This is a genomic window from Lutibacter flavus (assembly GCF_900188355.1).
GTDB classification, from domain to species: Bacteria; Bacteroidota; Bacteroidia; order Flavobacteriales; family Flavobacteriaceae; genus Lutibacter; species Lutibacter flavus.
The window spans coordinates 419754-477424 of the sequence record NZ_FZNX01000001.1; the positions used below are offsets into that span (position 1 = coordinate 419754).

41 protein-coding genes, 1 tRNA gene and 1 pseudogene (1 of these 43 only partly in view) are annotated in these 57671 nt (G+C 29.9%); 31 read left to right on the plus strand and 12 right to left on the minus strand.

Annotation, left to right across the window (positions count from 1 at the left end; translation table 11 throughout):
• Together CHB63_RS01875 and CHB63_RS01880 are read left to right on the plus strand one after the other, a co-directional pair.
• On the plus strand, positions 1-393 hold a 393-nt coding region (locus tag CHB63_RS01875), incomplete at its 5' end, for a thrombospondin type 3 repeat-containing protein (RefSeq protein WP_176420214.1).
• 241 nt (positions 394-634) lie between these two features.
• Positions 635-1756 (plus strand): hypothetical protein, encoded by a 1122-nt coding sequence (locus CHB63_RS01880; RefSeq protein WP_089376735.1) that lies wholly within the window; start codon positions 635-637, stop codon positions 1754-1756.
• Positions 1757-1857: 101 nt separating this feature from the next.
• On the opposite strand, the gene CHB63_RS01885 is transcribed toward CHB63_RS01880, so the two are convergent.
• The 3 genes from CHB63_RS01885 to CHB63_RS01895 all read right to left on the minus strand — a co-directional run bounded on the left by CHB63_RS01885 (position 1858) and on the right by CHB63_RS01895 (position 12385).
• Entirely contained in the window at positions 1858-8682 is a 6825-nt protein-coding gene (locus CHB63_RS01885; protein WP_089376736.1) for a thrombospondin type 3 repeat-containing protein, read from the minus strand.
• Between the two features lie 561 nt (positions 8683-9243).
• On the minus strand, positions 9244-11649 hold the full coding sequence (locus CHB63_RS01890) for a polysaccharide lyase 6 family protein (protein ID WP_089377550.1): 2406 nt from the start codon (positions 11647-11649) through the stop codon (positions 9244-9246).
• 16 nt (positions 11650-11665) lie between these two features.
• Positions 11666-12385, minus strand: a complete 720-nt coding sequence (locus CHB63_RS01895) for a ribonuclease activity regulator RraA (RefSeq protein ID WP_089376737.1) — start codon at positions 12383-12385, stop codon at positions 11666-11668.
• 95 nt (positions 12386-12480) lie between these two features.
• Between CHB63_RS01895 and CHB63_RS01900 the strand changes: the two genes are divergently transcribed.
• The 15 genes from CHB63_RS01900 (at position 12481) to CHB63_RS01970 (ending at position 36539) form a co-directional block, all read left to right on the plus strand.
• Positions 12481-14805: a chondroitinase-B domain-containing protein gene (locus CHB63_RS01900; protein WP_089376738.1), complete on the plus strand. Its 2325-nt coding sequence runs from the start codon at positions 12481-12483 to the stop codon at positions 14803-14805.
• Positions 14806-14859: 54 nt separating this feature from the next.
• Positions 14860-17124, plus strand: coding sequence for a heparinase II/III family protein (locus tag CHB63_RS01905; protein ID WP_089376739.1), 2265 nt, complete (start codon positions 14860-14862; stop codon positions 17122-17124).
• A gap of 54 nt (positions 17125-17178) precedes the next feature.
• Positions 17179-19074, plus strand: a complete 1896-nt coding sequence (gene gndA / locus CHB63_RS01910; RefSeq protein ID WP_245856734.1) for an NADP-dependent phosphogluconate dehydrogenase — start codon at positions 17179-17181, stop codon at positions 19072-19074.
• 37 nt (positions 19075-19111) lie between these two features.
• Positions 19112-20386 carry an Nramp family divalent metal transporter gene (locus CHB63_RS01915; protein ID WP_089376740.1) on the plus strand — a complete coding sequence of 425 codons (1275 nt, stop codon included), beginning with the start codon at positions 19112-19114 and terminating at the stop codon, positions 20384-20386.
• 130 nt (positions 20387-20516) lie between these two features.
• Positions 20517-22856: a chondroitinase-B domain-containing protein gene (locus CHB63_RS01920; protein WP_089376741.1), complete on the plus strand. Its 2340-nt coding sequence runs from the start codon at positions 20517-20519 to the stop codon at positions 22854-22856.
• Positions 22857-22861: 5 nt separating this feature from the next.
• Positions 22862-25132, plus strand: coding sequence for an alginate lyase family protein (locus CHB63_RS01925; protein ID WP_089376742.1), 2271 nt, complete (start codon positions 22862-22864; stop codon positions 25130-25132).
• Between the two features lie 13 nt (positions 25133-25145).
• Positions 25146-25523, plus strand: coding sequence for a cupin domain-containing protein (locus tag CHB63_RS01930; RefSeq protein ID WP_089377552.1), 378 nt, complete (start codon positions 25146-25148; stop codon positions 25521-25523).
• Positions 25524-26061: 538 nt separating this feature from the next.
• A complete protein-coding gene (locus CHB63_RS01935) occupies positions 26062-29166 on the plus strand; it encodes a SusC/RagA family TonB-linked outer membrane protein (protein ID WP_089376743.1) in 3105 nt (1034 codons plus the stop codon).
• A 32-nt stretch (positions 29167-29198) separates the two neighbouring features.
• Positions 29199-30623 (plus strand): RagB/SusD family nutrient uptake outer membrane protein, encoded by a 1425-nt coding sequence (locus CHB63_RS01940; RefSeq protein WP_089377553.1) that lies wholly within the window; start codon positions 29199-29201, stop codon positions 30621-30623.
• Between the two features lie 33 nt (positions 30624-30656).
• Positions 30657-31607: a PKD domain-containing protein gene (locus CHB63_RS01945; RefSeq protein WP_089376744.1), complete on the plus strand. Its 951-nt coding sequence runs from the start codon at positions 30657-30659 to the stop codon at positions 31605-31607.
• A gap of 8 nt (positions 31608-31615) precedes the next feature.
• On the plus strand, positions 31616-32518 hold the full coding sequence (locus tag CHB63_RS01950; RefSeq protein WP_176420215.1) for a polysaccharide lyase family 7 protein: 903 nt from the start codon (positions 31616-31618) through the stop codon (positions 32516-32518).
• A 184-nt stretch (positions 32519-32702) separates the two neighbouring features.
• Positions 32703-33407, plus strand: a complete 705-nt coding sequence (locus CHB63_RS01955; protein ID WP_089376745.1) for a FadR/GntR family transcriptional regulator — start codon at positions 32703-32705, stop codon at positions 33405-33407.
• Positions 33408-33621: 214 nt separating this feature from the next.
• Entirely contained in the window at positions 33622-34908 is a 1287-nt protein-coding gene (locus tag CHB63_RS01960) for an MFS transporter (protein WP_089376746.1), read from the plus strand.
• A 39-nt stretch (positions 34909-34947) separates the two neighbouring features.
• The gene (locus tag CHB63_RS01965) at positions 34948-35712 is read left to right on the plus strand and encodes an SDR family NAD(P)-dependent oxidoreductase (RefSeq protein WP_089376747.1); all 765 of its coding nucleotides are present in this window, start codon (positions 34948-34950) and stop codon (positions 35710-35712) included.
• A 71-nt stretch (positions 35713-35783) separates the two neighbouring features.
• The gene (locus CHB63_RS01970; protein WP_089376748.1) at positions 35784-36539 is read left to right on the plus strand and encodes an SDR family NAD(P)-dependent oxidoreductase; all 756 of its coding nucleotides are present in this window, start codon (positions 35784-35786) and stop codon (positions 36537-36539) included.
• 80 nt (positions 36540-36619) lie between these two features.
• Here the strand turns inward: CHB63_RS01970 and CHB63_RS01975 are convergent, their stop codons facing one another.
• On the minus strand, positions 36620-37645 hold the full coding sequence (locus CHB63_RS01975) for a LacI family DNA-binding transcriptional regulator (protein ID WP_089376749.1): 1026 nt from the start codon (positions 37643-37645) through the stop codon (positions 36620-36622).
• 203 nt (positions 37646-37848) lie between these two features.
• Between CHB63_RS01975 and CHB63_RS01980 the strand changes: the two genes are divergently transcribed.
• The 6 genes and pseudogenes from CHB63_RS01980 to CHB63_RS17290 all read left to right on the plus strand — a co-directional run.
• On the plus strand, positions 37849-38895 hold the full coding sequence (locus tag CHB63_RS01980) for a sugar kinase (RefSeq protein WP_089376750.1): 1047 nt from the start codon (positions 37849-37851) through the stop codon (positions 38893-38895).
• A gap of 82 nt (positions 38896-38977) precedes the next feature.
• Positions 38978-40195, plus strand: a complete 1218-nt coding sequence (locus tag CHB63_RS01985; RefSeq protein WP_089376751.1) for a 6-phosphofructokinase — start codon at positions 38978-38980, stop codon at positions 40193-40195.
• A 151-nt stretch (positions 40196-40346) separates the two neighbouring features.
• Complete coding sequence (locus CHB63_RS01990) at positions 40347-41015, plus strand: bifunctional 4-hydroxy-2-oxoglutarate aldolase/2-dehydro-3-deoxy-phosphogluconate aldolase (protein WP_089376752.1); 669 nt, start codon at positions 40347-40349, stop codon at positions 41013-41015.
• 503 nt (positions 41016-41518) lie between these two features.
• Positions 41519-41824: a hypothetical protein gene (locus tag CHB63_RS01995; RefSeq protein WP_089376753.1), complete on the plus strand. Its 306-nt coding sequence runs from the start codon at positions 41519-41521 to the stop codon at positions 41822-41824.
• Positions 41825-42144: 320 nt separating this feature from the next.
• Entirely contained in the window at positions 42145-42717 is a 573-nt protein-coding gene (locus tag CHB63_RS02000) for a hypothetical protein (RefSeq protein WP_089376754.1), read from the plus strand.
• Between the two features lie 88 nt (positions 42718-42805).
• Positions 42806-42904 (plus strand): annotated as a pseudogene (locus tag CHB63_RS17290) (type I restriction-modification system subunit M N-terminal domain-containing protein); the annotation flags it as partial.
• A gap of 164 nt (positions 42905-43068) precedes the next feature.
• Here the strand turns inward: CHB63_RS17290 and CHB63_RS02010 are convergent.
• Complete coding sequence (locus tag CHB63_RS02010; protein ID WP_089376755.1) at positions 43069-44166, minus strand: alkene reductase; 1098 nt, start codon at positions 44164-44166, stop codon at positions 43069-43071.
• Positions 44167-44611: 445 nt separating this feature from the next.
• Between CHB63_RS02010 and CHB63_RS02015 the strand changes: the two genes are divergently transcribed.
• Entirely contained in the window at positions 44612-45946 is a 1335-nt protein-coding gene (locus CHB63_RS02015) for a polysaccharide deacetylase family protein (protein WP_089376756.1), read from the plus strand.
• Positions 45947-46045: 99 nt separating this feature from the next.
• On the opposite strand, the gene CHB63_RS02020 is transcribed toward CHB63_RS02015, so the two are convergent.
• Positions 46046-46119: transfer RNA gene (locus tag CHB63_RS02020), tRNA-Met, on the minus strand.
• Positions 46120-46248: 129 nt separating this feature from the next.
• On the opposite strand from CHB63_RS02020, the gene CHB63_RS02025 reads away from it, so the two are divergent.
• Positions 46249-46632 carry an START-like domain-containing protein gene (locus CHB63_RS02025; RefSeq protein WP_089376757.1) on the plus strand — a complete coding sequence of 128 codons (384 nt, stop codon included), beginning with the start codon at positions 46249-46251 and terminating at the stop codon, positions 46630-46632.
• An 82-nt stretch (positions 46633-46714) separates the two neighbouring features.
• On the plus strand, positions 46715-47533 hold the full coding sequence (locus tag CHB63_RS02030) for an aminotransferase class IV (protein ID WP_089376758.1): 819 nt from the start codon (positions 46715-46717) through the stop codon (positions 47531-47533).
• Here CHB63_RS02030 and CHB63_RS02035 read toward each other — a convergent pair.
• The 5 genes from CHB63_RS02035 to CHB63_RS02055 all read right to left on the minus strand — a co-directional run bounded on the left by CHB63_RS02035 (position 47525) and on the right by CHB63_RS02055 (position 52015).
• Positions 47525-48082 carry a YqgE/AlgH family protein gene (locus CHB63_RS02035; protein ID WP_089376759.1) on the minus strand — a complete coding sequence of 186 codons (558 nt, stop codon included), beginning with the start codon at positions 48080-48082 and terminating at the stop codon, positions 47525-47527. The two genes, CHB63_RS02030 and CHB63_RS02035, sit on opposite strands and share 9 nt — an antisense overlap.
• Positions 48083-48179: 97 nt before the next feature.
• On the minus strand, positions 48180-48452 hold the full coding sequence (locus tag CHB63_RS02040) for an HU family DNA-binding protein (protein ID WP_089376760.1): 273 nt from the start codon (positions 48450-48452) through the stop codon (positions 48180-48182).
• Between the two features lie 190 nt (positions 48453-48642).
• Complete coding sequence (fmt, locus tag CHB63_RS02045; RefSeq protein WP_176420217.1) at positions 48643-49587, minus strand: methionyl-tRNA formyltransferase; 945 nt, start codon at positions 49585-49587, stop codon at positions 48643-48645.
• Positions 49587-51482, minus strand: coding sequence for a RecQ family ATP-dependent DNA helicase (locus CHB63_RS02050; protein WP_089376761.1), 1896 nt, complete (start codon positions 51480-51482; stop codon positions 49587-49589). Before CHB63_RS02050 ends, fmt begins: the two co-directional genes overlap by 1 nt.
• Positions 51482-52015, minus strand: a complete 534-nt coding sequence (locus CHB63_RS02055; protein WP_089376762.1) for an AAA family ATPase — start codon at positions 52013-52015, stop codon at positions 51482-51484. Before CHB63_RS02055 ends, CHB63_RS02050 begins: the two co-directional genes overlap by 1 nt.
• Positions 52016-52132: 117 nt before the next feature.
• On the opposite strand from CHB63_RS02055, the gene CHB63_RS02060 reads away from it, so the two are divergent.
• From CHB63_RS02060 to CHB63_RS02080, 5 genes are all read left to right on the plus strand, one after another.
• Positions 52133-52414, plus strand: a complete 282-nt coding sequence (locus CHB63_RS02060) for a DUF493 family protein (RefSeq protein ID WP_089377556.1) — start codon at positions 52133-52135, stop codon at positions 52412-52414.
• A 104-nt stretch (positions 52415-52518) separates the two neighbouring features.
• Entirely contained in the window at positions 52519-54117 is a 1599-nt protein-coding gene (locus CHB63_RS02065) for a peptidylprolyl isomerase (protein WP_089376763.1), read from the plus strand.
• Positions 54118-54130: 13 nt separating this feature from the next.
• Positions 54131-54979 (plus strand): peptidyl-prolyl cis-trans isomerase, encoded by an 849-nt coding sequence (locus tag CHB63_RS02070; RefSeq protein WP_141107243.1) that lies wholly within the window; start codon positions 54131-54133, stop codon positions 54977-54979.
• A 1-nt stretch (position 54980) separates the two neighbouring features.
• Positions 54981-56369, plus strand: a complete 1389-nt coding sequence (locus tag CHB63_RS02075; RefSeq protein ID WP_089377557.1) for a peptidylprolyl isomerase — start codon at positions 54981-54983, stop codon at positions 56367-56369.
• A 4-nt stretch (positions 56370-56373) separates the two neighbouring features.
• Entirely contained in the window at positions 56374-57327 is a 954-nt protein-coding gene (locus tag CHB63_RS02080) for an AAA family ATPase (protein ID WP_089376765.1), read from the plus strand.
• Here CHB63_RS02080 and rsmD read toward each other — a convergent pair whose 3' ends face one another.
• On the minus strand, positions 57328-57671 hold the 3' portion of the coding sequence (gene rsmD / locus CHB63_RS02085; protein WP_089376766.1) for a 16S rRNA (guanine(966)-N(2))-methyltransferase RsmD. 211 nt of this gene lie beyond the right edge of the window; the window shows 344 of its 555 coding nt (coding positions 212-555); the start codon falls outside the window, past its right edge; its stop codon occupies positions 57328-57330. It lies immediately after the preceding gene.

The following is a 57671-nucleotide window of genomic DNA, read 5'->3' on the forward strand; positions in this document are numbered from 1 at the left end:
ACACCAAATGCAGACCAGGCAAATTATGATGGTGATGATGAAGGTGATGCTTGTGATGATGATGATGATAACGATGGCGTAAGAGATTCTAGAGACAATTATCCATACTCAAACACTAGAGAATATTTTAATTTTGGAGATTGTGATTTAGATATTGAAAATCAATTTTCTAGAAACGGTTCAACTATGGTGGATCAAATTAATAGTTTAATAGAAGAAATTAACGAGCAATATGATGGAGAAAACTGGGATGAACTACATAGTGATTTTATGAGAGAATTAGCGAAGCTAACTTATATGTGGAGAAAAGACAGGCTAATTACAAGAAGTGAAAGATCTGCTATTTCAAGTTGTGGAAGAAATTCTGAGATTCCTTATTTAGATATTAATTAATTTATTTTTAACAACAAATACTAAAAAGGCCTCTTAATTATAAGAGGCTTTTTATTTTATCAACTTTTTACTAAAAAACGATAACTAAAAAAGTTACAATTTATATAGTACGTACACCTACGTATTTTATACGTGGTAGCACGTATATCATTCTTATTTTTTTATTGTTATATTCACACATTGCAATTTAGCTACATACAGCTAAAACATTTTTATTAACTAACTATTAAAATCATAAACTATGAAGCAATTAACAAAAATCGCTTATCTACTATTAATAACAGTTTTTATTACAAGCTGTGAAAAACAAACAGATGACTTGCCAGAAAATTCTGAAATGTTTAAAGAGGAAACTAAAGTGCCCGATTTAAATGAATTGAATTCTGTTGGTGACGCAATAATAGCTGGCGTTGATATTCAAACATATTTTAATTCATTACCTAAAAGAGAAATTTTATCAAATAGACCATCCTTTTCGCAAATACCTATATATTCAGGACTTAATTTCTTTTTTGATTCTGAAGATTTTCATTGTAATGATTTGCCCACTGAAAGTTTTGATCAAACAATAAATAATACTTACCCTTTTGACGGATATGGAAATAACATTCTTGACGAGAATACTGATACTTATTTCATTTCACCAGGGTATATTTTACCAGGCATCTCATTTGAATCAGGTTACGATGAATATTGGGGGCTTTATATTTGGACAGATTCTTATTATAACCAAGATAAAGCGTTATTTGAAAATGGTTATGAAGACTTAATTATCAAATTTACAAACAATAACGTTACAAGTGTTAGCATGGATATTTCAAGTTGGAACTGGTACACTTATGTATCTATGGATGTATATGGGGATTCTGGATATCTTGGAACTTCAACAATAAACATTCCGAGTACTTATGATGGACAATTTTGGGGAGTTACCTCAGCAGAATCTATTACTAAGATTGTACTTTATGATTCATATTATGGAGGAGGTTTTGTTGGTATTGACAATATTTCTTTTGGAAATTGTGAAGATATAGATGGTGATGGCTGTTTAAACGAAGATGATGCGCACCCAAATTCTAACATAAGTGAATTTTTAAGTATTGGAGAATACAGTACCGATATTGAAAATAATTTAGTTGATTGTGGAACTACTATGGCAGACCAAATTGATGATTTATTAGAAGAAATAAATGAAGCATACAATGGTGACAATTGGGAAGAACTACATAGAAAGTTTACAAGAGAATTAAGTAAAATAACCTATGGTTGGAGAAAAGACAGGCTAATTACCAGAAGTGAAAGATCTCAGATTTCTAGCTGGGCTTATGGATCTGATATACCAAGTTACTACGATATAGATTAATTTTTAGAACAAAACAACAAAAAAAACCCAAGTAATTTACTTGGGTTTTTTTGTTGTTAAAATTGGTGGTGATGAATTAAATTTAGTTAAATTTCAACTATTTATTCCTTAATAATTTTAATATTTACGGGATCATTTAAAATCACTTTTATTAAATATACTCCAACAGGTATATTTGAAAGATCTAGTTGAGCTTTTCCATTTATAACAGTATAGGTTTTTTTAGAAATTAATGTAGAATTTATGTTATACAACTCTATACCTATATTATTAAGAGTTATTGGTAATGCTATTTCTAATGCTCCTTTTGTTGGGTTTGGATACATTTTAACGGTATCAAATAAATCAACAGTTTTTGAAAAGACACCTTCACAATCAACAGCCGTTTTTACTTCAACATAATCACCATGTTTTACATTAATATTTAATAGAGATGAAATAGTTTCTAAAACTTTGTTACCATTAATATAAACACTATAAGGAGAAGTACCTTTATTAATTTCAATTGAAGTATTTTTGGAATTTACCACCGTTTTTCCAGATATGGTTACTCCTTCATTTATTTCTATAATATAGCATTGTTTAGAAGTAACATCAGGAACTTCAATACAAACTTCATAAGTTCCTGGTGTTATGTTTTCAATTGTTAAATCTGAAGAAAAATCATACTTAGTATTGTTAAATGTCAATTGATAATAGTAAGAATTATTTGCTGAAATTATTAATTGCCCATTATCACTATCCGAACAAGTTTCACCAATAGCTTCAATGGTAAAATTATTTGAAGGCAATACAATACAGCCATTAAAATTAACAGATTCACCTTCAGGCGTATTTGGGCAGGAATCGACATTATTCATAATACCGTCATTATCATAATCCAATTGACTTTCTGAACAACCATTTTCATTTACCATTTCACCTTCAGGTGTATTTGGGCAAGAATCGGCATTATTCATAATACCATCATTGTCATCATCCAACTGGCTTTCAGCACAGCCATTTTCATCAACTGTTTCACCAGATGGAGTTTCAGGGCAAGAATCGGCACTATTTATAACACCATCATTATCATTATCCTCATCACAAACATCACCAATACCATCGTTATCAATATCTGATTGATCTTCATTAGCAATAGTAGGGCAGTTGTCACTTTCATTTTCTATACCGTCATTATCATCATCGGCCAAACTTTTACAGCTTAATGAATAGACAGTACTTTCTTCTTTTTTCCAACTTGTAGGAATATTGCTTAACTGAGTTTGTGTAACTTTAATACAACCAATAAAATTACCCAATGTGTTCAATTCAATTAGGTTTGGATTGTACGTTACATCTAAACTTGCTAATTGATTTCCTGTACTATCATTGTTTTCAGTTAAAAAATGATTTGATTTATTAGAATCTGTATCATTATGAAGATATAAGGTTTCTAAATTTGGATTATTTGAAAGATCTAATTCAGAAAGATTATTTGAACTAACATTTAAAACTTTTAAATAAAAATTATTTGATACGTCTAAACTTGTTAATTCATTATCACTCACATTTAAAACAATTAAATTTATAAATGCTTCAATTCCAGTTAAATCCTTAATATTTTTAGAAGAAAGATCTAACTCGGTAATTGAATTTAGGTCACTTGTAATTATGTAATTGTTTTCTATAATATATCCTAATTCAATTAAGGCATTTTGGAAATTACTGTCTGGAATGTAAGTTTTATTTATATCATTAGAAGAGCAGCCATTTTCGTCTACTGCCAAACCTGTTGGAGTATCGGGGCAACTATCTATATCGTTCATAACGCCATCTTTATCATCATCTAACTGATTTCTGACACATCCATATTCGTCGACAATTTCACCAATTGGGGTGTTTGGACACAAATCATCGTTATTATTTACACCATCTTCATCTTCATCTATTTGATTTTGCGAACAGCCATTTTCATCTACTATTTCTCCGATAAGAGTATTAGGGCAAATATCATTAAAAACTATAACACCATCTTTATCACTATCCAATTGGTCATTTGTACACCCATTTTCATCTACTGTTTCTCCGGAAGGGGAGTTAGGGCATAAATCTTTATCATTCATAATATCATCTTCATCATCATCTAATTGGCTTTCGGCACAGCCATTCTCATTTACAGTTTTTCCAGTTAGTGTATTTGGACATAAATCGATACCATTTCTAATACCATCATTATCATCATCTAATTGGCTTTCTGCACAACCATTTTCATTTACAGTTTCTCTAGTTGGCGTATTAGGACATTCATCTTTGTCATTCATTACTCCATCTTCATCATCATCTAATTGGCTTTCTGCACAACCATCACTATTTACAGTTTCTCCAATTGGAGTTTCAGGACATAAATCGATACCATTTCTAATACCATCTTCATCGTAATCTAATTGACTTTCAGCACAACCATTGCTATTAATAAATTCACCAATAGGTGTATTTGGGCATAAATCTGTATCATTCATAATACCATCTTCATCATCATCTAACTGGCTTTCGGCACAACCATCACTATCTATAGGTTCTCCAGCAGGAGTATTTGGGCATAGATCTTTATCATTCATAATACCATCCTCATCATCATCTATCTGACTTAAAGAGCAACCATTGCTATTAACAAATTCACCATTAGGAGTATTTGGGCATAGATCTTTATCATTCATAAAACCATCCTCGTCATCATCTAACTGGCTTTCGGCACAACCAGTTTCATTAACTGTTTCTTCAGTAGGAGTATTAGGACATAAGTCCATACCATTTGAAATACCATCTTCGTCATCATCTAATTGGCTTTCAGCGCATCCATTTTCATCAACAGTTTCTCCCGATTGAGTATCAGGACATAAATCCTTATCATTCATAATACCATCATCATCATTATCTAACTGACTTTCACCACATCCATTTTCATCAACAGATTCTCCAGTGGGCGTATTGGGACAAGTATCTTTATCATTCATAATTCCGTCATCGTCATCATCTAATTGACTTATGGAACAACCATTTGCATCAACAGTCTCATCCTCAGGAGTATCAGGGCAAAGATCTTTATCATTATCTATCCCATCGTTATCAAAATCGTTGTCAACGGAGCAAGATAAAGAGTATTCAGAGCTTTCATCTTTTTGCCAGTTTATAGGTATGTTGTTTAACTGGTTTTCATTAACTTGAATACAGGTTAAAAAAGGGTTACTTGTTGTGTAAAGTTGGGTTAAAACAGTATTGTTAGAAACATTAAGTGACGAAATTATTGTATTTGAGATGCCTAAATATTGTAATACTCCGTTTTTTGAGACATCTAAGGAATTAAGTTGATTTTTATATAAATAAGCAACTTTTAATTTTGTGTTTTTAGTAAGGTTAATAGATGGAATAAAATTTTCTGAAATAGCAATCCATTCCAAATTTAGATTATAGGTTAAATTTAATTCAGTTAAATTATTATAAGGAACGGACAATTTAACTAAGTTTATATTTTTGGTAACATTTAATGAAGTTAAACCAGTATCAGCTATTACTACCTCTGTTAAATTAAAATTTTTAGTGATATCAACTGATGTTAGCGGATTGTAATTTAGGTTAAGATATTCTAAATTTACATTTTTAGAAATATCTATTGAAGTTAGTTTTGCGTATTCACAATTTAAATTTGTTAAACTTATAAAATCCTCAATACCTTCTAAATTAGTAATATCTTTATTAGAAAGATCTAATTGTGCAACATTATTAATATTTTCTGTTAATACGTAATCATCTAAAATAGCATCAAAACCAAGATCAATTAATGTTTGTTCAAAAATATCATCTGGAATAAAAGTTTTTGGAGCAAGAGAGCAGCCAACTTCATCTATAGGTTCACCTGAAGGAGTTTCAGGACATTCATCTTTATCATTCATTACTCCATCTTTGTCATCGTCTAACTGGCTTTCAGCACATCCACCTTCATTTACAGTTGCTTCAGTTGGCGTTTCAGGACATAAATCTACATCATTCATTACTCCATCTTCATCATCGTCTAATTGGCTTTCAGCACATCCATCCGCATTTACAGTTTCTCCAGTTGGAGTATCAGGGCATAAATCGTTAGAATTAATTATTCCGTCTTCATCATCGTCTGACATATCTGAGCAATCTTCACTAAATGAAGTTTGAGAATCTATAGATATCCAATTTGAAGTTGAATAGGCTTCATCATCAACTAGAACACAGGTTAGATTTTGATTGTTTGTAGTATTAAAATAATTTATGTTGGAATTATTTCCATTTTTTACATTTAAACTTGTTAAGTTATTTAGTCCACAATACAAATTTTGTAGATTTATATTAGCGGATAGATTTAAACTGGATAAGCTGTTTTCCGGGCAATATAATCCAGTTAATTCAGTATTGATTTCTAAATTTAAATTTGTCAAATTATTTTTTCTGCAATCTAAACGTTGTAGTTTTAAATTGTTTTCTAAATTTAAATTTGATAAATTATTTGAACCACAATACAAGGCGTTCAAATTAATATTGTTAGATATATTTATGTTTGAAAGATTAGCTCCAATAAAATTTAAGTGCTGTAATTTTAGATTTTTTGAAACATCAATGGTAGTTATTGGGTTTTCGCCAAATTGTAAACTTTCTAGGTTAATATTGGCTGATACATTAAGGATTGAAAGGTTATTTCTATCGCAATATAAATTTGTTAAAGCAATATTATTTGATATATCTAAGATAGATAAATTATTTAGGGGACAATTTAATTCTTCTAATTTAATATTTTTTGAAACATCTAAACCAGATAATGGATTATCAGCTGAAATTAATTCGGTTAAATCTATATTATTGGAAAGATCTACATTAGTTAAGTTATTTGAATCATAATGTAAATTGGTTAAATTAATATTTTTTGATACATCTAAACTTGTTAAGCTGTTAACACTTAAATCTAAATATTTTAAGTTAACATTTTTTGAAACATCAATACTTGCTAAATTATTATGGCTAAGGTATAATTCAGTTAAATTTATATTTGATGAGACATTTAAACTGGTTAATGAATTATTACTACAAGCTAATTTTTTTAAATTAATATTACTGGAAACATCAAGACTTGTTAAATTGTTTTCATAACAATATAAAGTTTGTAATTCTGTAAATTCCTCAATACCAGTTAGGTTTGAAATGTTTTTGGTGGTTATATTTAAATATGTAATTGAATTTATTTTGGTAGTTGTTACGTAATCATCTAAAGCTCCTGAATCATAACCTAAATCTATTAGAGCTTGTTCAAAGTTGTCATCTGGCACATAAGTATTTTTCTGTAAAAAAGAGCACCCGTCGCTATTTATAGTTTCTCCAGCAGGCGTATTAGGGCATAGATCTAAATCATTCATAATACTATCTTCATCATCATCTAACTGGCTTTCAGCACAACCATCACTATTCACAGCTTCTCCGGTTGGAGTTTCTGGACATAGATCATCATCATTGCTTACAGCATCATTATCATCATCTGCAATACTTGAGCAATCTTCGCTAAATGAAGTGTGAGAATCTTTACTAGTCCAATTTGTTTCACTCCAATTAGCATCATCTACCTCTATACAGTTCAAGAATGGGTTATCTGTTGTAGAAAAATTTAATAAATCTATATTATTACCACTTTTTAAATTTAATTCTTCTAATAGATTTGAAGAACAAGATAAAAAATGCAATGAGTTATTTTTACTAAGATCTAAACTTGTTAATTGATTCCAATCAATACCAAAATTTGCTAATGCCGTATTTGCACTAAGGTCTATAGTTGTTAATTGGTTTGAACGACAATAAAAATTCCATAAATTTGTATTTGCACTAACATTTAAGTTTGTTAATTGATTTGATGAGCACAATAATGTTCTCAATGTTATATTTTTACTTACATCTAAATTATTTAATAGATTATATGCACAATCCAATTCTTCTAAAGCAATATTTGCACTTATATTGATGTTTGTTAATTGATTTGACGAACAATTTAAATCTTTTAATGACGTAAAATTTTCAATACCTGTTAAATTAGAAATGTCTTTAGAAGAAACATCTAAAATTGTAATACTATTAATATTATCTGTTAATACATAATCATCTAAACCACCTGAGTCATATCCTAAATCTATTAAAGCTTGCTCAAAATTGTCACCTGGAACGTAAGTTTTTTGTGATAAACTACAACCAATAACATCAGTTGTTTCTCCAGTAGGGGTATTTGAACAAATATCTAAATTATTCATAATACCATCTTCGTCATCATCTAACTGACTTTCAGAACATCCATCACCGTTTACAGATTCACCGGTAGGGGTATTTGAACATAGGTCTAAATTATTCATAATTCCATCTTCGTCATCATCACTAATAATTTCATTACCGCAAATTTCGAGCGTCCAATTTATTATATTACCAACATCTTCTGGACCAGAATCAACTACTTTTAAAACCCATTGGCCATAAGACTCTTCATTATTTAAGATCGTTAAATTTTCCTGAGGGCTAAAAGTTCCTGTAAACGGAGCGGTTCCATCATTTATAGATGTTGAAGCACTATCATCAAAATTTGTATTAGAGTAGCCTTGTCCTTCAGCACCATTATTTTTTGATAATAGTACTGATGTTCCATTTGGACTAATTAAAGTTAATGTTAAATCTCCCACCCATTGATGAGAAATATTTAAGTTTATTATAACACTGGTTATTGTTACATTTTCTGGAACATCAATAGTTGATCTAGCTCCTTCTGATGTATTATTGGGTATATTTATAGGAGTGTCATTTGAATTATAAGATTTACAAATTTCATTTAAAGTTGTAAAACTCAATAAAAATAAGGCAATAATAAATAGGTGGGGTATTTGTTTATTCATAGCATTTTATTAAATAACTACCAAATATAGTTATTGGTCTTTAATAGTAACATGATAATTATCATTACTTTCAAAGATGAGGTTTATTAGTTTTTGAAAACTAAGATCTTAAATAGCTTACTTCAATATGGGTTTTTTATAGAATAATATTTATTGAATTACAGATTGTTTCAACTTAATAAATGGCATTATTTTTTTTAACTTGATTATCAGTTGGTACTTTAAAGTTGTAACGCTATTATTTAAACGGACTATTACCCATAAAATTTATGTGATTTAACCAGATGACATTGTTAATTATTTTATTTGAATTTTAGAAACAATCTGGAAAATTTGGAGACGAGTTCAATAATAAAACATACTATAGGTGATTTTGTAGTTCTAATTCATGAGTTTGCTTCACTTTAGCCTGTCTTGAGCGACAGTCGAAAGGTTCGAAATGACTAATCCACACGTCATTACGAGGCACGAAAACAACCGAGTAATCTGTTACTTTGTATTTCTAAATCAAGAGATTACTTCATTATCATTCGCAATGACCATTTTTTAGCAAATACTTTTTTACTTTTCTAAAAGACCAATTCTTCCAATACCATTGTTTTTCTTTAACAAAGGTGATTTTTCACGTGGAATCAATAATTTTGAGTCTTCCCATTTCGGACTCTTATATTTAATATTTTGAGAAGTGGTTTGCCCAGATGTTTTGATAACTCCACATGCATAAACCAAACAATTACTAATTAAATGGTTTGTTCCATTTAGGTTAATTGGAGTTTTAACGTCGTAACTATTTTCAAAAACCGAATTTTTAATTGTTACGTAATTAATATCTTTAGTTTTAATTAAATAACCTTTTTCTGTATTGTAAATTTTACTAAACACGCATTGATCAACAAGTATTTGCCCCCCTTTATTAATTGGATTCACACCATTACTAGCGTAATTAATTGCAAATTCTTCTATATTTTTAAATAATGTGTTGTACAGAATAATAACTTCAGCATTGTATTTTCCAAATAAAACTTTTTCATAAGAAAGATTTAACCCGCGATAATTATCAATTATTTTAGAATTTTTTATACTTATGGTATCAGCTAAAGTTCCAACATAGGCTTTAAACACAGCACCTCCGTTAGAATTTGTAAAGTTTTTTAGGGTACAATTATCAACAAAGAGACTGTATTTTTCATTCAAATTTTCATCTGGTGAAACCATTGCATATTTTACGGCTGTTTTTCCTTCACCATTCAGAGTTAAATTTTCAAGTTGTAAACGAGCACCTTCATTGGCTCTAAAAAAATACGTAAGAGGTTTTTCAATAGTTGAAGACATTTTTAAAATTACTTCACCATTTCCCTGATTCCCTTTTATAATAATATCTCCATTTATTTTCATTGTTTTTTCAACAATATATTCCCCAGCGTTTAATACTAAAGTTCCTTTTTTACCTACCTTTTTTATGCCTTTATTTATGGTTCCAATACCAGGTTCAATAGTTACTGTAGTTTCAGTTATTGGTGTTACTTTCTGCTCAATAATAGGGTTCCAATAAGGTCCTGATTTTGCATTAATTACTTTTGGTAAAATAGTATTGTCTAAATTAAATGCTCCTGCAACGTAATTAACTCTTTTAGTTTCTGTGATATCAAATTCAGGGCTTTTATCAGTTTTATTAACTGTTTTTAAAATTTCATTTGCCGATGTTGGCATTGGTAAGCCTTTTAAAATAGCCCAATCAATTGTTGCTTTTGTAAATTGTGCAGGGTTTACGGTTGCTTCTGAATCTACAATATTACCATTAAAAGTAATTCCTGTAACAACATCTTGTTCGTTTGAAATTTTCCCTCCATTAGTGTTTGAAATTAAATTATTGGCAAAAACAACATTTGTTGGTGCCAATGTTTTTTCACTATCTTTTCCAGCACCAAATTGAATTGGACTGCAATTAATTAATGTGTTGTTTTGTATATCAACATTTTTAACCTGATTGTATCGATTTAACGGTGAATTTGGAACTCCATTCATAACCACTATTGGTCCTCTATAATCATCACCTAGAATACCTACTAATAAATTATTACGAACAATATGACCTTCATTTATAATTCTAATACCGCCAACTTTTGATTTATTATTTCCAATAAAAACATTGTTTTCAACTAAGGCATTATTTCCGTGGCGAAGCGTTAAAGTTCCTTCACTTTCCATAAAAAGGTTGTTTCTAAAAATATTATCGCCAGACTTGTTTGAAATAATTTCAATTTCGCCATTACAGTGTTTAAAAGTATTAAACTCAACTATTGTTTTAGATGATTTCATTGAGTTTGTGCTGGTTCCAATTCTAATGGTTTCACCACCATTTTCACCTAAATCAGGTCTGTTTCCAAAGAAATTATGATCAATTAAATGATTATTTTCAATGTGTGCGTCACCTTTTAACCATACAACTAACGTAGTACCGCCATTTGTTTTTCCTGTAAAATTATTGTGATCTACACGGTTGTTTCTTCCCCATATATCAACCCAATGGTTTTCTATGCTGTTATCTGAAGGATTGTAATTTGAAATAGTACAATTTGTTAAACGACAGTTGTAAGCAAAATCTTTAGAATCTTTTCTAAATTCAATTAAATATTTTGAAGTTGGTGTGCCATCTTTAAACCAAAGTCCGGAAACGATTATATTTTTACCTGCAATATTTAATCTGGAATCTCCTGTAATAATAACTTCGCCGTTGGTCTCGGCGGAAATTATAATTGGAGCCTCTTTAGTTCCAATTCCAAAAGCTTTAAAATGAACATCTTTCCATTCGCCGTTTTTAAGTATGATTTTTGTACCCGGAGTCGCTTTTTTAATGGCTTCATTAAATTCTGTAATGTTAGCCACTTTTATTTCTAAACTGTTTTGTGAAATAGCTATATGTTGAAATAAAAATAAGAAAAGTAAAGAGGAGATTATTTTGTGCATTTTAATAAGATTTAAATTATAAATTTTTGAATTTTCGCCATTCAGCAAAATCGATCAAATTTTGTTCATTTGTTGGTGGATACAAGCCGATTATGGTTTTTCCATTGTTTACTTGTTCTAAAACAAAATCTTCAAAAATGGTCATATCAACGCATTCATCAGCAACTTCATCAGCAATTTCCTTTGGAATAACCATAACTCCGTCATCGTCTCCCACAATTATATCACCAGGAAAAACAGCAACATCACCACAGCCAATAGGTACATTAATATCTAAAGCCTGATGTAAAGTTAAGTTTGTTGGAGCAGAAGGTCGACTGTGAAATGAAGGAATAGCTAATTTTGCAATATTGGCAGAATCTCTAAAACCACCATCGGTTACAATACCTGCACCACCTCTTTTCATTAATCGTGTCACTAAAATATCACCACCTGAAGCAGCTCGGGCATTTTTTCTACTATCAATTACTAAAACAGCACCTTTAGGGCAAGTTTCAATTGCTACTCGTTGTGGATGTTTAGGATCTCTAAAAATACTCATTGGATTTAAATCTTCTCGAGCAGGAATATATCGTAACGTAAATGCTTCCCCAACCATTGTTGGTTTTCCTAATTTTAAAGGTTTAACATCTTGAATAAATTGATTTTTTAACCCTTTTTTATACAAACAAGAAGCAATAGTTGGTGTGCTTACGTTTTTCAACTTATTTATGGTTGATAAAGTTAATGCGCTCATTTATTGTTAAATTTAGGAAATTATACTTGTTTAATACACAAATATACATATATTTGGTAAACCAAACTGGTAAACCAATTTAAAAATTTGTTAAAATGAATTCAATAAAATTTTTTAGGCTTGTTTTAATACTATGTTTAGTAGTGTTAGTTTCGTGTGATAAGAGTACAAATAAGGAAGTGTTAGTGTCAACTAAAGAAACCTTATTTTTAGCAATTTCTGAGGCAACGCCTGGAACAGAAATTATACTTGCTAATGGCAGTTATAAAGATGTTACTATAGAGTTTAAAGGAGAGGGGACTAAAGATGCTCCTATAGTTTTAAGGGCAGAAACTCCAGGGAAGGTATTTATTGAAGGTGTTTCAAATTTAATGTTGGGTGGTAGTTATTTAGTAGTTGATGGCTTGTATTTTAGAAATGGGTACACGCCTACAAAAAACGTAATTGCTTTTAGAATCAGCCCGGAAGAGGTGGCCACTAATTGCCAAGTAACCAATTGCGTGATCGTAGATTTTAATCAGCTATCACGAGATAAAGACGATCTATGGGTTCAGTTTTATGGCAAACACAACAGCTTAGATCATTGTTATATTGCAGGGAAAACAAATAGAGGACCTACAGTTAGAGTAGATTTAAAAGGAAACCAAAGTATAAGAAATTTTCATAAAATAGAATACAATCATTTTGGGCCTAGACCTCGAAAAGGAGGGGCAAGTGGAGAAACTATTCAGTTAGGTAGCAGTTTTACTTCTATGTCGCCAAGTAATACTTTGATAGCTAACAATTTGTTTGAGGAGTGTAATGGTGAAGTTGAAGTTATTTCAAGTAAAACAAATTTTAATATAATTAGAAATAATGTATTTTATAAAAGTGAAGGTTCCGTAGTAACACGTCACGGAAATTACTGTACAATTGATGGGAATTATTTTATTGGTGATGGTGTAAATAAAAATGTTGGAGGAATTAGAATTGTAAATACTGGACATTGGATTGTAAATAACTATTTCTACAATTTAATTGGTGAGAACTTTAGAAGTCCGTTGGCAGTTATGAATGGAATTCCAAAATCTCCTTTAAACAGATACAACCAAGTAACCGATGTTGTAGTTGCTTATAATACCTATGTAAATTGTAAGTCGCCTTGGCAATTTGGAGTAGGCACAAATATTGCTCAAAAAGATGTTTTGCCGTTGTCTGAAATTCGTTCAGCTATAGCCTTAAGAACGGAAGTTGCAAACAATGTTATTTATAATACTGCAGGTGATACACATTTAATAATTGAGCATGATAAAGCAGATGGAGTAAAATTTAAAAGTAACGTAATCAACAACCAAGGCATCGATTTTAAAGATAAGAATCGTTTTATTACAAGTGATTTTGAGTTGACAAAAATTTCGGAGAATATATTCATGCCAACGGGAATTTCAACAGAAATTGAACCTTATCACGGGTTTGGTTTTGAGGATATTAAAACAGATCTTTTTGGAGCTTCAAGAGAAAATTCAGTTAGCTTAGGAGCTATGATTGCAGGACAAGGGAAAGACCCAAAAATTCTAGATAAGAAAAAATATGGTGCAAGTTGGTATGATTCTGAAAAACCGGATTATGAAGCTAACATAATTGAAGTAACTACTTTAGAAGGAGATTTGGCAGCTAAAATTGCAGCAGCCAATGCAGGAGATATTTTAGAATTGAATGCAGGAACCTACACTATTTCAACTTCATTAAAGATAGATAAACCTTTGACAATACAATCTAAAGGGACTGAAAAAGCTCAAATTGTTTTTGATGGAAAAGAAGATTTGCCAGTATTTGAATTGAATCCATATGGTATTTTAACTTTAAAAAATATTCAGCTTTCCGGAAATGGAAAACAGTATGCTTTTGCAAGTTTAAAAGAAAACATGTCTAATCATTTTGGATTGTCAGTTAGGGACTGTGAAATCAGTAATTTTAAATATGTATTAAAGGCGTATAAGCAAACCTTTGCTGAAGAAATTACTTTTGCAAATAGTCAAATTTCAAACTGTGAAAACGGGATTGAACTTTCAGAAGAAATCAATGACAAAGGCGATTACAGCGTAGAATATTTAACTGTTGATAATTGTAAATTTAAGGAGGTTAAAAGTAATGTGATAGATTATTACAGAGGTGGTTATGATGAATCTACAATTGGAGGTAATTTAAAGGTTAGCAATAGTACATTTGAAAAATGTGGAGGAAAAGAAGAGAATGGTATTTTATTGAATACAAGGGGTATTGTAAATGTAGCTATTGAAAATAACACTTTTAAAAATAATAAGGTAAAATTAGTGGCGCTTTTATGGGGTGCTAAAAATAATACACATTCTAATAATAAGCTTCAAAACTCTGGAGAAATAAGAGTAGAGGAAAATTTAAAAATGAAATTGATGTATTAGTTTATAAAGTATTTTACTTTTTAAAGATTCATATAATCAAATAATATTTAAATAATGAAATTCAAGTTTTTAATTTTTTGCAGTTATTTCTTTTTATGTCAATTTGTAATTTCGCAGGAAATACCATCTAGAAAGGTACTAAATACTTCTCAAATTTCTAAATATTTAAAAGAAGATGTTGAAAAGGACTTAAGCGAAAACGGCAAGATTTCAAAAGAGAAATTGGCAAAATATTTTCGCGAAAAATTTTCTGAACGCTATTTTTATAATTGGAAAACCTTTAATACTAGATTTGAGGATTATAAGAAACTTTATAAAGAAAAGGAAGGTTCTCATACTGAAAGAGCATTAGATCATCTTTCAAAATTTTCAGATAGTACTCAATGGATTTTACCCTTTAATTATTTAAATGGAGAACCCGTAAATGCATATGCATTAAGGCACCTTGCACGTCAACACAAAATGGTAGATATTTCTTTTTACTATAATTATCAAAATAAAGATTCAAAATTTTTAAATTATTTTACAGATCAGTTAAAATCTTTAAATGCTGCTTTAAGTGTTGATGAATTTGAGAAAATTGAAGATGGAAATGGTGTTTATGAAGCGTTTCGTTCTGGTTATCGTGTATTAAATTGGCTTCAAATTCATAATATGTTTTTAGGAGAAGAAACGTATTCCGATGAAGATCAATTAACAACTATAGCTACATTATTGCAACATGCTGCATATTTGTATGAACGTAACCCTGAGTTTCATGCAGGAAATCACCAAACAAGAGGTTTGTCTGCTTTAGCAATGATTTCCATAGTATTACGTGATTTTAAAGGAACTGATGTTTGGTATACCCATTCAATGAAATTATTAGAAGAACATTTATCAAAAGAAATTAACGATGATGGTTTTCAATTTGAACGTTCTGTTCACTATCATATAAGTGATATTGAAAATTATTATTTTGTTTATCAATTAGCAAAAACTAGTGGAATAGCAGTAAATACTTTTTGGGAAGAAAAACTTAAATCACTTTTTACAACACTTACCAAAATTTCATTTCCAGATAAATCTGCACCTGTTTTACAAGACGATACTGATAATCCCTGGGCCGAGAAGAATGACATTTCTGGTGCTTTAACATTAGGATATTTGTTGTTTGAGGACCCAGAAATGGGATATTTTGCGAATAACAAAGTACAAGCGAAAATGTATTGGTATTTGAATGAAAATCAATTACAATTATTAAATTCAATCAATAAAGAAAAGCCAAGTTTTAAATCTGTTTCTTTTCCAACTACTGGTTATTATATTTCGAGAAATGACGCTCCTGATGCAGAAAATATGATGATTATTTCTGCTGGATTGGATGCTGATAAACCAGATCACCAACATGGAGATATGTTAGGTATACAAGCAATGGCAAATGGAAAAGTAGTTTTACCCAATTACCAAGTTAGATATTCCTTATCAGATTTAGAATTGTTTAAAAACTCTATGGTAAAAAATGTTGCGTTGGTGGATAATGAGTTGCAGGGAAAACGATACACTTCTAATCAAGGAGGAAGTGGTTTTGGAAAGTTTCAAACTTTGCCAAATCCTAAAGTAATAACTTGGAATACAGATAAAAACTTAGATTTATTTGTGGGTTCGCATGATGGTTTTGAAAATGTTGGAGTAGCATATTCGCGTCAGGTTATTAATATTAAAAATGACTTTTGGATTGTAAAGGATAACTTTTCTTCTGAAAAAGAGCATAATTACAAGCAAGTTTGGCAAGGACATTATACACTTGAAAATCAACCAAATTTATTACGAGCAACTTTTGATGATGCAACGGGATTTGATATTTTTCAATTGAATAAAATTGATGAGGTAACTAATTCTGGAACTCGTGGAAAACATTGGTCGGTGGTGTCTAAAAATAAGGTGAATGAGTTTAGTTTTATAACAGTGCTATACCCTTATTCAGGTTACGACAATAGAATTAATGAATTAGAAGAAGTTCCAGATTTAAAAGGATGGAAATTAAATGATTCTAATTGGAATCTTGAAGGTGAAAATGTGGTTTCACTTTCAAAAGAAAATCAATTGTTAGTATATTCAATAAACAAACTAAATATAGGAGGTTTTAGTATTGAAACTTTTAATATAGCTGATTTATATATTTCAATTATTGAAAATAAAATAACCATTCAAAATATTGGAGATAAGGAAACTAACTTGAAAATTAACGGAGTAATTGAGGTTATTATGGATGGTGAAAATACAACCAGTAATATAAAATTAACTCCTGGGAAAATTTTGGAGTGTGTTTTAGAATAACAAAATTTAAATAGCTTTTCCTTAAAAGGAAGGGTTCTGATAATAAAATATTATATGATTTTAAGTGAAAACAACGTGTTTTTTGTGATGGGAGTTTCAGGAGTTGGTAAAAGTACTATTGGTAATTTATTATCAAAAGAACTTGGTATTCCTTTTTTTGATGGAGATGATTTTCATCCAAAAGAAAATATCCTGAAAATGTCTAAAGGAGAACCATTAAACGATGAGGATCGATTTGGATGGTTGGCAACTTTAAATAAATTGGCTAAAGATCAATTAAAAGAAAATAGTTGTGTAATAGTATGTTCTGCTCTAAAAAATAAATACAGAGAAATTTTAAGTAATGGTGTTGAAAATAACACTAAATGGATTCATCTTGTGGGTTCTTATGAATTGATTTCTGAGAGAATGAAACAGCGATCAAATCATTTTATGCCAACAGGTTTGCTGAAGTCTCAGAAGGATATTCTTGAAAATCCAGTAAATGCAATTAACGTAAATATTAGTTTAACACCTTTAGAAATAGTGGAAGTAATTAAAAAAGAATTAAACCCTAAATCGGAATTTGGTTTATTTGGTTTGGGTGTAATGGGTAAAAGTTTAAGCCGAAATTTAGCAAGTAAAAACATAAAACTATCAATTTTTAATAGACATGTGGATGGGATTGAAGAAGATGTAGCTATTAACTTTAAAAATGAATTTGAAGAATTAGCAACTACAAAGGCATTTGATAATGTGGAGCAATTTGTAAACTCTTTGCAACAACCACGTAAAATAATGTTAATGGTGAATGCTGGTAAAACTACAGATATTGTTATTGAAAGCTTAATTCCCTATTTATCAGATGGAGATATTTTAATTGATGGAGGAAATTCAAATTACAATGAAACAAAAATACGCCTTGATTATTTACTTTCAAAAAATATCCATTTAATAGGAACAGGAGTTTCAGGCGGTGAGGAAGGAGCATTGAAAGGACCAAGTATTATGCCAAGTGGGGATAAAGAAGTTTATAAAACAGTTGCACCGTTTTTAAATGCTATTGCGGCTAAAGATGCTAATAATTTACCTTGCTGTACTTATGTTGGTAAAGAAGGAAGTGGTCATTTTGTAAAAATGGTTCATAATGGTATTGAATATGTTGAAATGCAATTACTGGCTGAAGTTGTAAATATTTTAAAATTATCAGGAAATAATTATGATGAAATTGCCGATATTTTAGAATCTTGGAAAAGTGCTGCTGATAGTTATTTACTCGAAATTACAGTTAAAATTTTAAGAAAAAAAGAAGGCTCTGATTGGTTGGTTGAAAAAATAATGGATAAGGCAGGTAATAAAGGTACAGGAAATTGGACCACCATTGCAACGGCAGAATTAGGTATTCCTAGCACCCTAATTCCAGCTGCTTTATTTGCGCGTTATTCTTCATTTTATAAAGAAGATAGAGTTAAATTGAATAGAATATATGATGATGGAAATACTTCATCACTAAATTTAACAACAGAGGATATTTTAAAGGCTTATCAATTTGCCCGAATTATAAATCATTTTCAAGGAATAAACTTAATTTCTGAAGCATCAATAAAATATGAATGGGAATTAAATTTAAGTGAAATCGCCAGAATTTGGACAAACGGTTGCATTATTAAATCTAATTTAATGGTTGAATTGGTTGCGGTTTTAAAAGAGACAAGTAATCTTCTGGGATATGAAAAATTTGTTCAAAAAATAAAAAAATTGAAACCTTCAACAAATAAGGTAGTTTCTCAATGTGTATTAAATGAGATGGCAATTCCGTGTTTAAGCGAATCTGTAAACTTTTTTAATGGGCATACAATAGCAAATTCCCCAGCAAATATAATTCAGGCACAACGGGATTATTTTGGAGCACATACTTACCAGAGAATTGACGATCCTTCAGGTGAATTTTATCACACCAACTGGAAATAAGTTAATTAAAGTCAAAATATAATAACAACCAAATAACATGCATGAAGCAGCAAGTAGAAATTCTTTATTTAAAAAAATAATAGCAATAGTTTTAAGTTTTGGACCGGGTATTTTTGCAATTGGTTATACCATTGGAACAGGTAGTGTAACTTCAATGATAGTTGCAGGAAGTACATTTGGAATGGAATTATTATGGGTATTATTATTAAGTTGTATTTTTTCTGGTATTTTAATGTTTGCCTATGGAAACTATGCTTTAATTTCTGGTGAAACTGCTTTGTATGGTTTTAAAAAGCATATTAAAGGAGGTAAATATTTGGCTATTTTAATTATAATAGGTATCACATTTGGTCAATGGAATTCATTAATGGGAATACTTGGGATTTCAGCAAATATGCTTTTTGAAATCTTTGCTATGAATTTTGAAGGACTAAGACCTTATAAATATGAAACTGTTTTATCAATTGCAGTTGTAGTTATTGCTATATTTTATTCGTTAATGTTAGTTGGAAAATATACTTTTTTTGAGAAAATCTTAGTAATATTCGTAACCTTTATGGGATTGTCTTTTATAATTTCATTATTTTTTGTGAGTCCGCTTCCTATTGAAGTTGTAAAAGGTTTAATTCCTTCCATTCCAGATGTTAAAGGAGGTAAAATGATGGTTGCTGCATTTGTTGGTACCACCATGGCAGCAGCAACTTTTTTGTCCAGACCACTGTTTGTAAAAGGAAAAGGGTGGACTATGAAAAATTTAGGTGAGCAAAAAAAAGATTCAATAATAGCTGCTATTTTAGTATTTATAATTAGTGCTTCGGTGATGGCAGTTGCAAGTGGAGCTTTATATCACCAAGGAAAACCTGTTACGCAAGTGTTGGATATGGCAAATACGCTAGAGCCTGTTGCTGGAAGTTTTGCAGTTGCAATTTTCTTTTTCGGAACATTGAGCGCGGGATTGTCTTCAATTTTTCCTTGTTTATTAATTGCTCCATTGTTGATTGCAGATTACCAATCAGGAGAATTGGACACTACTTCCAGGCAATTTAAAATTGTAACTTTTATTGCTTGTTTAGTAGCTTTAATTGTTCCAATTTTTGGTTCAAACCCAATTGAAATGCAAATTTTATCTCAAGTGTTTAATGTTTTTGTACTTCCTTTAGTAATTTTCGGAATTATATTAATTGTTAATAATAAAAAAGTGATGAAAGGGTATAAGACGAGTATTTGGGTACATATTGGTTTATTTACAGCACTTTTTTTCTCTCTTGTCATTTCTTATAATGGTCTTTTAGCAATTTCAGAATATGTTTAATTTTTTTATCGCTTTGAAATAAGATAAATTTACATAGCTAGATGTTAAAATTGATGTAAAATTTTTTTAGCTTATTTATTAATTATATATTTGGTAAACCAAAGTGGTAAACCAGTTTAAATAATAGAAAATGAGCTTTATAAAATCAAAATTCACCTTTTTTGCATTTTTATTTTTAATACTAATTTCTTGCAATTCTAATAAGGAAACAGGAGTTTTGGTAAAAACTATAGATGAATTTAACAATGCTGTTAAAAGTGCGGTGCCAGGTACCGTAATTAAACTTTCTAACGGCGTTTGGAAAGATACCGAATTGGTTTTTGAAGGAAAAGGAACAGAAGAAGAACCTATTAAGCTTACGGTTGAAGAAAAAGGTGAAGTAACCCTAGAGGGTGCATCTAATCTTCAAATTGCAGGTGAACATTTAATTGTTGAAGGGCTAGTTTTTAAAAACGGATATACACCAACAAATGCAGTTATTTCTTTTAGAAAAAACAGGGAGGAAATGGCAAATAATTCCCGATTAACAGAGTGTGTTATTGACAATTTTAATAATCCTGAACGTCAAGTTCAAGATTATTGGATTACTATTTACGGAAAGAATAATCGAATAGACCATAATCATATTTCTGGAAAAAAGAATTTAGGTGTTACTATGATTGTTGGTTTAGATACTGAAGAGAGTAGAGAGAACAATCATAAAATAGATCATAACTATTTTGGACCACGTCCAACCTTTGGAAATAATGGAGGTGAAACTTTAAGAATCGGAACGAGCCATCATGCATTGGAAAATTCTAATACCTTGGTGGAATCTAATTATTTTGATAGATGTAATGGAGAGCACGAAATTATTTCAAATAAAGCGTGCCAAAACACATTTAAGTATAATACATTTTTTGAATGCACAGGAACTTTAACTATGCGTCATGGAAATGAAACATTAGTTGATGGAAATGTATTTATAGGAAATAACAAACCAAGTACAGGTGGTGTTCGTGTAATTAACGAAACACAAACTGTTATTAATAACTACCATGTTGGTTTAACGGGTTATCGTTTTAGAGGAGCATTTGTTATGATGAATGGTGTGCCAAATTCACCACCAAATCGATACGTACCTGTTATAAATTCTAAGGTAAATAATAATACGTTTGTTAATTGCGACCATATTCAGTTATGTGCAGGAAGTGATTCAGAAAGAAGTCAGGCACCAAGAACTTCTGAAATTTCAGGAAACATTTTTTATAATGAAAACAAGAAAGATATCTTTACTGTTTATGATGATATTAGTGGAGTTACATTTAAAGATAACATTTTAGGTAAAAACTCAGAAACTAGTATTAAAGAAGGTTTTGAAAATGTAGATATTAAATTAGTGAAAAACGAACAAGGTTTCTTAATACCTACTTCAAATCAAATAAAAACTAAGGTTACAATTAGTCCAAATGTTGCAACTAAAGAAAATACTGGAATAGATTGGTATTCAAAAACGGATAAAAGCGTAGCGTTAAATTCTGGTCAAACAATTAAAGTAAAAGTAGGCATTAACACCTTATTTGAAATCGTAAAAAAATCTGAAGCTGGAGATATTATAGAGTTGGAAGAAGGCGGAACATATTTGTTAACCAAAGCGGTTCAAATTAATCATCCACTTACATTTAAAACTTCAGGAAAAGAAAAAGCAACAATTTTGTTTGAAAGAATGATGGCTTTCGAAATTCAAAATGGCGGAAGCTTATCTTTAGAGAATATTTCATTTGATGGTGCAAAATCTCCTGATTATGCAGGTAATTCAGTGATTAGTACAAGTAAAAATTCAATGACTGAAAATTATAAATTGTTTATTGAAAATTGTGAGTTTAAAGATATGGTAATAAATCATTCTTTTGATGTGCTACGAGTTTCTAAAGGAACATTTGCTGATACCATAAGCATTCAAAATTCAACATTTAAAAATATTACAGGTCATATTGCGGCATTAGATACAGAAACAGATGATATTGGAGCTTATAATGTAGAATACTTCTTGTTGAAAAACAATACAATTTCTGATTTGCAAGGTGCAGCTTTGAGATTATATAGAGGAGGAAAAGATGAAAGTACCTTCGGACCATTTCTAGAAGTAGATCATAACGTTTTTGATAATGTTGGTCATGGTAAAAAGAATAAATATAACGCAGCAACGTCTTTATATGGAGTGCAGGTAAATGATATAACAAATAACATATTTACTAACTGTAAACCAATGGAAATGCATTTAGTTGTTGGTGATCCAATAGTAAATATTTTTAATAATAACATCTATAAATCAGATGCAATTAAAATCTCTGGAGATGAAAAGTATACGATTAAAAATCTTTGGAATTTTAATCCTGAATTTGAGAAAGAAAATTATAAGTTGAAAAAACAATCTAAACTGGCAGGTAAAGGAACTGATGAATTAGATTTAGGTGTGATTTATAAATAAAAACAATGATAAATTCAATAAAATTAATAGTACTATTTGTTGCGATAACTTTTGTTTCATGTAAACAAGATATTGCTAATGATTCTAAAAAAATAGCTTCAGAAGAAAGTAACCATCCAAGTTTAATTTTAACTGCTCAAGGTGTAAAAGATATTAGAGTACAATTGGGTGATATTCCAATTTTCGATAAAACTTTAGAAAAGGTAAAGGCAGAAATAGACGCTGAAATTTCATTAGGGATTGAAACGCCAATACCATTAGATTATTCTGGTGGATTCACACATGTACGCCATAAACGTAACATGGTAGTACTGCAAAAAGCAGGTGTTTTATATCAGATTTTGGATGATAAAAAATATGCAAAGTATGTAAAAGAAATGCTAATGCAATATGAGGAAATGTACAAAACATTACCATTGCACCCAAAAACAAGATCTTATGCTAGAGGTAAGTTGTTTTGGCAATGTCTAAATGATTCTAATTGGTTAGTTTATGTAAGTCAGGCTTATGATTGTGTTTATAATTATTTATCTGAAGAAGAACGAAATAAGCTAGAAACAAATTTATTTAGACCATTTGCAGATCATATTTCAATAGACAGTCCACAATTTTATCAAAGAGTCCACAATCATAGTACTTGGGGAAATGCAGCTGTAGGTATGATTGGTTTGGTAATGAATGACCAAGAATTAATTGATCGTGCTTTGTATGGTATTAAAGGTGTGGATTTAGATAAAAAGGCTAAAGATGATGATGGAGGGTTTTTAAATAAAGATGGGAAAGCTGGTTTTTTAGCAAATATAGAAGAACCTTTTTCACCAGATGGTTATTATAATGAAGGACCATATTATCAGCGTTATGCTATGTATCCTTTTTTAATTTTTGCAGAAGGACTACATAACGTAAAACCAGAATTGAAAATATTTGAATACAAAGAAGGTGTATTGTTAAAATCTATTAATGCCTTGTTAAATTTATCTGATGCAGATGGCGAATTTTTTCCGTTGAATGATGGTCAAAAAGGAATGTCTTACTACACAAGTGCTTTAGTTACTGCGGTAGATATTTCGTATCATTTTGGTACGCAAGATCCAGGTTTGTTATCAATAGCATCACTTCAAGATCGCGTTTTATTAGACGATTCTGGTCTTGCAGTAGCACTTGGTATAAAAAATGGTAAAGCAGCACCTTTCAATAAAAAATCTATTAACCTTTCTGATGGACCAAATGGCAAACAAGGAGGTGTTGCCATATTAAGAAATGAAGATATTGAATTAGTTTTTAAATATGCTGCACAAGGTTCTAGTCATGGTCATTACGATAAATTGTCTTATTCTTTATATGAAAAAGGCGAAGAAATTCTTCAAGATTATGGTTTAGCACGATTTGTAAATATAGAGCAAAAAGGTGGTGGAAATTACCTAAAAGAAAACAAGACTTGGGCAAAACAGACCATCGCACATAACACATTAACACAAAATGAAACCTCACATTTTAATGGGAAGTATGAAATAGGAAGTCAGCATCATTCGGTACTAAACTATTTTTCTTCTGAAAATGAAAACGTACAAGTTGTAAGTGCAAAAGAAAGTAATGCATATCCTGGAACAGAAATGCTTCGTACCATGGCAATTATAAAAGACGAAGATTTTGAAAAACCATATATGTTAGATCTTATGAAAGTGACTTCTAATAAAGCAAATAAATATGATTTTCCTTATTACTTCTTAGGGCAAGTATTACAAACAAACTTTGAATATAAAACACCTAAAACATTAAATACTTTAGGAAGTAAAAATGGGTATCAACATTTATATGTAGAAGCAACAGCAAAAGCTTTCAATGAAAACAGTAAGCTATCATGGTTAAATGAAGGTAAATTTTACACTTTAACATCTTTAACTAATAGTAATGATGAGTTATTATTTACCAGAATTGGGGCAAACGATCCAGAATTCAATTTAAGACGTGAAGCAGCTTTCATGTTAAGACGAAAAAATACTAAAAACACACTTTTTATTTCTATAATTGAAGCGCATGGAGGTTACAGTCCAGTTACAGAATCTGCTGTAAACTCAAACAGTAGTATAAAAGAATTAAAAGTCGTTCTGGATTCTGATGCATATACAGCAATAGAAATTACGAATATAAATGGTACTATGAAGCTGTTTATAACAGTAAATACAAATGCTTCAAAACAGCAATCACACAAATTAAATATAAACAAAAAGGCTTACCAATGGGTTGGACCTTATTATTACACAAACATTAATTAAATATATACAAATTATGAAACGATTTAGTGAAAAGTACATAATCACAAAAGAAATGGAATGGGAAGCACTTGGTGGCGGAGTATCAAGAAAGTTTTTAGGTTACGATAACCAAATCATGATGGTAAAAGTGAAATTTGAAAATGGAGCATTAGGTGCCCCACATCAACATTTTCACACGCAAGCTACTTATTGTGTTTCCGGTAAATTTGAATTTGAAATTGATGGAGTTAAAAAAATTGTAGAAGCAGGAGATGGAGTTTATATTGAGCCTAATTTATGGCATAGTGCAATTTGTTTGGAAGAAGGGATTCTAATTGACACATTTAGTCCTGTAAGAGAGGATTTCTTAAGTGGTGAGGGGCCATCTTATTTTGGAGATAAACAGTCATAAAAAAAATATTTTAGTCCAATAAGAGAAGACTTTATAGAACCTAAAAAATAGTATTAGTTTAGAGTAATTAGTTCTTAAAATAATATTTTTTGTTCACATTATCAATAAATTAGAGTTGTTTTGTTCTTTTTCGCTAATTGTTTAAAAAAACTTTATTTTAATTTTTTTTTAACAAATTTTTAATATATATTTGGTTTTCCAAACTGGTTAACCACTTTGGAAAACCAAATTAAATATAGTATTAATAATTAAAACTCAATTAAAAAATGAAACGTGAAGATCTCTAAATGGAAAAAAGGACAGGTGCACGCCTATCCTTTCTAGTAAAAAATTACTTCTTTTAGGAGGGAAGTAAAATTAAAATTACATGTTATTACTTTTATAAAAACACGATCTAACAAAAATACAAAAAACAATTCAAAATATAGAATTGACTGGTTTTTATAAAATGGACGATTAAAAGATTTATAATCTATTCGTAAAAAATTAATATTTAATCGTATTAATCAAAATTAAACTTAAACATAAAAATTTAATTATGAATTTAAAAATCAAGCTAATGCTAATGCTAATGTTGACAGTCAACATTACTTTAATGGCTCAGGATAGCTTTTCAATTACAGGTACAGTAGTATCTGCGACTGATAATTCGCCAATACCAGGTGTAAGTATTATTATTAAAGGTACTACAAAAGGTGCCTCAACAGATTTTGATGGTAATTTTGCTTTAGAAGTTACACAAGGAGATATTTTAACAGTATCTTTTTTAGGGTTTAAAACAAAATCTGTCCCAATTATTAACAATCAAGCATTAACTATTGCATTAGTTGAAGACACGAGTGCACTTGATGAAGTTGTTGTAATTGGTTATGGTACATCAAAAAAATCACATTTAACAGGGTCAATTTCAAAAGTTGTAAACGATGATTTGGATCAGGTTGCTGTATCTAGGGTAGATGATGCCTTAGTTGGGCAAGTTTCCGGGGTTAATATTCAGGCAACTGACGGAGAAGCAGGTGCAGCACCTACTATTAGTATCAGGGGTGTAGGTTCTATGGCAGGTGACTCAACACCTTTAATTGTTGTTGATGGAGTTATTGTAGATTCAGATTTTTTAGGGTCTTTAAACATGAATGATGTGCAATCTTTTGAAATATTAAAAGATGCTGCTTCATCGTCTATATACGGTTCTAAAGGTGCCAATGGTATTATAATGATATCTATGAAGCCTGGTCTTGATGGTAAAACAAGAATAAATTACAGTACCTATGTAGGTTTTAAAGAAGCTAGACATAGTGATGCTTATACTTTTTCAATTGCTGAAACTGCAGCAGCGGAATTAGCAGCAAATGGAGTGCTTTCAGATAGAACTAAATACAAACAATTAATAGGTATTGATCGTTCTTGGCAAGATGTAATTTTTGATGGAGGTATGATTACAAGTCATTCTTTATCTTTAAGAGGTGGAAACGATAAAACTAAGTTTGCAACAAGTGTAAACTTTTCAGATGATGAAGGTGTTTTATTAACTGATAATTTTACGAAGTATGGAATGAGACTTAAAATAGATTCTAAATTAAATGATAAGTTTTCTATTGGTGCTAGTTTTAGTCCTTCATATACGGAAAGAAGACGTTTTGATGGGTCTACCCATGATATAAATAGACAAACAAATTGGTTGCCTGTATATCATGATGAAAATACTATTCAATATGTAGATAGAAATATTTATCCAGATGTTCAAGTTGGAGATTATGCTACGCAACGTCATTTTGATAATTATGATTTATATGGTGATGGAAGCACTTTAGTTGACATTAGTAATACATCAAACACCAATCCGGCGGCTAAAGTATTAGAACGTGAACGTTATGATAAGAAATTTAAATTATTCAGTAGTTTTTATGGTCAATATAAAATTACAGATGATTTAACTTTTAAAAGTATGGTTTCTGGATCTTATCAAGATACTAAAAGATCAAGATGGCAAGGTGTTTTATCAAACAGAAATGGAGCGTCTGCTGCATCGATGAATGAAATTACGCAAAGAAGTATTTATTTAATTTCAGATAACTTCTTAATGTATAATAAAAGTTTTGATAAACACGATATTAGTGCAACCTTAGGTATGGTTTTTGAATCTACAGATGAGTTCTTTTCATCTATTTCAGGTACTGGGTATACAAATGATGGTGTTAAGCAAATTACAAATGCAGCTACAATTTCTGGTGCAGATGCTTTTGAATGGGAAAAGAATGGTATATCATATGTGTCTAGATTTAATTATGCATTCGATAATAAATACTTAGCATCTATAAGTTTAAGACGTGATGGAAGTTCAATTTTCGGATCTGAATATAAATATGGTAATTTCCCAGCAGCATCAATAGGTTGGAATATGTCAAACGAAAGCTTTTTAGAAGATAGCGACGTTGTTAATAATTTAAAGGTTAGAATTAGTTACGGTGTTACAGGTAATGACCGTTTAAATACAGGTAGTGTAAATCCGGATTCAAGCAGTAGTACAAGTAGTTTAAGTACTGGTGATAAATTAGTGGATTTCTACCCTTCATTGGCTTTATTGTCGGCTACTACTGCAAGTGTAAGTGGAGCTCTTCAATCTGGTTTTTCTCCTCTAAATATTGCGAATCCAGAATTAAAATGGGAGCGTTTAGTTGAAATTAACCCTGGTATAGATTTTGGTTTTTACAATAACGTAATTTCAGGTTCTATAGATTGGTACCAAAGAACAAGTGATCAATTATTATTAAATAACCCAGTATCTTATACAACTGGTTTTTCTAATGCTTTGGTTAACTTGGGTGAAGTTAAAAACGAAGGTTTTGAGTTTGAATTAAGAACAAGAAACATTTCATCTGAAGAATTTAGTTGGAAATCTTCTGTAATAGCAACTACAAACAAAAATACATTGGTAGATTTCGCAGATTCTAACGGACAAATTCAAAATATTGATGCTAAAAGAGCAGCAGAATGGATTAATTTAGAAGGTATGCCAATTTCAACTTATTATGGTTGGGTTGTAGATAGAGATATTCCATTAGAATATTTAAATAATGCATATCATCCAATAGGAGGTGAAGCACAAGATGTGTATGTTAAAGATTTAAATGGAGATGGATTAATTGATGATGAGGATAAAGCGGCCTTAGGAGATCCATATCCAGATTTAGTATGGAGTTTTACAAATGAATTTAATGTTGGAGATGTAGATTTTAGTTTTATGTTTCAAGGAAGTCATGGTGCTGAAATTAGAAATATGGGAGATCAGTATATCTTTAACCAATTTAATAGTGGTCAGGATTTTAATCCAGCAACAACTCCAGATCAAGATTTTATTAAACAAAAAATCTTTACAGATGATATTATTCAAGATGCTTCCTACATTGCATTGCGTAACATTAACATTGGTTATAATTTCTCTGAAGATGTATTGTCTAAATTGAACATTTCTAAGTTAAGAGTTTATGCAGCAGGGCAAAACTTAATGTACAAGACGGCTGATGATTATACTGGTTTTAATCCTGAATCTGTAGATAGAACTGGTCCTACAACGTATGGGTATCAAAGAGCAGGATCCCCTATATATAGTACTATATCTATTGGGTTAAATCTTGATTTTTAAGATAAAGTTTAATGAAAAATTATAAAGATATTATGAAACATATAAAATATATAGCTTTACTTATAATAGTAAGCGTAATCACTTCTTGTAGCAGTGATTTCTTAGAGCCAACTCCAGATTCTGGTATAACTGCCGACTCGTATTTTAATAATGCGGATGAAGTAGAAACTGGTATTATTGCAATTTATGATGCTTGGCAAGGTGTAAACAGTACTAGTTTAAGTGATAATCACAGTATTCAGTATGAATTTTACCTTACAGAAATGCGTAGTGATAATACAAGAACTAAATCTCAGGAAGGTGAAGCAGCACAATTTGAGTTCTATAATGTAGAAGCCACTAATGGTATTGTTGGTAACTATTATGCGAGTATGTACAATACAATTTTTAGAGCAAATATAGTTTTAGATAACTTGGGTGTTGTAAGTAATGCTGACAAAGCTGTAGCTTTTGAAGCAGAAGCTAAATTTAACAGAGCATTGGCTTATTTTAATTTAGTTAGATTGTATGGAGACGTGCCTTTAATTGATAAAGTAATTTCACCTTTAGATACAGAAGTTCAATATACAAGAGTTGCTACATCTTCTGTTTATGATTTAATAGTAAGTGATTTAACTACTGCAATAGGCGGTTTAGATAACACTTATAAAACAAGAGCATCAAAAGCTGCTGCGCAAGCATTATTAGCTAAGGTGCATTTAACCTTAGGAAACTATTCAGAAGCTCAATCACTTTGCGAAGCTGTTATAGGTAGCGGGTTTGGATTAATGGATAACTTTAATGACGTATTCTATCAAGAAAGAAATAAAGAAATTATTTTTGCTATCGGTTATGAGTCTGCATTATCTTCAGATAGTCAAAACTTTTCAGCTGAGTGGATGAACGGTGTAGGTAGAACTAGCGGGGTTAATTATGTAACAAATGATGTAATAGCTGCTTTAGATGAGTTTGGAGGAGATAGAACACAATATTCATATAGAAACGATGCAAGTCAAACAACACAAAATCAGGTAACAAAATATTTACCTAATGGTGAAAGTGGAGGTGATGATGGTAAAACATTTATTAATGATGCTACATTAGCAGGTAATGATTGGATTGTATTACGTTATGCTGATGTTTTATTAATGCATGTTGAAGCTATATTAGCAGGAGGAAATGAAACTGTAGATGCGCAAGCGCTTTCTTCATTCCAAAAAGTAAGAGATAGAGCTGGTTTAACATCAACGGTTACAATTGTTACTAAAGATGCATTGTTATTAGAAAGACGTGTAGAATTAGCTTTCGAAAATCACAGATTATTTGATTTAGTTAGATTTGGAAGAGCAGAGTCTGTACTTTCAGCATTTTCTGCTGTAAATGGTTTAGGATATTCATCTTCTGATTTATTATTACCTATCCCTCAAAGAGAAATTAACCTAAGTAATGGTCAAATGAGCCAGAATTCTGGTTATTAATTAAAGTATCATTTTTAATTTTAAAAAGTAAACATGAAAAAAATAATAAAATTTAAAAACCGTGTATCGTCTTCGATTTTAGGTGTTATAGCATTAACAGCTGTATTATCTTTATCGTCTTGTGATCCTTCTTTAGATTCTTTATCATATGATTTGCCCGAAGCAAATTCTAAAGAAGATTTAACGCCACCAGCTGCTAGTTTTTCAGCAGCAGAAACAGATGATTTTTTAACTTGGACGTTTGGTAATACATCTTCAAGTGCTACAGATTATGCTTGGGATTATGGAGATGGAAATTCTTCTACTGGTGTAGATGGAGTAAATACGTTTCCGGGTGAAGGAACTTTTACAGTAACGTTAACTGCTACTGATAAACTTGGGGTAACTAGTACATTCTCAAAGGAAGTTGTAGTAGAGGAACCACCAATACCAGCAGCTATATCTCCTACTATTTTAAATGGTGATTTTAGCAGCGGACAGGATGATTGGAAATTTTCTACTTTCACTGGAGGAACAACAAGTCCTTTTAATTCTAGTAGCGATGGGTCTAACATAAATTATGATGGTTCAGACAATGGTGGAAAAACACCAGGGGCTAAATGGACTAATGGCACGTCTTCTGGAATTTATAGAAGTTCTAGCACTAGGATTGCATACCAAGCTTTAACTGTCTCTCCTGGTAGAGAATATGTTTTAGAATATGAATATGCTATTAAAAATGATAATGATACAAATGGTGGAGCTAAAATAGTTGGTGAAATATTAAATGGTCATTTTAGTGATGGTGCAGATGCTTTAGTTAGTTCTGATGCTGGTGAATATATAGTAAGAAATGAAGGAACTAATCTTTTAGGAAAAGGAAATTTTACATTAGTGAGACAGCAGTTTACTGCAAGTGATTCTGGTTTAGTTTCAATATTTATTTGGGGAGAGACTACTCAAGATGCATATGTTGATAATGTTAAAGTTTATCCAGTAGATTAAGTTAGAAAATGGTAAAAGAAAAAGTTTGTTATAAGTTTTTATTGGTGATTACATTAATGCTCAGTGTGAGCATTAATGTAAGTTGCCAAGAGGATTCTGTAACAAATAAAGTTGTAGAATTACCTGAAAATGGTGATAATATAGAAGAATCAACTATTTTACCTAACATTGATTTAAATAACTGGAAAGTAACTTTGCCCATTGGCAAACCAACGGAAGTTGCACCTCCTGAAATATTGGATTATGCAACAAATGAAACGTTAAAACCATTTTTTTATAATGATTCTATAAAAGGAGCCTTAGTTTTTTACACCTATCCAAATGCTTCAACAGCCAATTCGGCTTATTCAAGAACAGAATTGAGAGAGCAATTGGTTCCGGGAAGTAACAAAACAAATTGGAGTTTTTCGCAAGGTGGAAAAATGAAAGGCACTCTTGAAATAGCTGAAATGTCCAAGGATGTAAATGGAGATTATTATAGAGCTATTATCATGCAAATACATGGTATTTTAACAGATACTCAAAAAACATTAATTGGTGCTGACGATAATAATGCACCTCCAATGTTAAAAATTTATTGGGTAAATGGTAAGGTTAGGGTAAAAACAAAAGAGTTGAAAGATTTGAATGCAACTGATACAGAGATGTTGCATGAAGAAGCTTGGGGAGATGATGATGGGTATACTTTTCCAGAGTATGTAGGTTTTGAGAAATTTACATTAGAAGTAAAAGTATCAAATGGAAGAATGGAAGTGATATTAAATGAAGAAGATTCAGTAGTTTATGAAAATATTCATATGCAAAAATGGGAAATATTTCAAAACTATTTTAAAGCGGGAAATTATTTTGTGTCTAAAGATAAAGAATCATTTTCAAAAGTAAAATATTATGAGTTAGAGGTAACTCATTAATTAGGTAATTGATAAGTTTGAATTAGTTACTATTTTTTGGTTAGAAGAGCTGGTCTTTTTTAAAAAAGACCAGTTATTCAAAAATTAAAAAAGAGAGCCTTTTAGTTTAAATTGTAATTATGGGTTTTATTGTGAAGTTTTTTTTAAATTTATAAAATAAATCTGGTTAACCAAATAAGAGTGTATGAAGTTAGAGGTCATTTCAAAAAGCGATAATAGAGAAGTTCAAAATTCAATAATTTCTCAAATTAGAGATTTAATTAATTATAAGAATTTAGAACCTGGAGATAAGCTACCTTCAGAAAGATCATTATCTGAAAAATTTTCAGTTAGTAGAAGTAGTGTTCGAGATGCAATTCAAAAATTGGAGTTTTATGGGTTATTAAAATCAATTCCTCAAAGCGGAACATTTGTTGCAAATATTGGTGTTATAGCAATGAATGGGATGATTGATGATATTTTAAGATTAGAAGATCCTGATTTTAAATCGTTAGTTGAAACAAGAATTTTATTGGAATTAAAAATTGCAAGGTTAGCAGCTTTAAGAAGAACAGATGAAGATTTGAGGCAAATGAGTGAGGCTCTAGAAGCATATAGTGAAAAGGTTTTGAAAGGTGAAGATGCTGTTCAAGAAGATTTATTGTTTCATTTGGCAATAGCTAAAGCAAGTGGAAATAGTAGTTTAAATACATTAATGTTAATGATTACGCCTGAGATAATTACAAACTTTGAGAAACACCATGTTTGTGATAAAGGAATGGCACGATCAGGAATTAAAGAGCATCAAGATATTTTTAACGCTATTAAAGATCAAAATCCATTAGAAGCTAAAGAAAAAGTAAAAGTACATTTTAAAACGTTGTATCAATATTGTTACAATATTGAATAATTAACTGAAGACAAAAAAATGCACGTTTTTGTCTTTATGAAAAAAAATAGGAGGGTATCGTTTAACTACAATTAAAATTTCAATTTGATTTTAATCAAATAAAGTTCAATATAGTTTTCGATTAATAAATATTAAAAATTTGATTTACTAATTGTAAATAAATTTTTTAATAGTAAAATATTAATGCATAATAATACGTAAAATTTCAAAATTTATGAAAGTTAAAGGATTAAGGTGGTTTATTATTGGGCTTATTTTTATAGCAACGGTAATAAATTATATAGACAGAAGTGCACTTGCTATTATGTGGGGTAATGAAAATGTTGAGGGTTCAATTTCTCAATCATTAGGCCTCACAAAAAATGATTATAGCTTAATTTTAAATATTTTCATGGTTGCCTATGCACTTGGTCAATTATTTTCAGGAAAATTATTTGATAAGGTTGGTACAAGAATAGGGTACGTAATTAGTATTGGTGTTTGGGGGATTTCATCTTTTATGCACTCTACAGTTCGTGGGTTGTTCTCAATTGCTTTTTTTAGAAGTACATTAGGATTATCCGAAGCAGGTAACTGGCCTGGCGGTGTTAAAAGCAATGCGGAATGGTTTCCTATTAAAGAACGCGCTATTGCACAAGGTTTGTTTAATGCTGGAGCTTCCATAGGTTCAGTAATTGCACCTCCATTTATTGCTATGCTTTTTGTAGCCTATGGATGGAGAATTACATTTATGGTTATTGGTTCTTTTGGTATTTTGTGGATAATTCCTTGGTTATTAATAAATAAAGCAGGGCCAAAAAAACACCCTTGGATAACTAAAGAAGAACAAAAATATATTGTTGAGGGACAAAGTATTGCTGATCAAAATGCTACAGAAGATACTAAAGGGTTGAGTTTAAGAGAAATTTTATCTCATAAAGAATCTTGGGCAATTGTAGTTGGACGTTTCTTTTTAGAGCCTATTTGGTGGTTATTTGTTGGATGGATGCCAATTTATTTGTTTGATGTGTATGGATTTAATGTAAAAGAAGTTGGGATGTTTGCTTGGGTGCCTTATGTAGGTGCTGCCATTGGTAGTATCGCTGGAGGATATGTTTCAGGACAAATAATTGCAAAAACAAATTCAATTGATAAAGGTAGAAAAACTACTATTTTAATTGGTGGTGTAATCATGTTTTTAGGTTTGGTTGCTACCGTATTATTTGGTGATACTCCAGAACGTTTTGTTGGAATTGTATTTTTTGTATTGTTTGGATTTCAGTTCGCAATAAGTAATGTACAAACGTTGCCAAGTGATTTTTTCAGTGGTAAATCTGTAGGTTCCTTAGCAGGTCTTGGGGGAATGATAGGAGTTTTCTCTGTTATAGTTATGAACTTTTTAATTCCAATAGTTGCAGAAGTTTCATACACTCCAGTATTTATTGCAATAGCAATATTTGTTCCTCTTGGAGTTGGAGCAATTTATTTCTTTGCAAGAAATATCCAATCAGTAGAGAAATAATAATAATATAATAAGAATATAAAATAAAAAATAAAAAAGATGAGTAATATAAAAGGAAAAGTAGCTGTAATTACAGGTGCTACTGGTGGAATTGGTTTCGAAGTAGCAAAAAGATTGGGTAAAGACGGATACATTGTAGTTTTAAATGGTATTGAAGATGAAGCAGGAGCTAAAAGAGTAGAAGAGCTTACTGCAGAAGGAATTACGGCAGAATATTATGGGTTTGACGTTACTAAAGACGAAGAGGTAACAGAAAACATTACTAAAATTGGAGAAAAGTATGGGAGAATTGATGTTCTTGTAAATAATGCAGGTGGATTAGGCGGTAGATCTAGATTTGAAGAAATGACAACTGAATTTTATAGATTTGTAATGGCTTTAAATCTTGATTCAGTATTTTTTGCTTCGAGAGCTGCAATCCCTTACCTTAAAAAAGGAGAAAATGCTTCAATAATTAATTATACATCTAATGCTGGATGGAATGCTGGAGGACCAGGTGCTGGAATATATGGAACATCTAAAGCTGGAGTTCATGCGATTACAAGAGCATTAGCAAAAGATTTAGCTGAATATGGAATTAGAGTAAATGCAGTATCTCCTGGTACAATTGATACTCCTTTCCACGCTCAAATTAAATCAACGAAGCCAGAAGTTTTTGCAACATGGAAAAATAGTATTTTGTTAGGAAGATTAGGTCAACCGGAAGAAGTAGCTTCTGTTGTATCTTTCTTAGCAAGTGATGATGCATCTTTCATAACAGCTGAAACTATCCAAATTGGAGGAGGACAAGCTTTAGGGATATAAATATATTTTATTTAAAGAGAGTTTTTAAATAGACAATTCTTCTTTTTTTTAAATTATTAAAAAATAATAAAATGAGTAAATTAAAAGGTAAAGTAGCTGTTGTAACAGGTGGTGGACGTGATATTGGCCGTGCGGTTTGTGTTAAAATGGCTAAAGAAGGAGCAAAAGTTGTGGTAAACTATTTTGATAGTGATGCAGACAATGACGCTACAATGAATGCGATTAAGGCTGTTGGTGGTGAAGCAATTGCAGTATATGCAGATGTTACAAAACAAGAAGATATAAATAGTATGGTTGCTAAAACTAAAGCAACTTTTGGAGAAAAAGTGGATATTTTAGTAAACGTTGCTGGTGGTTTATTCGCTAGAAAAACTATTGAGGAAATGGATGAAAAATTCTATGACTTAGTAATGAACGTTAACTTTAAATCAACTGTCTTTGTAACTCAAGCTTTCAAACCATTAATGGGTAAAGGAGGTTCAATTGTGAACTTTGCTTCTCAAGCAGCTCGCGATGGAGGTGGTGGTGGATCAGCTCTTTATGCTGCATCTAAAGGCGCAGTTATGACATTAACTAGAAATTGGGCTAAAGAATTTGGACCACAAGGAATTAGAATTAATGCTGTTTGTCCAGGTATGATTGCAACTAAATTTCATGATGATTTTACTAAAGATCAAGTAAGAGTTAATGTTGCAAATGCTACACCATTAAGACGAGAAGGTACTGCTGAAGAAGTTGCAGATTTAGTTGCTTATTTAGCAGGTGATGAATCTACTTTCTTAACAGGAAATAATGTGGATATTAATGGAGGATTGGCGTTTAGCTAATATTAATTAATAATATTGAATAATTAATACCTTTTAGTTCTGATAAATTCATTGCTAAAAGGTATTTTTTTATAGGAACATTATACCTTTTTTGATGATTCTCTAATAATTAATTCAGAATTTAAAATATTTTTGGTTAGAGTAGGTTTCCAATTTTCTTGATTAATTCTTTTTATTAATGTTTCAGCTGCAATTCTCCCTATTTCTCCGGCATTTTGATTTACGGTTGTTATCGAAGGTTTCACAAAAGATGTGAATGGTTCATTACTAAATCCAACTAAGGCAATGTCATTGGGAACATTTATGTTGTGTTCTTGCATCACCTGTAAAGCACCTAAAGCAGCATAATCACTAGCAGCATAAACTGCATCTGGTGGATTAGATAAACTTAAAAGTTTCTTCATTTTTTTTCTCCCATCTTTTAAAGTTAAGTCCCCTTCTAAAATTAGTTCTTTATCTAAAGATAGGTTGTGTTTTGCTAAAGCATCGTTAAAACCAAGAATACGATTTTTAAATATTCGTGTGTGTCTAAAACCTCCTATATGAGCAATTCTCTTACAATTCTGATTAACAAGATGATCAACAACCAAATGACTGCTTTGAAAATCATCAATTCCAATATAATCTACATTTATATCGTTATCCCCTCTATCATATAAAATTAAAGGAATACCCTTGGTTTTTATTTTTTCAAAATGAGAAAAATTTATAGTTTCATTTGCCAGAGAAGCTATAATTCCATCTACTTGAGTAAACAATAAGGTATCAATATTTTCGCACTCTTTTCGATAAGATTCATTAGATTGGGTAATAATTACCTTATAACCTTCTTTGTTTAGAATCTTTTCTATGTTTTCTAAAACCGAAGAGAAGAAGTGGCTATTAGTTCTCGGAACAATAACGCCAATCAAATTACTTTTGCCTTTTCTTAAAGCCGAAGCAAGATGATTAGGCTGATAGTTTAAATTTTCAGCTATTTGTTTTACAGCTTGCTTTGTCTCCTTGCTAATTCTAGGATGATCATTTAATGCTTTTGATACTGCTGAAGGTGTAATACCTAATACATTTGCAATATCTTTTATGGTTGTTTTTTTTTTAGTTTTCAAAAATTTTTATATATTTGTTCCAACGTTTGAACAAAAGTACTGACTTTTGTATTAAGAAGCAAACTAATTTGGGTTTAGATATATTCTAACCTTTTAAAAAAGAAGATAAAACAGATTTGAAAACTATTAAAATAAGTCGTTTTCTTTTTTTTAAATTAAGTTGTTCAAACGATTGAACTAATTAATTAAATAATAGTAATAGTATGAAAAAAGTAGTAACATTTGGAGAGATTATGTTGAGATTGGCTCCTCAAGGATTTTTAAGATTCTCACAAGCAAATAGCTTCGATGCAATTTATGGAGGTGGAGAATCAAATGTAGCAGTGTCATTAGCTAACTACGGCGTTCCTGTAGATTTTGTAACCCGCTTACCAAAAAATGATATTGGGGAATGTGCTATGATGGAAATGCGAAAAAGAGGAGTTGGAGTAGATAAAATTGTTTGGGGTGGAGATCGTTTAGGAATCTACTTTTTAGAAACAGGGGCAGTATCTCGTGGATCAAAAGTGGTGTATGATCGTGCACATTCAGCTATTGCAGAAATTAAGTCTGGAATGATTGATTGGGATACAGTTTTTGAAGATGTTGAGTGGTTTCATTGGACAGGAATTACACCGGCAATTTCACAAGGATCTGCAGATGTTTGTTTGGAAGCAGTAAAAGCTGCAAGTGCTAAAGGTATTACCATTTCTACAGATTTAAATTATCGAGCAAAATTATGGAAGTATTGTAGTAATGAGCATAGAGAAGCTATCATGACAGAATTAACATCTTATTGTGATGTTGTTTTAGGAAATGAAGAAGATGCAGAAATGCATTTCGGAATTAAACCAGAAGGTGCAGCAGTGCAAACAGCTGGACATGATGTAAAAGCGGAAGCTTTCTTATCTGTTTGTCAGCAAATGATGAAAAAATTTCCAAGAGCTAAAAAGGTAATTACTACTTTAAGAGGTTCTATTTCTGCTTCTCACAATACATGGGCAGGTGTTTTATATGATGGTAAAGAAATGCTGCAAACACGTCAATATCAAATTACTGATATCGTTGATAGAGTAGGTGGTGGAGATTCATTTATGGGTGGCTTAATATACGGATTATTAAAATATCCTGAAGATGATCAAAATGCATTAGACTTTGCAGTTGCAGCTTCATGTTTAAAACATACTATAAAAGGAGATGCAAACTTGGTAACTGTTGATGAAGTCCAAAAATTAATGGGCGGAGATGCTTCAGGTAGAGTTGCTAGATAAAGTAAAAAATTATATCAATAATTAGGTTTTAGTTTAGTGGAATGCTGAGCTATTTATTTAGCTCAGCACTCCTAATTTTATTATGAAAAAATCAATAGCGATTATTTGTGGTGGAGGACCAGCTCCAGGAATTAATACAGTGATTAGTTCACTGGCTAAAACATTTCTAAAAGATGGATATGAAATTATAGGTGTTCATCATGGATATAAGGGACTTTTTTCTGAGAAGCCTTCTCTAAAAATATTTGATTTTCACCGCGCTGATCAAATTTTCAGCCTTGGTGGTTCTACGTTGACAATGAGTCGATTCAAGCCAAAGGATAGTGATTTTAAAGCTGATTTTTTTAAGAAAAATAATGTCAAGTTATTGGTAACTATAGGTGGAGATGACACAGCTTCCACAGCTAGTAGACTTACAAAATTCTTAGTTGATAAAAAGTTAGATGTGAGTCATATTCACGTTCCAAAAACCATAGATAATGATTTGCCGTTACCTGATCGTAATCCAACTTTTGGGTTTCATACAGCAAAAGATGAAGGTGTTCGTATTGGAAATACGGTTTATGAAGATGCAAGAACTAGTGAAAATTGGTTTGTAGTTTCAGCAATGGGACGATCTGCAGGGCATTTAGCTTTTGGAATAGCTTCTGCCTGCCATTTCCCAATGATGATTATTCCAGAAATGTTCAATAAAACCAATATTACTTTTGAAAAATTGACGAACATGATTATTTCGTCTATCATTAAAAGTAAAATACGTGGAATTGAATACGGTGTAGCGATGGTAAGTGAGGGAGTTTTTCATTTTATGGATGAAAATGAAATAAAAAACTCAGGAATCAATTTTACGTACGATGATCACGGTCATCCGGAATTAGGAAATGTAAGTAAATCGCATATTTTCAACTACTTATTGCAAGTGAAATTGAAAGAATTAGGATTAGATATTAAATCAAGGCCAGTTGAAATTGGTTATGAGTTAAGATGTTGTAAGCCAATTGCATTTGATTTAACATTATGTACTTTATTGGCAATTGGTGTAAAAAAACTATATGATCAAGGAATTTCTGGCTGTATAGTAAGTACCAATTCTAAAGGAGATATAACTCCGTTGTATTTAAAAGATTTTGAAGATGAAAAAGGCAAAGTTCAGCCAAGATTGGTTGATATAAATTCTGATATGGCACAACTTTTTATAGAACATTTGATTTATATAAAAGAAAACGATTACGAAGAAGCAAAAAAATATGTTGACAATCCAGCAGCATATGATTTCAAAAAAATATTAAACTGGAATTAAAATTAGTTAGAAAGTCGAAAAGAATAATGGCTTAAGTTGAAAGTGAGAAGTTTAAAATTATCATGTCTTTGCGAGGAGTTTGATAGAACGACCTAGCAATCTCATTATTTGAAGTTAGAAAATTAAACGATTAAACAAATACACAAAAAATATGGCACAATTTACAAGAATAGAAGTTGCAACAGTTATGAAAGAAACGGGGATGATTCCTTTATTTTTTAGTAACGATTTAGAGTTAAGTAAAAATGTTTTAAAAGCGTGTTATAACGGTGGTGCACGATTAATGGAGTTTACAGCACGTGGAGATTTCGCTCACGAAGTTTTTGGCGAATTAACAAAATATGCAATTAAAGAATTACCAGGAATGATAATGGGAGTTGGCTCTGTTACAGATGGTGCAGCAGCTTCATTGTATATGGCTTTGGGAGCTAATTTTATTGTAACGCCTGTTTTAAGAGAAGACATTGCAATAGCTTGTAACCGAAGAAAAGTATTATGGTCTCCTGGATGTGGAACCTTAACTGAAATTGCACGAGCAGAAGAATTAGGTTGTGAAATTGTAAAATTATTTCCTGGAGATATTTATGGACCTCAATTTGTAAAAGGAATTAAGGGCCCTCAACCTTGGACAAGTGTTATGCCAACTGGTGGTGTTGCCCCAAATAAAGAAAACTTAACAGGATGGTTCAATGCTGGAGTAACTTGTGTTGGAATGGGGTCTCAATTAATTTCAAAAGAAATTATAGCGAATAAAGATTATGCCAAATTAGAGCAAGATGTAAAAAATGCGATTGCTTTAATTAAAGAAGTTAGAAAATAACCACGTTATTTAATAAAAAATAAAAAGCGATTTAGAATTCTAAATCGCTTTTTTTATAGATTAAATTTGTAGCGTGCTGCAGAATTGAACTGCTGATCTCAGAGTTATTTTAATAAAATTTTTAAATTCCTCCATTTTATAATGGCTTCCGAGCTATTTGTTTTTTAAATCGTATGTAAAAACGTATGTAGTTTTAGTTTATAGTAAAAAATGGAATACAAGATAATAACAATTATTTTCCTTATCATTCATTGTTACTTCTTCTTTTGATAACAAATTCCTGTTATAATTGGCTACAGAAGAAATGACACAAGTAAAAGAACCTTCTTTTAATTATGGTTTAATTTTAAATGATTATTTAGATAAAAATCTAAATAAACCATCCAAGTTAGGCAGATCCATTAATTTGAACGAATCCTGTCTTTTTATGCAATAACACTTTACAATCAAGCAGAAAATAATGTTTATAGAGCCTTACAAGGAATGTTAATGCATAGCCAGATTTGTTTTTAACAGTTGCTAATTTATTATTGGTTTGTGAAGCAAAACACACAGAAAAATTTGATGAAGAACAACTTAAAAGAACTTGGAATATAGCTGAGGTTTGTGCAAAATTATTGTACAAAGATTTGGGTTTTATAGAACCTCCAATACATACCGCTTTTAAATTGGGGGCAGCTATATATAACTCTCATATTAGTTGGTTAGAAATATTAGAAATAACCAAAGAAACCTATAAAATCAATGATAGAACTATAATTGTGATTAAAGCTGGAGTAGATTTACTAATTAGAAAGTTTTCAAAATAATGGATTAGTTAGGCTGGTTAGACGTTTTTTAATTTAATTATAGTGAGATTTTAATTCCCATTTTTTTGTAAAACACTAACAAATAAAGGGTTACTTAAAAATTAATTAGTGATCTGATTAAAAGGTGTTTTCTGCTTTTTTAATTTGTAAAAAGGGTTTATTTTTATAGGTTTAAAAGTTATAATTAGAAGAGAAATTCAATTTTAAAAATGGCAAAATATGGAGCAATCCAAAAAGAAGGTCCTTTTGGAAAGTTCATTATTTTGCCACTAGAAATTGTCAGTAAACTAACAAATTAATTACATTCTATAACTAATAGTATGAATAAGATATTAAAATCAATTCTTAAAGAAATAGAAATTCAACCATTTGAATTAACAGATGATAAATTAGAAAATACAAATCAATATAAATTTATTTATAATAAAATAGTTGAAAATTTAGGAGAACCAACCTTTAAAAGAGTATTGGCTATTAGGTTAATTACTGAACAATTATTTAGAGAAGATAATTATGGTTCAGTAGATTTTAACAGGCACAAAGAAAAGCTAAAAAAAATGCTTATGGATCTTAGTGAAACAGAAATGTCGGATCTAATATCTCATTATTATGGAGTTTCGGACCCAAGAAGATTTCAAATGATTGAAAGTGTTGAATACTTAACTTCACATAATGAAAGAATTAATGTAAGTTTTATCATAAATGTTTTAGCCAATTCAATTGTTGACGAGATAAACTATGAAATTTTATTGGTAAAACTAAAACTTCAAAATATAATTTATTTAAAAGAATGGCATTCATTTTATGGTGTAAATAAAGATGATTATACTGAAAATGAATACAATAGTAATATTGAAAGAATTAATGATATTATTACCGGTGTACTAAAATAAATAGTGTAGATTTAAATCTTCACTAGAAGATAAATCAAACCACTAAATAATCGAACAAAAACAAAAATTAGAACAACAACTTTAGAATATTGCCAATAAACTCCGTAGAAATATGGATGTTAACGATTGTAAAAACTACATATTAGGTTTTATTTTTTACAAGTATTTAAGTAAAAAAAGCGATTTAGAATTCTAAATCGCTTTTTTTTATAGATTTGTCTCGTCCTAATATAGTGTTAAGTGTAACACTATTTCAAAACGTCACAATTAAATGTATAGCGTGTTACAGAATTTCACTTGTTTCGGAAGGCGTTATAATTATTTTTATCTTTTTTTAATAATCTATAATTCTTAAGAATAAAAAGGGTAATCAGTATATCCTTTTTCTCCAGTATCAGAATAAAATGTATCAACATCCCAGTTAGCTAAAGGTGCATTTTTTTCAAATCTTTCTGCTAAATCAGGATTTGAAATAAATAATTTACCATAAGCTACCAAATCAGCTAAACCTTCTTTAATAACTTTATTCCCTTTTTCCTGATTGAAATTACTATTAATTATAACGGTTCCGTTATATAATGGTCGAAAATGCTCTGCAATATTTTGTATCGCAAACGGAACCTTAGAAACATCTGTAAAAGGTTCTGAAAGATGTATATAAGCAATGTTATAATTGTTTAATTTTTTTATTACATATTCAAATAAAGGAATGGTTTCTTTATCAACATAAATACCATGCATATTGTGCATAGAAGGGTTAAACCGAACACCAATCCGGTTTTGGGGAAAAACTTTACTAATTTCATCTAAAACTTCAAAGAAAAAACGTGTTCGATTTTCAATGTTACCTCCGTACTCATCCTTTCTTTGGTTTGAACATTTATTAAAAAATTGATGAAATAAATATCCATTTGAAGAATGAATTTCTAAACCATCAAACCCCGCATCTTTTGCATTAATTGCAGCTTTTTTAAATTCTTCAACTGTGGTTTTTATATCATCTAAAGTCATTTCTTTTGGAGTAACTGTATCTTTAAAACCTTTAGGAGTAAAAGATTTTGAGTTCGGGTTGATAGCGCTCGGAGCAAAGGGCAACGCTCCATTGTGAAAATCGGGATGAGAAACTCTACCCACATGCCATAATTGAATAAATATTTCACCTCCTTTTTTATGAACGGCTTCCGTTACATTTTTCCATCCTTTTGTTTGAGGTTTAGAATAAATTCCTGGAGTATTTACATAGCCAACTGCTCGTTTTGAAACCTGAGAACCTTCAGTAATTATAAGTCCTGCAGTAGCCCTTTGTGTATAATACTTTACTTGTAAATCGGTTGGAGCATTTTCTTTATTGTTGCATCTAGAACGAGTCATAGGAGCAATTACTAATCTATTTTTTAAAAGTAAATCTCCCATTTTATAAGGAGTTAAAAGCGGTTGAATTTTTGTCATTATCTTTTTAATTAACTTCTTGTAAAGTTAATTAATATTCTTTGAGGCATTAGTTTTAATAATTTTTTTTAATTACTATTATTTTACTTTAGGAAGAGCTATTTATTTCTAATAATATCTTAAAACTGATAAAGATGTAAATAACACCATGATAATTATCATTTTATTATTTATTTTAACTTTGTAATTTTAAATGTTGAACCCACACACAATTTTTATAAATATGGAAAACTAGTAAAGTTTATTTGATACTAGAAAGCACTTATTATTCAAGTATTTTTTTTGCAATTAAAATGTGGTTACCGAAAAGAATATACAATTCAAAAAATTTATGCTTAAAATGGAACTATTGCAAAAGACTAAGATTCAACAAAGGGTTTTCCAGTAACACAATCTTTATAAAGAAAAAAGCGATTCATTAATTTGTAAAAAAATAAAGAACAAAATGCAGCATAAAAAAACATTGTTAATTCTAATTTTCGGTTTGATTTTGATTTACTCTTGTAATATAGAAAAAGAAGGAAATATTGGACAAACAATTATTACCAAATGGCAAGGCGACAAAAGATCTGCAGTTTCAATAACCTATGATGATGGCATTATTAATCAATTCACGGTTGCTAAACCTATCATGGATAAGTTTAAAATGCCTGGTACTTTTTATATAATTACAGGAAAGATTGACGGGTCAGAAAAAGGGAAATTTATTGGTAGACCAAAAGAGGAAATAATTGAAGAGACAAAATATTCTAAAACTAATGAAAATAATTTCTTTGAAAGGGCTTCTCTTATTGCATTTACTGGAACTACTGAAGCTATAGATTTTCATTCGAGAGCGGGTTCTCTTTATGAGGCGGGAAACCGACTAGAAGCGTATATAATTTTAGATGAGGGATATAGTAAAATTAGAAGAGGGAAAATTAAAAACTTAAATGAAGCAATATTTCATGACAATGTTATAGACACAACTACTTGGCAAGATCTAAAAAATTATGCTAAAGAGGGGCACGAAATAGCAAGTCATACGGTTACTCACGCAAGACTAGCTGTTTTAGATGAAAAGAATTTATTGTATGAACTTGAACAAAGTAAAAAGGATATTGGGCATTTTTTGGGTGAAAAATATACTTTTTCAGCAGAATGTCCATATGGGACAGAAAATGAAAGAGTGATGGAATATGCACATAAATTATATCCTTCACTTAGAAATAGAATGCCAGAGCTTTATCTTGAAGAGATTAATAGAGGTAGTGACAAAAAACCTGAAGAATCGAAAAAAGAATATGTTCAATGGCAAAGAGGTCCTCTAACAAACACAGAAATGGATAAAATGAAAGAATGGGTTGATACTATCCTTATTCATGATAATATTTGGTTGGTTTTGGTTTTTCATGGTGTTGACGGAGTAGGATGGGAGCCTAAAACAGGTGAAGAATTAGAAGATTATTTTAAGTATATAAATGATCGCAAAGAGCAAATTTGGACTGCTACTTTTGCAGATGTTACTAAGTATATTAGAGAAAGAAAAAGTACAAAGATTGAAATCGAATTGAAAGAGGAAAGAATCAAGCTGCATATATCTTCCAATTTAGACCCAAATGTTTATGATGTACCAATTACTTTAAAAACGTATGTTCCTAAAAGTTGGAAAAACGTTGCAATTAATAAAGATGACGTTATTTATAAAACACAAACAGATACACTAGGGAGTTATGTAACTTATTCCGTTATGCCAAATGAAAGAGATTTAGTTCTTGAAGAGGCATTGCAAAATAATTAGTGTAAGTAATTTTAGAAACTTCAAGTGAAGAAAGCGTAAATTAGTTTTTAAAGAATATTAAAAATTAAAAAACCCAAGTAATTTACTTGGGTTTTTTTGTAGCGTGATGCAGAATTGAACTGCAGACCTCCGGGTTATGAATCCGACGCTCTAACCAACTGAGCTACCACGCCATTTATTAAGGGTGCAAATATAAAAATAAAAATCTTGTTGTCACAAATTTATTTTACTAATTTTTTTTTAATAATTTTAATTTTTTTACAATGGATAATTTATATATATTGTGCTTTTAAAATAATAAGATGTCAACAAAAATAAAATTTGAAATAGAGTTCCCGATTCACGCTTCACCACATATGTTATATCAGTACTTTGGTACGCCTTCTGGACTATCAGAATGGTTTGCAGACAATGTAAATTCTAGGGGAGAAGTGTATACTTTTATATGGGATGGGTCAGAAGAAAAGGCAAAAGTTCTACAGGAAAGACCAGAAGAAAAGATTAAATTTAAGTGGCTAGACGGCGAAGATGATAAATCTTTCTTCGAATTTAGAATAGAAGTAGACGAAATAACTAAAGATGTTTCTTTAATTGTTACGGATTTTGCTGAAGAAGATGAAGTAGAAGAGTCTAAAATGTTTTGGACAAACCAAATTGATGAATTAAAGCATACCATAGGCGCTTAATAAAATAAACTTTTTACAATTATAAAAACCTTGACTTATTTCGAGGTTTTTTTTATTTAATTTTGTTTTCAAATTTTTTAATATGATAAATTTTAATGGCTATTTTATTGAAGACTCTAAAGAATTATTTAATGCAAATAATAGAGCGTTTAAATATGGGGATGCACTTTTTGAAACTATTAAAGTTAAAAAATCAAAAGTTTTATTTTTAGAAGATCATTATTTTAGGTTAATGGCCTCTATGAGAATGTTAAGAATGGAAATACCAATGAGCTTAACTTTAGAGTTTTTTGAAAATGAAATTTTAAAAACAGTTGAAGAAAATAAATTGGAAAATGCTAGGATTAGATTTTCAGTTTTTAGAAAAGATGGTGGATTGTATACTCCATTAACTAATGAAATTAGTTATTTAATTGAAGCTTCAAAATTAAATATAGCTATAAAAGAGATTTATACTTTAGATATTTATAAAGATTATTACATTTATTCAGGCTTGTTGTCTACCTTAAAAACAACAAATAAAATTACAAATGTGTTAGCAAGTATATATGCTAAAGAAAATAACTTGGACAATTGTGTATTATTAAACGAAAAAAAGAATGTTGTAGAAGCAATTAATGGAAATATATTTGTTATTTTTAAAAATAAAATTAAAACTCCCGCTTTAACAGAGGGTTGTGTAAAAGGAATAATGCGAAAAAAAATAATTGAATTAATCTCTGAAAATAATGAGTATTCTTTAGAAGAGACTTCAATTTCTCCATTTGAACTTCAAAAAGCAGATGAAGTTTTTATTACCAATGCAATTATTGGAATACAACCTGTAACCAATTATAAAAAGTCAAGTTTTAATACAAAAATAACAGAAGAATTGGCAATTAGATTGGATAATTTAGTTTAGAGAAGGATTTTTTGGAGCATTGGCCCAAATTTGATACTCACCACCAAATGCCATAATTTGGTTTTTCCAAATTTCATCGCTTTTTAAATTAAGTAAATTAGGATACTTATTTTTTACAATAACCCAGGTAGATTCATTCAATTCTTCAGTCAATTGATTTACTGACCAACCAGAATAACCTAAGAAAAAACGAATATCAGATTCATTTATTAGATGGTCATTTAATAAATCGGTTAAAGTTTCAAAATCTCCTCCCCAATAAAATTCATCATCTATTTGAATACTATCAGGTATTAAATTTGGGACTTTATGTATAAAATATAGATTTTCCTGTTCAACCGGACCACCATTGTAAACGGGTAAATCACATTCAATTTCTGGAATTAAATCTTTTAAAACAAATTCTGTTGGCTTATTTAAAATAAAACCAATACATCCATCTTTGTTATGCTCGGTTAAATAAATAACAGACCTGTTAAATTCTTTATCATTAAGAATTGAAGGCTCGGCAATAAGTAATTTACCTTTAGTAGGATTTCTATCTAACATAGAGCAATGTTTTCTTAAATATAGAAAAAAAAATCAATAAAAAAAACTCTTCAAAAATTGAAGAGTTTTAATTTGTAATAATTGAGATTTTTATTTTTTAGTTTACTGCATCACTAAATCCAGCACCTGCTTTAAATTTCACAACATTTTTAGCTGCAATTTGAATAGTAGCTCCTGTTTGAGGATTTCTACCAGTTCTTGCCGCTCTTTTAGAGATAGACCAAGTTCCCCATCCTACTAATGCAACTTTATCACCTTTTTTAAGTGCTTTTGTTACATTATCTGTTAATGATTCTAATGCTGCTTTAGCTGCTGCTTTAGAAATGCCAGCATCTGCTGCCATTGCATCAATTAAATCTGATTTGTTCATAACTTAAATTTTAAATTAATTGGTTAAACATTTTTTTTGCTTGTAATAAGCTTAACAAAGTTAGAAGGAATAAGGGTTTATGCAAGTTTTTGTCCAAAAAAGAGAAGGATTTGTTAATAAATGATAGTAAATGTTAATAACATCAAAGCTTTTTTGTCAAATTTTCTCTAAAGCCCTGCAAAATATGGGCTTATTGCACTACAGCATTTGAATGAAACACATAGCCATTCAACAAACTTTTACTGTCCATTTTTCTTTTTCCTGATAATTGAAGACTTTCTATTTTTATAAATCCTTTTACCACTGCAATTTTAATTTCATTTTTTGAAGTAATTACTGTTCCAACATTTAGAGAATGTTCTTCAAATTCAGGTTTAACATCAAAGATTTTAACTTTTATTTCTTCCTTATTATTAATTAAAGTTGTCCAAGCCGCTGGAAATGGATTTAGACCTCTTATTAAATTATAAATATTTTCAATAGTATCATTCCAATTTATTTTACACGTGTTAGTAAATATTTTTGGAGCGGGTTTTTCTTCAACCTCGGGTTGTTTTATAGCTGTAACTTTTCCTTTTTCTATCTGTTTTACGGTTTCAACAACTAAGGCACTTCCAACATTCATAAGTTTGTCATGAAGTTCTCCTAAAATTTCATCTTTTCCAATTTCAACTTCTTTTTGTAAAATAATATTTCCAGTATCTATTTTTTCATCAATAAAAAAGGTAGATACACCAGTTTTAGTTTCACCATTTATAATAGCCCAATTAATTGGTGCCGCACCTCTATAATTTGGTAAAAGCGATGCATGTAGATTAAAAGTACCATATTTAGGCAATTTCCAAACAATAGTTGGCAACATTCTAAAGGCAACAACAATTTGTAAATTTGCGTTTAAGTCTTTTAATTCTTCAATAAATTCTTCACTTTTTAAATTTGTAGGTTGTAAAATATGCAATCCATTTTCTAAAGCGTATTTTTTTACTGCAGATTGATTTATTTTTCTGCCACGTCCTGCTGGTTTATCGGGTGCAGTTATTACACCAACAATATTATATTTTGCTTTTAAAAGAGCGTCTAAGGGCGCAACAGCAAAATCTGGAGTCCCCATAAATACAATTCTTAAATCTCTCATTAGAAGTTAAGTTTAAATTTATTTTGCGAAGTTATGGCTATTTTATTTTTTTCTAATAACAATTTAAGCGAATTTAAAAGTTGTTTTTCATTACATTTTAATATGGTAGCTAATTGTTGCGATGATAATTCTTGATCTTTTAGAATTTTAATTATTTGATCTATAAGTGGTTGTGCAATTTTACTATTGTATGTTTTTGATTTGCAAACATCGCATTTTCCACAGGACTCAGTAATAATTTCATTAAAATAAGCGAGTAGCATAATATTTCTGCATACCTTCTTATTTCTTATAAATGAAATAGAAGCTTGCAATTTTTCGAATTTCAAGTTATTCTGTTGCTCTATATTTTTTGAAATTCTATTTATAGTATAATCATCTTCACGAATTACTAAAAATGAAAGCCTCGAATCTGAATTCTCACAAGTGTAGTTAACAATTCCAATTTTGTGTAATTCTTTAAGTTCTTTTATTATTTCGTTTTTTTTAATACCTAATTTCTTTGATAAATTAAATTCGTTTATAACTGTATAATGTTCAAAAATACCCCCGTAGCTTCTAAGAATTAATTTGATTAGATTATTGTGTTTAGGATGCTTATCAATATAATTAAAGAGTTGATTGTTGCTTACTAAAAATTTTAAAGTCGATTTTTTACTGTAATTTTCATCTAAAAGAATAATATTTTCTCTTTCTAAAATTTTAATTGCATTGTAGGTTTGTAGCAGCTTTAAATTATAAACTAAACAAAATTCTTGTAAAGAAAAATTAAAAAATTCAATTGGCTGTTCTCCAATTGAAATTTTATAAAACTGGTTTAAATTTGAATAAATTTGTTTAACATATTTTATTGAAGGAGTATTTAATTTGAAACGATTTTCGGCGTCAAATAAAGTAGCTTCATTTGTTAAAATTAATGAGTAGGATTCTTTACCATCTCTTCCGGCTCTTCCAGCCTCTTGAATATAATTTTCTAAACTATTTGGTACGTTAATATGAACTACCGCTCTAACGTTAGATTTATCTATCCCCATTCCAAAAGCGTTTGTTGCAACCATAATGGGGGTTTTATCAGATATCCAGGAAGAATAAGCATTATTTTTTTCTTGATTAGAAAGTCCTCCGTGGTAGTAAGTACTTTTATAATTATGCCTGATTAAATAGTTGTTTACTTCTTTCGTTTGTTTTCTATTATTGGTATATATAATTATAGAATCAGTAATTCTACCTACAATTTGAAGCAATTTTTCATAATAATTTTCAGTGTAAATAACCTGATATGTTAAGTTATTTCTTTGGAAAGATTTTTTAAAAATGGTTGCATTTTCAATTTCTAAATTCTTGGTAATATCTTCTAAAACTTTTTGGGTAGCCGTTGCTGTTAAAGCAATAAAATTTGCATTGGGTTGTAATTCTTTTAAAATGTTTAATTTTAAATAAGAAGGTCTAAAATCGTGACCCCATTCTGAAATACAATGTGCTTCGTCAATAGCAAAAAATGAAACATTAATTTGTTTGATTTTATCTTGAATTAATTTTGATTGTAGTTTTTCTGGAGATAAGTATAAAAATTTATATCCGCCAAATTGTAAGTTGTCAAAAGCAATAATAATTTCATCTTGTGAAAGTTGGGAAGTTAAGGCAATTGCTTTTATGTTTTTTTCTAATAGACTTTCAACCTGATCTTTAATTAATGCAATTAGAGGAGAAACCACTATGCACACGCCATCTAATAACAAGGCAGGTATTTGATAACAAATAGATTTTCCTCCACCAGTTGGTAATAATACTACACAATTATCACCTTTTATTACAGCTGTTATTATTTCCTCTTGTGGTTTTCTAAACTGAGTGTAATTCCAATGTTTTTTTAATATTTCAAGAGGAGAACTCATTATTTAATGAACTCTAAAATAAATTTAACTCTCTCTGAAACCGTTCCAATTGGAACTTCGATAATTGGATATTGTAAATCTTTATAAGTACGTTCTAAATGGTTATGAATAGCCAAAGCTTGTTCAAAATTTTCGTAGCGCTCATTATCAGAAATATAGATTTCTTCCCAAGGCGGCATTAAAAAAATATAATCGTAGCGGTATAAATTACTTTTAGTAGTATAGGTTTTTGGATAATCTATACTTATATAATTCATATAGGCCTGTACATCTGGGATTCCTCTATCAAAAAACACAATGTCAGAATTTTTAGTCTCAGCTTCAATATATTGATTTATACGGCTTTCAAGTAGTAATTCACTAAATAACAATGGTTTGGTTAAAAATAACTGCTCAGTTCCATTTTTTCTGGCATTTATGGTAACCTCTCTTGAAACTTCATGCATACACATAAAATTCCGTTTACTTAATTCTTCTATTACAGTAGACTTTCCCGTACCTGGGCCGCCAGTTATAACAATTTTATTTTGCATAGCACAAAAATAAGTTATTCAATAAATTATACTTCAAATAATAATGTAATTTTGTCAGTAAAATATTAACATTTTAAAAATGGGCTTATTTTTGTAATGTATATTTCAAAAAAAACAATGGATAAAAGAACTGAATTTTATAAAAAATTAAAAAAGAAATTAAAAAAGGATACCAGTTTTCCAACAAAGTATCTTTTTAAATTTATTGTCCCTTCAGATGTTGAAAAAATAGATCAAATTGAAGAGTTGTTTAATTTTACTGGAGCAGTTATAAATAAAAGGACTTCTAAAACGGGAAAATTTACAAGTGTCTCTGTTCATATTATTATGAAAAAAGCTGATGATATTATATTAAAATATCAACAAGCAGAGAAAATTGAAGGAATAATTTCTTTGTGATTCTTTTAACATCCAAAATCAAAAATATAAAATAAATTGCACCGTTTTTCAGTTAATATTAATAAGTTTATCAATTATTAATTTTAAAAAGAAAACTAAATTTTATGAAGTTATTTTTTTCATTTATTATAGCATTATTAGCAAGTACTCAAATTTTTTCGCAAGAAAATGAAGAAGTATTATTTACGTTAAATAATGAACCTGTTTTTACTAAAGAATTTTTAAAGGCTTATGAAAAAAACGCCGAATTAATAACTGAGTCTAATAATAAAACAGCAGACTATTTAGAATTATTTGTTAATTATAAATTAAAGGTTAAAGAGGCAAAAGAATTAAAGTTAGATACCTTTCCTAAATATATTTCGGAATTAGAAGATTATAAAAATAGGTTAATTCTTCCTTATTTAAAGGATGCAGATGTCACCAAAAAACTGGTTGAAGAAGCCTACCAAAGACTTCAAAAGGAAGTAAACGCAAGTCATATTTTAATTAATATGAAGCCAGATTCATCTCCAAAAGACACGTTAAATGCTTATAATAAGTTATTGGAGGCACGTAATCTTGTTTTAAAAGGTGAAGATTTTACTGAAGTTGCTAAAAAGTATTCAGAAGATCCATCTGTTGAACAAAATGGAGGGAATTTAGGTTTTTTTACAGGATTACAAATGGTTTATCCATTTGAAAATGCTGCTTTTACCACTACAAAAAACGAAGTTTCTATGCCATTTAGAACTAAATTCGGTTTTCATATTTTGCAAGTTCATGAAATAAGAAAGGCAAGAGGCGAAGTTGAAGTTGCGCATATAATGATAAAAAAAGAGGATTTAAAAGCTGAGAAAAAAATTGATTCAGTTTTTAATATGTTAAAAGTAGATAATTCAAATTTTAGTGAATTGGCTAAAAATATTTCAGATGATAGGGCAAGTGCCATAAACGGTGGGAAATTAAAGCGGTTTGGATATGGTGAAATGATTGCGGATTTTGCTAAGGTTGCTTTTGAAATGAAAGAAGTTGGTGAAATTTCAAACCCATTTAAAACTAAATATGGATGGCATATTATTAAATTAATTAATAAATATCCTATTGAAAGTTTTGATGAAATGAAAGCAAAATTAACTCAAGAGATTCAACGAGATGAACGCTCAAATTTAATAGGTAAATCAGTAATAAAAAAATTAACGAATACTTATAAAATTAAAGTTAATAAAGAAGCCTTAAATCAACTTGAAACAGAGGATTATAGAAATGAATTAAATGGTTTTGATCAAGAACTTTTTAAAATAGAATCTAAAACTATTTTTCAAAAAGATTTTATAGCCTTTTTAAAAGCTAATAAATTTGCAACTATTAATAGTGCGTTTAATAGTTTTAAGGAACAAGAAGTTCTAAATTATTACAAAGCTAATATTGAATTTGTAAATGAGGAATTTGCAGATACTTATAAGGAATTTAAAGAAGGGTTGTTGTTGTTTGATTTATTAGAAAAGAAAATTTGGGAAAAATCAAAAGACAGCATTGGACTTTCAAATTATTTTTCTAAAATGAAACCTAAAAAATATATCGAAAAGGATTTTAAAAGTATAAAAGGTACAGTGATAAGTGATTACCAGATTCATTTGGAAAATTTATGGATTGAAGATTTACATAAAAAATATAGGGTTAAATTTAATAGCAAAGAAAAAAAGAAAGTATTAAAAAATTAAATAAATAGAAAAATTGAAGAAATTATACTTTTATATTATAGCAATTATTCTCTTACAATCTTGTAATTATTTTACCATAAAAAATGATTCTAAAGTGGCTGTAGCTCGTGTAAATAATAAGTATCTATATAAAGAAGATCTAAAAAATATTATTAAAAGTGATATTTCTCAAACAGATAGTATTTTAATAGTTAATAATTTTATTAATAATTGGATTAAGCAGCAACTACTATTATCTAAGGCTCAACTAAATTTAGAAAACAAATCGGAAGAATTTGAAGGCCTGGTAAAAAATTATAGAGAAGATCTATTTATAAACTCCTATAAAGAAGCGGTCGTTAAGCAATATTTAGATACAACAATTACTAATTCAGATATTGAAGATTTTTATAAAGAAAACAATCAAAATTTTAAATTAAATGAAGAATTACTGAAGCTTAAATATATTAAGATTGGTAAAGAAGTATTGAATAAAAATGAGTTAATTAAGCTATTTAAATCAAGTAAAAAAAGTGATTTGGATAGTTTGCAATCCAAGGAGTTATCATTAAAATCATATCATTTAAATGATTCAATTTGGGTGAAATATAGCGATCTGATTTATCAAATTTCAGTTTTAAAAGAATTGGAAAAAAAGGAAGTGTTAAAAAAAGATAAATTTATTCAAAAAGAAGATTCATTAAGCTTATATTTGGTGTCCATAAAAGAGGTGTTAAATAGAAATGAAATAGCTCCTAAAAGCTATGTAACACCAACAATTAAGCAAATGATTTTACACCAGCGTAAATTATTATTATTAAGAAAAATAGAAGAAACATTAATTGATGATGCAAGAAAAAAACAACAATTTGAAACATATTAAAATGACAAAAAGTACGATTATATTAGCTTTTTTATTAGTTACATTGGGAATAAAAGCGCAAGATAGTTTAATAGTTAATAACGTATTTCCTGAAAGAATTAAAGTTGATGGCGTTGCTGTTGTAGTAGGAAAAAATATAGTTTTAGATTCTGATATTGATAAATTTAAAAAAGAGTTGCAACAACGTATGGAAGGTAAACTTGATATTACTGATTGCGAAATTCTTGAAGAAATTATGACTCAAAAATTGATTGCACATCATGCAGTAATTGATAGTGTTGAAGTTTCGGAAGCAGAAATAAATTCAGAAGTTGAACGAAATATTTCCTATTTCTCACAACAATTGGGCTCAATGGAAAAAGTAGTTGAGTATTATGGATTTACAGATGAAGAAGATTTAAGAAATGAACTTGCGGGTATTCAAAAAGAACAACTTCTTATCCAAAGAGAAAGAGCGAGTATCACAGAGAAAATTGATGTAACTCCAGAAGAAGTTAGAACTTATTTTAGAAACCTAGAAAAGGAAAATAGTTTACCAGAATTTAGTGCAGAAATTGAATTGGCTCAAATTGTAAAAACAATAAAACCAACCGAAGAAGAAACAAATCGTGTTTTTGAAAAACTAAATGAAATTAAAGAAGATATTGAGGGCGGCTATAGTTTTAGATTAAAGGCTATTATAAATTCTGATGATCCTGCGGTTTCAAGTAATGGAGAAGGAGCAGGTGGTAAATATACAATTACTCGTGAGTCAAATTTTATTAAAGAATTTAAAGAAGTTGCTTTTAGTTTAGATGAAGGTGAGCTTTCAGAGCCTTTTGAATCTGGTTTTGGAATACATATTATTCAAGTAGAAAAAGTAAAAGGGCAAGAGAGAGATGTGCGTCATATTTTAATACAACCAAAAATTTCACAAGCTGAGTTAGATGCTTCTATAGCGGAATTAGCTGACGTTCGTAATCAAATTTTAAAAGGTGAAATTACTTTTGAGGAAGCTGTTTTAAAATATTCAGATGATGTAGAAACAAAAAATAATGAAGGGTTAATTTTAAATCCACAAACAAATGATACTCGTTTTGATTTAACACGTATGGACCCTAATTTATATAATAAAGTAAGTAGTTTAAATTCAGGAGAAATTACAGAACCTTTTTATGATGAAATTAGAGGAGGCGCAAAAATGCATAAAATTATACTTTTAAAAAGTAAAGAAGAAACTCATACTGCGAATTTCACTAAAGATTACGAGAAAATTCAACAACTAACATTACAGAAAAAACAAGAAGAAACTGTTGATAAATGGTCTGTTGATAAATTAGAGGATACATATATTAAAATTAATAAGGATTTTAAAAAGTGTACTTTTAAAAATAATTGGAAAAAGGAATAGTTGTATGTCAGATGTTGATACGTTAAAAGAATTAGTTCTAAAGCATAAAGCCTTAAAAAAGGAAATTGGTAAAGTGATTATTGGTCAGAATGAGGCAATTGATCATATTTTACTTTCAATTTTAAGTGGTGGACATTCATTGTTAATTGGAGTGCCAGGGTTAGCCAAAACTCTAATTGTACACACAATATCAGAAACTTTAGGATTAGATTTTAAACGTATTCAATTTACACCAGATTTAATGCCTTCTGATATTTTAGGAAGTGAAATTTTAGATGAAACGAATCATTTTAAATTTATAAAAGGACCTATTTTTAGTAATATTATACTTGCAGATGAAATAAACCGTACACCGCCTAAAACTCAAGCAGCACTTTTAGAGGCTATGCAGGAGCGTTCGGTAACTGTTGCAGGACATCATCATATATTAGAAGCTCCATTTTTTGTATTAGCTACTCAAAATCCTATTGAACAAGAAGGAACATATCCGCTTCCAGAGGCTCAATTAGATAGATTTATGTTTTCAATACAATTAGATTATCCAAGTTTTGAAGAGGAGGTTGAAGTTGTAAAAAGCACAACTAATGATGTAAGTGAAAGGATTAATTCAATAGTGACTTCAGAAGAAATTATTAATTTTCAGCATTTAGTTAGAAGAATTCCTGTTGCAGATAATGTTATTGAGTACGCAGTAAAATTAGTGTCTAAAACGCGTCCTAATTCAACGCATTCACCTGAAATTGTAAATAATTATATTGATTGGGGTGCGGGACCGAGAGCCTCTCAAAACTTAATTCTTGGTGCAAAAGCAAATGCAGCTGTAAATGGTAAATATTCTCCAGATATTGAAGATGTTCAGTCTGTGGCTTATTCAATATTAAAACATAGAATTGTTCGAAATTATAAAGCAGAGGCAGAAGGAATTTCCGAAAAACAAATAATAGAAGCTTTATTCTAATTATTCTTCTGATTGTTCAGCACTTTCGAAAAAACTAAACATATTTCCACCATATTTTTTTTGATAACTTAATTTAGGGTGATTTTCTAAATTGGTATGTTTAGAGTGTTCTATAATTAATACCCCATCTTCGTTAAGTAATTCATTTTCAAAAACTAGATCAATTATTTTTTCAAACTTTTCCAATTCAAAATCATAAGGGGGATCAGCAAAAATAACGTCAAATTTAGCGTTAGATTTCTCTATATACTTATACACATCACTTTTAATTACGTGTATATTAGCATCTAATTCCTTTGAAATAGCATTAATATATTTTACACAGCCAAAATGAGCATCAACAG

Excerpts from the sequence above, each read along its gene's own strand:
- CHB63_RS02035 (WP_089376759.1), bottom strand. The coding sequence starts at position 48,082 with ATGTTAGATAGAAATCCTACTAAAGGTAAATTACTTATTGCCGAGCCT.
- CHB63_RS01945 (WP_089376744.1), top strand. The coding sequence starts at position 30,657 with ATGAAAAAAATAATAAAATTTAAAAACCGTGTATCGTCTTCGATTTTA.
- CHB63_RS01880 (WP_089376735.1), top strand. The coding sequence starts at position 635 with ATGAAGCAATTAACAAAAATCGCTTATCTACTATTAATAACAGTTTTT.
- CHB63_RS02075 (WP_089377557.1), top strand. The coding sequence starts at position 54,981 with ATGACAAAAAGTACGATTATATTAGCTTTTTTATTAGTTACATTGGGA.
- CHB63_RS01920 (WP_089376741.1), top strand. The coding sequence starts at position 20,517 with ATGAGCTTTATAAAATCAAAATTCACCTTTTTTGCATTTTTATTTTTA.
- CHB63_RS02080 (WP_089376765.1), top strand. The coding sequence starts at position 56,374 with ATGTCAGATGTTGATACGTTAAAAGAATTAGTTCTAAAGCATAAAGCC.
- CHB63_RS02055 (WP_089376762.1), bottom strand. The coding sequence starts at position 52,015 with ATGCAAAATAAAATTGTTATAACTGGCGGCCCAGGTACGGGAAAGTCT.
- CHB63_RS01930 (WP_089377552.1), top strand. The coding sequence starts at position 25,146 with ATGAAACGATTTAGTGAAAAGTACATAATCACAAAAGAAATGGAATGG.
- CHB63_RS02060 (WP_089377556.1), top strand. The coding sequence starts at position 52,133 with ATGGATAAAAGAACTGAATTTTATAAAAAATTAAAAAAGAAATTAAAA.
- CHB63_RS02050 (WP_089376761.1), bottom strand. The coding sequence starts at position 51,482 with ATGAGTTCTCCTCTTGAAATATTAAAAAAACATTGGAATTACACTCAG.
- CHB63_RS02065 (WP_089376763.1), top strand. The coding sequence starts at position 52,519 with ATGAAGTTATTTTTTTCATTTATTATAGCATTATTAGCAAGTACTCAA.
- CHB63_RS01960 (WP_089376746.1), top strand. The coding sequence starts at position 33,622 with ATGAAAGTTAAAGGATTAAGGTGGTTTATTATTGGGCTTATTTTTATA.
- CHB63_RS01915 (WP_089376740.1), top strand. The coding sequence starts at position 19,112 with ATGCATGAAGCAGCAAGTAGAAATTCTTTATTTAAAAAAATAATAGCA.
- CHB63_RS01905 (WP_089376739.1), top strand. The coding sequence starts at position 14,860 with ATGAAATTCAAGTTTTTAATTTTTTGCAGTTATTTCTTTTTATGTCAA.
- CHB63_RS01890 (WP_089377550.1), bottom strand. The coding sequence starts at position 11,649 with ATGCACAAAATAATCTCCTCTTTACTTTTCTTATTTTTATTTCAACAT.
- CHB63_RS02025 (WP_089376757.1), top strand. The coding sequence starts at position 46,249 with ATGTCAACAAAAATAAAATTTGAAATAGAGTTCCCGATTCACGCTTCA.
- gndA (WP_245856734.1), top strand. The coding sequence starts at position 17,179 with ATGATTTTAAGTGAAAACAACGTGTTTTTTGTGATGGGAGTTTCAGGA.
- CHB63_RS01990 (WP_089376752.1), top strand. The coding sequence starts at position 40,347 with ATGGCACAATTTACAAGAATAGAAGTTGCAACAGTTATGAAAGAAACG.
- CHB63_RS01970 (WP_089376748.1), top strand. The coding sequence starts at position 35,784 with ATGAGTAAATTAAAAGGTAAAGTAGCTGTTGTAACAGGTGGTGGACGT.
- CHB63_RS01965 (WP_089376747.1), top strand. The coding sequence starts at position 34,948 with ATGAGTAATATAAAAGGAAAAGTAGCTGTAATTACAGGTGCTACTGGT.
- CHB63_RS01955 (WP_089376745.1), top strand. The coding sequence starts at position 32,703 with ATGAAGTTAGAGGTCATTTCAAAAAGCGATAATAGAGAAGTTCAAAAT.
- CHB63_RS02000 (WP_089376754.1), top strand. The coding sequence starts at position 42,145 with ATGAATAAGATATTAAAATCAATTCTTAAAGAAATAGAAATTCAACCA.
- fmt (WP_176420217.1), bottom strand. The coding sequence starts at position 49,587 with ATGAGAGATTTAAGAATTGTATTTATGGGGACTCCAGATTTTGCTGTT.
- CHB63_RS01980 (WP_089376750.1), top strand. The coding sequence starts at position 37,849 with ATGAAAAAAGTAGTAACATTTGGAGAGATTATGTTGAGATTGGCTCCT.
- CHB63_RS01900 (WP_089376738.1), top strand. The coding sequence starts at position 12,481 with ATGAATTCAATAAAATTTTTTAGGCTTGTTTTAATACTATGTTTAGTA.
- CHB63_RS02030 (WP_089376758.1), top strand. The coding sequence starts at position 46,715 with ATGATAAATTTTAATGGCTATTTTATTGAAGACTCTAAAGAATTATTT.
- CHB63_RS01985 (WP_089376751.1), top strand. The coding sequence starts at position 38,978 with ATGAAAAAATCAATAGCGATTATTTGTGGTGGAGGACCAGCTCCAGGA.
- CHB63_RS02010 (WP_089376755.1), bottom strand. The coding sequence starts at position 44,166 with ATGACAAAAATTCAACCGCTTTTAACTCCTTATAAAATGGGAGATTTA.
- CHB63_RS01950 (WP_176420215.1), top strand. The coding sequence starts at position 31,616 with ATGGTAAAAGAAAAAGTTTGTTATAAGTTTTTATTGGTGATTACATTA.
- CHB63_RS01885 (WP_089376736.1), bottom strand. The coding sequence starts at position 8,682 with ATGAATAAACAAATACCCCACCTATTTATTATTGCCTTATTTTTATTG.
- CHB63_RS02015 (WP_089376756.1), top strand. The coding sequence starts at position 44,612 with ATGCAGCATAAAAAAACATTGTTAATTCTAATTTTCGGTTTGATTTTG.
- CHB63_RS01940 (WP_089377553.1), top strand. The coding sequence starts at position 29,199 with ATGAAACATATAAAATATATAGCTTTACTTATAATAGTAAGCGTAATC.
- CHB63_RS01925 (WP_089376742.1), top strand. The coding sequence starts at position 22,862 with ATGATAAATTCAATAAAATTAATAGTACTATTTGTTGCGATAACTTTT.
- CHB63_RS01895 (WP_089376737.1), bottom strand. The coding sequence starts at position 12,385 with ATGAGCGCATTAACTTTATCAACCATAAATAAGTTGAAAAACGTAAGC.
- CHB63_RS02040 (WP_089376760.1), bottom strand. The coding sequence starts at position 48,452 with ATGAACAAATCAGATTTAATTGATGCAATGGCAGCAGATGCTGGCATT.
- CHB63_RS01935 (WP_089376743.1), top strand. The coding sequence starts at position 26,062 with ATGAATTTAAAAATCAAGCTAATGCTAATGCTAATGTTGACAGTCAAC.